54 protein-coding genes (2 of these 54 cut by a window edge) are annotated in these 55,601 nt (G+C 72.1%); 32 read left to right on the top strand and 22 right to left on the bottom strand.

The genetic code is table 11. The features are described 5' to 3' along the window. From ACFOSY_RS28245 to ACFOSY_RS28235, 3 genes are all read right to left on the bottom strand, one after another. Positions 1 to 1,848: the 5' portion of an ABC transporter permease gene (locus tag ACFOSY_RS28245; RefSeq protein ID WP_394312060.1), read on the bottom strand. Its footprint begins 435 nt before the window's first position; 1,848 of the gene's 2,283 nt are visible here — the first part of the coding sequence; its start codon is at positions 1,846 to 1,848; its stop codon lies off the left edge, out of view. 75 nt (positions 1,849 to 1,923) lie between these two features. Next, a complete protein-coding gene (locus ACFOSY_RS28240) occupies positions 1,924 to 2,676 on the bottom strand; it encodes an ABC transporter ATP-binding protein (RefSeq protein ID WP_394312057.1) in 753 nt (250 codons plus the stop codon). Then, positions 2,673 to 3,188 carry a PadR family transcriptional regulator gene (locus ACFOSY_RS28235; RefSeq protein ID WP_028960684.1) on the bottom strand — a complete coding sequence of 172 codons (516 nt, stop codon included), beginning with the start codon at positions 3,186 to 3,188 and terminating at the stop codon, positions 2,673 to 2,675. The genes ACFOSY_RS28240 and ACFOSY_RS28235 overlap by 4 nt, the downstream gene beginning before the upstream one ends. A gap of 126 nt (positions 3,189 to 3,314) precedes the next feature. Here ACFOSY_RS28235 and ACFOSY_RS28230 point away from each other — a divergent pair, with 126 nt between their 5' ends. From ACFOSY_RS28230 to ACFOSY_RS28210, 5 genes are all read left to right on the top strand, one after another. After that, the gene (locus ACFOSY_RS28230) at positions 3,315 to 4,586 is read left to right on the top strand and encodes an ABC transporter substrate-binding protein (RefSeq protein WP_394312049.1); all 1,272 of its coding nucleotides are present in this window, start codon (positions 3,315 to 3,317) and stop codon (positions 4,584 to 4,586) included. A gap of 185 nt (positions 4,587 to 4,771) precedes the next feature. Continuing rightward, on the top strand, positions 4,772 to 6,391 hold the full coding sequence (locus ACFOSY_RS28225; RefSeq protein WP_394312046.1) for a glycoside hydrolase family 13 protein: 1,620 nt from the start codon (positions 4,772 to 4,774) through the stop codon (positions 6,389 to 6,391). A 47-nt stretch (positions 6,392 to 6,438) separates the two neighbouring features. Next, positions 6,439 to 7,767, top strand: a complete 1,329-nt coding sequence (locus tag ACFOSY_RS28220) for an ABC transporter substrate-binding protein (RefSeq protein ID WP_394312044.1) — start codon at positions 6,439 to 6,441, stop codon at positions 7,765 to 7,767. 5 nt (positions 7,768 to 7,772) lie between these two features. Further along, positions 7,773 to 9,137, top strand: coding sequence for an ABC transporter permease (locus tag ACFOSY_RS28215; protein ID WP_394312041.1), 1,365 nt, complete (start codon positions 7,773 to 7,775; stop codon positions 9,135 to 9,137). Next, complete coding sequence (locus ACFOSY_RS28210; RefSeq protein WP_394312040.1) at positions 9,134 to 9,973, top strand: carbohydrate ABC transporter permease; 840 nt, start codon at positions 9,134 to 9,136, stop codon at positions 9,971 to 9,973. Before ACFOSY_RS28215 ends, ACFOSY_RS28210 begins: the two co-directional genes overlap by 4 nt. 116 nt (positions 9,974 to 10,089) lie before the next feature. Here ACFOSY_RS28210 and pgl read toward each other — a convergent pair whose 3' ends face one another. From pgl to tkt, 5 genes are read right to left on the bottom strand one after another with little or no spacing between them, the layout of a single operon-like run. Then, positions 10,090 to 10,875, bottom strand: a complete 786-nt coding sequence (gene pgl, locus ACFOSY_RS28205) for a 6-phosphogluconolactonase (protein ID WP_394312037.1) — start codon at positions 10,873 to 10,875, stop codon at positions 10,090 to 10,092. After that, on the bottom strand, positions 10,872 to 11,969 hold the full coding sequence (opcA, locus tag ACFOSY_RS28200; RefSeq protein ID WP_394312034.1) for a glucose-6-phosphate dehydrogenase assembly protein OpcA: 1,098 nt from the start codon (positions 11,967 to 11,969) through the stop codon (positions 10,872 to 10,874). The genes pgl and opcA overlap by 4 nt, the downstream gene beginning before the upstream one ends. Then, positions 11,966 to 13,489, bottom strand: coding sequence for a glucose-6-phosphate dehydrogenase (zwf, locus tag ACFOSY_RS28195; RefSeq protein WP_394312032.1), 1,524 nt, complete (start codon positions 13,487 to 13,489; stop codon positions 11,966 to 11,968). The genes opcA and zwf overlap by 4 nt, the downstream gene beginning before the upstream one ends. Before the next feature lie 4 nt (positions 13,490 to 13,493). Continuing rightward, complete coding sequence (tal, locus tag ACFOSY_RS28190) at positions 13,494 to 14,612, bottom strand: transaldolase (RefSeq protein ID WP_394312030.1); 1,119 nt, start codon at positions 14,610 to 14,612, stop codon at positions 13,494 to 13,496. Positions 14,613 to 14,646: 34 nt separating this feature from the next. Continuing rightward, entirely contained in the window at positions 14,647 to 16,734 is a 2,088-nt protein-coding gene (tkt, locus tag ACFOSY_RS28185) for a transketolase (protein WP_394312028.1), read from the bottom strand. A 342-nt stretch (positions 16,735 to 17,076) separates the two neighbouring features. On the opposite strand from tkt, the gene ACFOSY_RS28180 reads away from it, so the two are divergent. The 4 genes from ACFOSY_RS28180 (at position 17,077) to ACFOSY_RS28165 (ending at position 20,428) form a co-directional block, all read left to right on the top strand. Then, positions 17,077 to 18,030 carry a heme o synthase gene (locus tag ACFOSY_RS28180; RefSeq protein WP_051791967.1) on the top strand — a complete coding sequence of 318 codons (954 nt, stop codon included), beginning with the start codon at positions 17,077 to 17,079 and terminating at the stop codon, positions 18,028 to 18,030. A gap of 93 nt (positions 18,031 to 18,123) precedes the next feature. Continuing rightward, on the top strand, positions 18,124 to 18,456 hold the full coding sequence (locus ACFOSY_RS28175) for a hypothetical protein (protein WP_394312024.1): 333 nt from the start codon (positions 18,124 to 18,126) through the stop codon (positions 18,454 to 18,456). An 82-nt stretch (positions 18,457 to 18,538) separates the two neighbouring features. Next, positions 18,539 to 19,645 carry an amidohydrolase family protein gene (locus ACFOSY_RS28170; protein WP_394312022.1) on the top strand — a complete coding sequence of 369 codons (1,107 nt, stop codon included), beginning with the start codon at positions 18,539 to 18,541 and terminating at the stop codon, positions 19,643 to 19,645. Positions 19,646 to 19,690: 45 nt separating this feature from the next. Beyond that, positions 19,691 to 20,428 (top strand): nucleotidyltransferase domain-containing protein, encoded by a 738-nt coding sequence (locus ACFOSY_RS28165; protein WP_394312020.1) that lies wholly within the window; start codon positions 19,691 to 19,693, stop codon positions 20,426 to 20,428. Here the strand turns inward: ACFOSY_RS28165 and ACFOSY_RS28160 are convergent. From ACFOSY_RS28160 to ACFOSY_RS28150, 3 genes are read right to left on the bottom strand one after another with little or no spacing between them, the layout of a single operon-like run. Further along, complete coding sequence (locus ACFOSY_RS28160) at positions 20,386 to 21,414, bottom strand: COX15/CtaA family protein (protein WP_394312018.1); 1,029 nt, start codon at positions 21,412 to 21,414, stop codon at positions 20,386 to 20,388. The two genes, ACFOSY_RS28165 and ACFOSY_RS28160, sit on opposite strands and share 43 nt — an antisense overlap. Before the next feature lie 55 nt (positions 21,415 to 21,469). Next, positions 21,470 to 22,186 (bottom strand): ABC transporter permease, encoded by a 717-nt coding sequence (locus tag ACFOSY_RS28155; protein ID WP_394312016.1) that lies wholly within the window; start codon positions 22,184 to 22,186, stop codon positions 21,470 to 21,472. Between the two features lie 50 nt (positions 22,187 to 22,236). Further along, positions 22,237 to 23,160, bottom strand: coding sequence for an ABC transporter ATP-binding protein (locus ACFOSY_RS28150; protein WP_394312013.1), 924 nt, complete (start codon positions 23,158 to 23,160; stop codon positions 22,237 to 22,239). 289 nt (positions 23,161 to 23,449) lie between these two features. On the opposite strand from ACFOSY_RS28150, the gene ACFOSY_RS28145 reads away from it, so the two are divergent. From ACFOSY_RS28145 to dapD, 11 genes are all read left to right on the top strand, one after another. Next, positions 23,450 to 24,172 carry a helix-turn-helix transcriptional regulator gene (locus tag ACFOSY_RS28145; RefSeq protein ID WP_394312010.1) on the top strand — a complete coding sequence of 241 codons (723 nt, stop codon included), beginning with the start codon at positions 23,450 to 23,452 and terminating at the stop codon, positions 24,170 to 24,172. Then, positions 24,169 to 25,590 carry a Fe-S cluster assembly protein SufB gene (sufB, locus tag ACFOSY_RS28140; RefSeq protein ID WP_394312007.1) on the top strand — a complete coding sequence of 474 codons (1,422 nt, stop codon included), beginning with the start codon at positions 24,169 to 24,171 and terminating at the stop codon, positions 25,588 to 25,590. Before ACFOSY_RS28145 ends, sufB begins: the two co-directional genes overlap by 4 nt. Positions 25,591 to 25,648: 58 nt before the next feature. Next, positions 25,649 to 26,833: a Fe-S cluster assembly protein SufD gene (gene sufD / locus ACFOSY_RS28135; protein ID WP_394312004.1), complete on the top strand. Its 1,185-nt coding sequence runs from the start codon at positions 25,649 to 25,651 to the stop codon at positions 26,831 to 26,833. Further along, entirely contained in the window at positions 26,830 to 27,147 is a 318-nt protein-coding gene (locus tag ACFOSY_RS28130) for a non-heme iron oxygenase ferredoxin subunit (RefSeq protein ID WP_006131182.1), read from the top strand. Before sufD ends, ACFOSY_RS28130 begins: the two co-directional genes overlap by 4 nt. A 7-nt stretch (positions 27,148 to 27,154) precedes the next feature. Beyond that, positions 27,155 to 27,919, top strand: coding sequence for a Fe-S cluster assembly ATPase SufC (sufC, locus tag ACFOSY_RS28125; protein ID WP_019522227.1), 765 nt, complete (start codon positions 27,155 to 27,157; stop codon positions 27,917 to 27,919). Next, a complete protein-coding gene (locus ACFOSY_RS28120; protein WP_394312000.1) occupies positions 27,916 to 29,172 on the top strand; it encodes a cysteine desulfurase in 1,257 nt (418 codons plus the stop codon). Before sufC ends, ACFOSY_RS28120 begins: the two co-directional genes overlap by 4 nt. Before the next feature lie 11 nt (positions 29,173 to 29,183). Then, the gene (gene sufU / locus ACFOSY_RS28115; protein WP_031019827.1) at positions 29,184 to 29,648 is read left to right on the top strand and encodes a Fe-S cluster assembly sulfur transfer protein SufU; all 465 of its coding nucleotides are present in this window, start codon (positions 29,184 to 29,186) and stop codon (positions 29,646 to 29,648) included. Beyond that, on the top strand, positions 29,645 to 29,977 hold the full coding sequence (locus ACFOSY_RS28110; RefSeq protein WP_006131178.1) for a metal-sulfur cluster assembly factor: 333 nt from the start codon (positions 29,645 to 29,647) through the stop codon (positions 29,975 to 29,977). Before sufU ends, ACFOSY_RS28110 begins: the two co-directional genes overlap by 4 nt. Positions 29,978 to 30,070: 93 nt before the next feature. Beyond that, complete coding sequence (locus ACFOSY_RS28105) at positions 30,071 to 30,391, top strand: DMT family transporter (protein WP_369155449.1); 321 nt, start codon at positions 30,071 to 30,073, stop codon at positions 30,389 to 30,391. Further along, positions 30,391 to 30,957, top strand: a complete 567-nt coding sequence (locus tag ACFOSY_RS28100; RefSeq protein WP_394311996.1) for a TetR/AcrR family transcriptional regulator — start codon at positions 30,391 to 30,393, stop codon at positions 30,955 to 30,957. Before ACFOSY_RS28105 ends, ACFOSY_RS28100 begins: the two co-directional genes overlap by 1 nt. 126 nt (positions 30,958 to 31,083) lie before the next feature. Beyond that, on the top strand, positions 31,084 to 32,073 hold the full coding sequence (gene dapD / locus ACFOSY_RS28095; protein WP_394311994.1) for a 2,3,4,5-tetrahydropyridine-2,6-dicarboxylate N-succinyltransferase: 990 nt from the start codon (positions 31,084 to 31,086) through the stop codon (positions 32,071 to 32,073). Positions 32,074 to 32,233: 160 nt separating this feature from the next. On the opposite strand, the gene ACFOSY_RS28090 is transcribed toward dapD, so the two are convergent. Then, positions 32,234 to 32,596: a hypothetical protein gene (locus tag ACFOSY_RS28090; protein ID WP_394311992.1), complete on the bottom strand. Its 363-nt coding sequence runs from the start codon at positions 32,594 to 32,596 to the stop codon at positions 32,234 to 32,236. 248 nt (positions 32,597 to 32,844) lie between these two features. Between ACFOSY_RS28090 and ACFOSY_RS28085 the strand changes: the two genes are divergently transcribed. The 3 genes from ACFOSY_RS28085 (at position 32,845) to ACFOSY_RS28075 (ending at position 34,508) form a co-directional block, all read left to right on the top strand. Next, positions 32,845 to 33,687, top strand: coding sequence for an SMI1/KNR4 family protein (locus tag ACFOSY_RS28085; protein ID WP_394311990.1), 843 nt, complete (start codon positions 32,845 to 32,847; stop codon positions 33,685 to 33,687). Positions 33,688 to 33,724: 37 nt separating this feature from the next. After that, positions 33,725 to 34,135, top strand: a complete 411-nt coding sequence (locus tag ACFOSY_RS28080) for a VOC family protein (protein ID WP_394311986.1) — start codon at positions 33,725 to 33,727, stop codon at positions 34,133 to 34,135. Between the two features lie 133 nt (positions 34,136 to 34,268). Then, a complete protein-coding gene (locus ACFOSY_RS28075) occupies positions 34,269 to 34,508 on the top strand; it encodes a hypothetical protein (protein ID WP_394311984.1) in 240 nt (79 codons plus the stop codon). On the opposite strand, the gene dapA is transcribed toward ACFOSY_RS28075, so the two are convergent. Further along, entirely contained in the window at positions 34,483 to 35,406 is a 924-nt protein-coding gene (dapA, locus tag ACFOSY_RS28070; protein WP_394311982.1) for a 4-hydroxy-tetrahydrodipicolinate synthase, read from the bottom strand. The genes ACFOSY_RS28075 and dapA overlap by 26 nt on opposite strands. A 130-nt stretch (positions 35,407 to 35,536) precedes the next feature. Between dapA and ACFOSY_RS28065 the strand changes: the two genes are divergently transcribed. Together ACFOSY_RS28065 and ACFOSY_RS28060 are read left to right on the top strand one after the other, a co-directional pair. Beyond that, positions 35,537 to 35,953: a phage holin family protein gene (locus ACFOSY_RS28065; RefSeq protein WP_136239272.1), complete on the top strand. Its 417-nt coding sequence runs from the start codon at positions 35,537 to 35,539 to the stop codon at positions 35,951 to 35,953. Continuing rightward, positions 35,950 to 36,309 (top strand): DUF3618 domain-containing protein, encoded by a 360-nt coding sequence (locus tag ACFOSY_RS28060; protein WP_394311980.1) that lies wholly within the window; start codon positions 35,950 to 35,952, stop codon positions 36,307 to 36,309. Before ACFOSY_RS28065 ends, ACFOSY_RS28060 begins: the two co-directional genes overlap by 4 nt. A 113-nt stretch (positions 36,310 to 36,422) precedes the next feature. Here the strand turns inward: ACFOSY_RS28060 and ACFOSY_RS28055 are convergent, their stop codons facing one another. Beyond that, on the bottom strand, positions 36,423 to 38,252 hold the full coding sequence (locus ACFOSY_RS28055) for an endonuclease/exonuclease/phosphatase family protein (protein WP_394311978.1): 1,830 nt from the start codon (positions 38,250 to 38,252) through the stop codon (positions 36,423 to 36,425). 208 nt (positions 38,253 to 38,460) lie between these two features. On the opposite strand from ACFOSY_RS28055, the gene ACFOSY_RS28050 reads away from it, so the two are divergent. Next, positions 38,461 to 39,897, top strand: a complete 1,437-nt coding sequence (locus ACFOSY_RS28050) for a hypothetical protein (protein WP_394311976.1) — start codon at positions 38,461 to 38,463, stop codon at positions 39,895 to 39,897. A gap of 83 nt (positions 39,898 to 39,980) precedes the next feature. Here the strand turns inward: ACFOSY_RS28050 and ACFOSY_RS28045 are convergent, their stop codons facing one another. The 7 genes from ACFOSY_RS28045 to ACFOSY_RS28015 form a co-directional block, all read right to left on the bottom strand. Beyond that, entirely contained in the window at positions 39,981 to 41,150 is a 1,170-nt protein-coding gene (locus tag ACFOSY_RS28045) for a TerD family protein (RefSeq protein ID WP_394312071.1), read from the bottom strand. A gap of 128 nt (positions 41,151 to 41,278) precedes the next feature. Then, complete coding sequence (locus tag ACFOSY_RS28040; RefSeq protein WP_394311974.1) at positions 41,279 to 42,268, bottom strand: zinc-dependent alcohol dehydrogenase family protein; 990 nt, start codon at positions 42,266 to 42,268, stop codon at positions 41,279 to 41,281. After that, the gene (locus ACFOSY_RS28035) at positions 42,265 to 43,116 is read right to left on the bottom strand and encodes a carbohydrate ABC transporter permease (protein WP_394311972.1); all 852 of its coding nucleotides are present in this window, start codon (positions 43,114 to 43,116) and stop codon (positions 42,265 to 42,267) included. The genes ACFOSY_RS28040 and ACFOSY_RS28035 overlap by 4 nt, the downstream gene beginning before the upstream one ends. After that, the gene (locus tag ACFOSY_RS28030; protein ID WP_394311970.1) at positions 43,113 to 44,054 is read right to left on the bottom strand and encodes a carbohydrate ABC transporter permease; all 942 of its coding nucleotides are present in this window, start codon (positions 44,052 to 44,054) and stop codon (positions 43,113 to 43,115) included. The genes ACFOSY_RS28035 and ACFOSY_RS28030 overlap by 4 nt, the downstream gene beginning before the upstream one ends. Further along, positions 44,051 to 45,421 (bottom strand): ABC transporter substrate-binding protein, encoded by a 1,371-nt coding sequence (locus tag ACFOSY_RS28025; protein WP_394311968.1) that lies wholly within the window; start codon positions 45,419 to 45,421, stop codon positions 44,051 to 44,053. The genes ACFOSY_RS28030 and ACFOSY_RS28025 overlap by 4 nt, the downstream gene beginning before the upstream one ends. 85 nt (positions 45,422 to 45,506) lie before the next feature. After that, positions 45,507 to 46,277, bottom strand: a complete 771-nt coding sequence (locus ACFOSY_RS28020) for a DeoR/GlpR family DNA-binding transcription regulator (RefSeq protein ID WP_394311964.1) — start codon at positions 46,275 to 46,277, stop codon at positions 45,507 to 45,509. 841 nt (positions 46,278 to 47,118) lie between these two features. Next, positions 47,119 to 47,928, bottom strand: a complete 810-nt coding sequence (locus ACFOSY_RS28015) for an NAD-dependent epimerase/dehydratase family protein (protein ID WP_394311961.1) — start codon at positions 47,926 to 47,928, stop codon at positions 47,119 to 47,121. Between the two features lie 250 nt (positions 47,929 to 48,178). Between ACFOSY_RS28015 and ACFOSY_RS28010 the strand changes: the two genes are divergently transcribed. Beyond that, positions 48,179 to 49,120 (top strand): 5-dehydro-4-deoxyglucarate dehydratase, encoded by a 942-nt coding sequence (locus ACFOSY_RS28010; protein WP_394311959.1) that lies wholly within the window; start codon positions 48,179 to 48,181, stop codon positions 49,118 to 49,120. Then, a complete protein-coding gene (locus ACFOSY_RS28005) occupies positions 49,117 to 50,286 on the top strand; it encodes a hypothetical protein (protein ID WP_394311956.1) in 1,170 nt (389 codons plus the stop codon). Before ACFOSY_RS28010 ends, ACFOSY_RS28005 begins: the two co-directional genes overlap by 4 nt. On the opposite strand, the gene ACFOSY_RS28000 is transcribed toward ACFOSY_RS28005, so the two are convergent. Continuing rightward, entirely contained in the window at positions 50,223 to 51,458 is a 1,236-nt protein-coding gene (locus tag ACFOSY_RS28000) for an MFS transporter (protein ID WP_394311954.1), read from the bottom strand. The two genes, ACFOSY_RS28005 and ACFOSY_RS28000, sit on opposite strands and share 64 nt — an antisense overlap. A 150-nt stretch (positions 51,459 to 51,608) precedes the next feature. Here ACFOSY_RS28000 and ACFOSY_RS27995 point away from each other — a divergent pair, with 150 nt between their 5' ends. The 4 genes from ACFOSY_RS27995 to araD form a co-directional block, all read left to right on the top strand. After that, positions 51,609 to 52,202: a TIGR03086 family metal-binding protein gene (locus ACFOSY_RS27995; RefSeq protein ID WP_394311952.1), complete on the top strand. Its 594-nt coding sequence runs from the start codon at positions 51,609 to 51,611 to the stop codon at positions 52,200 to 52,202. Positions 52,203 to 52,394: 192 nt separating this feature from the next. Beyond that, entirely contained in the window at positions 52,395 to 53,084 is a 690-nt protein-coding gene (locus ACFOSY_RS27990; RefSeq protein WP_394311950.1) for a GntR family transcriptional regulator, read from the top strand. Then, positions 53,081 to 54,034 (top strand): dihydrodipicolinate synthase family protein, encoded by a 954-nt coding sequence (locus ACFOSY_RS27985; protein WP_394311948.1) that lies wholly within the window; start codon positions 53,081 to 53,083, stop codon positions 54,032 to 54,034. The genes ACFOSY_RS27990 and ACFOSY_RS27985 overlap by 4 nt, the downstream gene beginning before the upstream one ends. Further along, positions 54,022 to 55,601, top strand: partial view of an L-arabinonate dehydratase gene (gene araD / locus ACFOSY_RS27980; RefSeq protein WP_394311945.1) — the 5' portion only. 151 nt of this gene lie beyond the right edge of the window; only the first 1,580 of its 1,731 coding nucleotides appear in the window; it begins with the start codon at positions 54,022 to 54,024; its stop codon lies beyond the right edge, outside the window. Before ACFOSY_RS27985 ends, araD begins: the two co-directional genes overlap by 13 nt.

Below are 55,601 nucleotides of genomic sequence, written 5' to 3'. Positions count from 1 at the left end.
GGCCACGGTGTGCACGTCCAGATGGCCGCGGCCCTCCGCCGCGAGCCGCGCCGCCACCTCGGCCGGGTCCGCGCCGGGCTCGAGACGGAGCTGGTGGAGGCCGGGCCGCATCCCGGGGTCGTTGGCGCGGAGGGTGTCGAGCGAGGTGGAGATGACCCGGCCGGCGTTCTCCGGTTCGATGCTGCGGCCCACGATGTGCAGGATCTGCGGGCGGTCGCCGACGGTCATCCGCACCCAGTCGCCCACCCGGACGTGCAGCAGGTCGAGCAGCCCCTGCCCGGCCACCGCCTCGTCCGGACCGAGCGCCGGCCTGCCCTCCGCCAGCGTGAACGGGTACGGGTCCGCGCGGGTGCCGTACCCGCGCAGGGCGATCGTCGCGGTCTGGCCGGGGACCAGCGCGGCCACCTCCACACCCGGGTAGGCGGCGGCGACCTGCGGATCGCTCTCCAGCAGCTCCCGCGCCTCCCGGTCGTCGAGCGAGGCGTCGGCGCGCACGCTGAGCGCCGCGGGCAGCCCGATCCGCTCGGGGGCGCTGTGGAAGCGTTCGATCGTCGTCCAGGCGCTCAGCGCCACCACGATCAGCAGCAGCGGCAGCGCCAGCCTGGCCACCGCGCCCAGCGACCGCGGCCGCCGGGTGAACGCCTTGTGCCAGCCCAGCACCAGCGCCGGGGGCACCCGCGCGCCCAGCGCCCGGCGCGCCGCCCCGCTCAGCCGCCCCGCCGGCGCCGCGGCCGGACGCGGCACCGGCACCGGCGGTACCCGGCCCGCCCGCCAGGCGGCCAGCCCGGTGGTCGCGCCGATGAACAGCACCGCCCCCACCGGCACCACGATCAGCGCTCCGGTGTGCCCGGGCAGCCCCTGCCACACGTCGACCGCGTCCCCGAGCCGTCCCGGGACCTCTCCGCCCAGCGCCTCGGTGAGCGCGGCGGCGGCCACCGCCCCCAGCAGGGCGTAGCCGAGATGCTGGATCAGGAAGACGCGCACCACCTGACCGGGGGTGAAGCCGATCGCCTTGAGCACGGAGATGTCCCGCAGATGGCCGCGGATCCGGGTGGTGATCGCGCCGTGCACGGCGAACCCGGCGGCGGCCAGCGCGCCCAGCCCGAACAGGCCCAGCACCTGCCCCAGCAGCCGGTTGTCGCCCTGCGCCTCGGCGCGTGCCTGCTGCCAGGTCGCCACCTCGCCGATCGCCCCGGCGCCCAGCCGGGTCACCGCCCGCTGCACGGCGTACCCGGTGTCGCCCGGGTCGGCCAGCCGCAGCCCGATCACCTGACCGTCCGGGTCCGGCACCGCCGAGGGCAGCGCCCACACCAGCCCCGCCCGCTCGCCCGGCCGGAACCGCGGCTCCGCGCTGTCCGCGACGCCGACCACGGTGAACCGCCGCGCGGTGCCGGGCACGGTGAGGGTGTCGCCGGGACCGGTGAGCAGGGCGCGGGCCAGCCCGCTCTCCAGCACCACGCCGTCGGGCGTGGCCGCGTCCAGCCAGTGCCCCGAGGTGACGATCGGGCGGCCCACCTCGGGCCGGTCCGCGGTGCCGCGCACCTCGACGGAGGCGCGGCCGCCCTGGGAGGCGAGGGTGAGCGAGGAGGTGGGGTAGGGGCCGGCGACCGACCGCACCCCCTCCAGGCCGGTCAGGGCGCCGGCGTCGGCGGAGGCGGTGGTGTGCAGGGTGACGTGGGCGCCGTGCGCCTGGGTGAAGACGCGCTGCCAGGGGTTGGTGGCGTAGCCGAACAGGGCCGTGGCCAGCAGCAGGGACACCACGATGCCCGCGGTGGCGAGCACCAGGAACAGCGCCTCGCCGCGGTGCGTGCGCAGATCGGAGTGCGCCCAGCGCAGAGTCGCTCGCACCGGCCTCAGCCCTTCGCGGGTCGGTCGTGGACGCGTATGCGGGCCTTCGCGGCATGTCGGCGGGTCACACGCATGTCAGTCCCTGAGCTCCAGCACGCCGGACGCGCCGGCCCGGCGCGGCGGCGGGCCCGCGTCGAGGGTGGCGTCGTCGGCTATCCGGCCGTCGAAGAACGAGATCACCCGGTCCGCGGCGCTCGCCAGCCGGGCGTCGTGCGTGACCAGCACGATCGTCTGCCCGCGCTGGTGGAAGCGGGACAGCAGCCGCATCACCTCGCGCGTCCCCCTGCTGTCCAGGCTGCCCGCGGGCTCGTCGGCCAGCAGCAGCGGCGGATGGTTGACCAGCGCCCGGGCCAGGGCGACCCGTTGCTGCTCACCGCCGGACAGCTCGCGCGGCATGCTCCGCTCCTTGCCCTCCAGGCCCAGCTCGGCGAGCAGCTCCCGGCGCCCGGCACGGGCCTTCTTCGGCGGAACGCCCGCGAGCAGCGCGGGCAGCTCCACGTTGTCCGCCACCGACAGGTCGGAGACCAGGTTGAAGAACTGGAACACGATCCCGATGCGCCGCCGCCGCTCCACCGCCCAGCGCGCCTCGCTCCAGCCGTCGGCGCACTCGCCGTCCAGCCAGATGCTGCCCTCGTCCGGCCGCTGGAGCCCGCCGAGCAGATGCAGCAGCGTGGACTTGCCGGCGCCGGAGGGGCCGGTGACCGCCACGAACTCGCCGCGGGTCACCCGCAGGCCGACGCCGCGCACGGCGTGCGCCGGGGCGCCCTCGCCGTGGTGGGTCTTGACCAGGCCTTCGGCACGCAGCAGGGGAGCGTCGCTCTCGCTCACTGAAGCTCCTCCAGCTCTTCCTGACACCGCTCCAGCCAGTCGAGATCGGCCTGAAGGTGCAGCATCGCGCCCTCGATCAGCAGATGGGAGATGCGGTTGTCCCGGTCCTCGGCGGCGGCCAGCTTCGACAGCTGCCGCATGGTGTTCAGATACTGGCGGCGCTGGCGGTTGATCAGGGAGATCTGGTCGGCGAGCCCGGTCTGCGGGGCCAGGGCCAGCTTCATGAAGAACTCGTCCCGCACCCGCGGCTCGTCCGCCGTCTCCTCGAACCAGGCGCGCAGCGCCTCGTGCCCGGCCTCGGTGAGGTGGTAGACCTTCTTGTTCGGCCGGCTCGACTGCTCGATGGCCTCGCCCTCGATCAGCCCCGTCTTCTCGAGGCGGCCGAGAGTGACGTAGATCTGGCCGACGTTCGGCTGAGGGTACGCGGCGCCCAGCAGTTGCTCAAGGTCCTGCTTGAGCTCGTATCCGTGCGCCGGGCCGCGGGCGAGCAGCGCCAGGAGGGGCAGCCGCACTCGTGCTCTCCTCCTCGCGCTCCTGGGTAATGTGCCGCAGGACCTAGTATCGCCCATACCTAACGGGTATACATGGCCTCTGACCCCGGCAAGGGTGCCCGGGTGCCGGTGTACAGGAGGGAACCTATGCGGTGGATCCATGCCGCGGGTAGGGGCCTTCTCGTCCTGGTCGTCGTTCTGACCGGTTACGTCGCCTCCGGCGCGAGCGCCGACGACGGCCCGGGGGACGGGCGCGGACCGCTCACCCTGGCCACCGCCGGCGACCTCACCGGCTATCTCGGCTCCGTCCTCGACGGCTGGAACCGCACCCATCCCGGCGAGGAGGTCACCCTCGTCGAACTGCCCGACTCCGCCGACGAGACCCGCGCGCAGATGATCACCGACCTGCGGGCGGGCGAGGGCGGCCGCTTCGACGTGCTGAACATCGACGTCAGCTGGACCTCGGAGTTCGCCGCCGCCGGCTGGATCCGCCCGCTGCCCCGCGACCGGTTCCCGCTGGACGCCTTCCTGCCCCCGGTCGTCGGCACGGCCACCTACGACGACCGGCTGTACGCCGTCCCGTACGTGACCAACGCCGGGCTGCTGCTGTACCGCAAGGACGTCCTCGACGAGGCGGGCGTCCCGCCGCCGCGCACCTGGGCCGAACTGGAGCGGGCGGCGAAGACCCTCGCCCCCGCGCACGGACTGGACGGCTACGCGGGCCAGTTCCTCCCCTACGAGGGGCTCACGGTGAACGCCGCCGAGGCCGTCTACTCGGCGGGCGGCACGATCCTCGGCGACGAGGGCGAACGCGTCACCGTGGACTCCCGGGCGGCCCGCAAGGGCATCGGCTTCCTGGCCCGCGGGGTCCGCGAGGGCTGGATCCCGAAGGAGGCGCTGGCGTACAAGGAGGAGGAGTCCAAGCGGGCCTTCCAGGACGGCCGGCTGCTCTTCCTGCGCAACTGGCCCTACGCGTACGTCGCCGCCTCCGCGCCCGGCTCGAGGGTCGCGGGGAAGGTCGGCGCCGTGCCCCTGCCGGGCCCTGACGGCCCCGGCACCAGCGTGCTCGGCGGGTCCAACCTGGCCGTCAGCAGCCACGCCCGGCACCCCGACTCCGCCGCCCGCCTGCTCGCGTACCTCACCAGCGAGCGGGTGCAGCGCCAGGTCCTCACCCGCGGCGCGCTGCCGCCCGTACGCGCGGACCTGTACGACGACCCGGAGCTGGTGCGCCGGTTCCCCTACCTGCCGACCCTGCGCGAGAGCGTGCTGGCCGCCGCGCCGCGGCCCAAGAGCCCGCGCTACGACCAGGTGAGCCTGGTGGTGCAGGCGGTGGTGCACGACGCGATGAGCGGGCGGCAGACCCCCGAGGCCGCGGTGCGCCGGCTGGCGGCGGAACTGGCCGCCGTCTCCGCTCGCTGAACCACCCTCTCTAGTTACATGTTAGGTAACGCGCACGTCTCGTTCGTGCCGGAAACGTCCTGGTTCATCCGGCTTGCTCCCCGTAACCTCCCGGTAGCTTGCGCACGTTCATTGACACCCGCTGTTCACCACTACCTAACATGCATGCATAACCAGCAGCGCTCCTCACAGACAGGTCAATCGGGGTGAACAGGCACCATTGGTGGCGTGACGCGGTGATCTACCAGGTGTACGTCCGGAGCTTTCTGGACAGCACCGGGGACGGCATCGGCGATCTCGCCGGGGTCAGGGCGGGACTGCCCTACCTCAAGAAGCTCGGCGTGGACGGGATATGGCTCAGCCCGTTCTACCCCTCGCCCCAGCACGACCACGGCTACGACGTCGCCGACTACCGCGACGTCGACCCCGTCTACGGCGACCTCGACGAGTTCGACCGGCTGATGGCCGCCGCCCGCCGCCTCGGCATCCGGGTGCTGCTCGACATCGTGCCCAACCACTGCTCCAGCGAGCACCCCTGGTTCCGCGAGGCGCTGGCCGCCGCCCCCGGCAGCCCCGAGCGGGCCCGCTTCCACTTCGCCGACGGCCGCGGCCCCGGCGGAGCCGAGCCGCCCAACAACTGGCACGCCATGTTCGGCGGCCCCGCCTGGACCCGCGTCACCGAGGCGGACGGCCGCCCCGGCCAGTGGTACCTGCACATGTTCACGCCCGAACAGCCCGACTGGAACTGGCGCAACCCCGAGGTCGCCGCCGAGTTCGACCACGTCCTGCGGTTCTGGCTGGACCGGGGCGTCGACGGCTTCCGTATCGACGTCGCCGCCGGCCTGTTCAAGCACCCCGAACTGCCCGACTCCCCGGACCCCGAGGCCGACGCCCGCACCCGCGACTCGGTCAACCCCCTCGCCTGGAACCAGCCCGAGGTGCACGACGTGTGGCGGCACTGGCGCGCGGTGTGCGAGGAGTACACCGCCCGCGACGGCCGCGAACGCCTCCTGGTCGGCGAGGTCTCCGTGCCCACCGCCCGCGAACACGCCCGCTACGTCCGCCCGGACGAGCTCCACCAGGCGTTCTTCTTCGACCTGCTCGGCGCGCCCTGGGACGCCGACGCCTTCCGCAAGGTCATCTCCGAGGCCATGCAGGACATCGCCGGCACCGGCTCGACCGTCACCTGGGTGCTCAACAACCACGACCAGGTGCGCACCGTCACCCGCTACGGCGAACCCGCCCCCGAGGCCGGCGGACTCGGCGCCGCCCGCGCCCGCGCCGCCGCGCTGCTGATGCTCGCGCTGCCCGGCGCCGCCTACATCTACCAGGGCGAGGAGCTCGGCCTGCCCGAGGTCGTCGACCTGCCCGACGACGTGCTCACCGACCCGATCTTCCGCCGCACCGGCAGCCGCGCCCGCATCCGGGACGGCTGCCGGGTGCCGCTGCCCTGGTCCGGACAGGCCTCGCCGTTCGGCTTCACCTCCGGGGCCGAGGGCGCCAAACCGTGGCTGCCGCAGCCCGAGTGGTTCGCCGAGCACGCCACCGAGCGGGCGCTGGCCGACACCCGCTCCTCCTGGCACCTGTACCGCGACGGCCTCCAGCTGCGGTCCGCGCTGACCCAGCTGGGCGAGGGCACGCTGCGCTGGCTGGACACCCAGCCCGGCGTCCTCGCCTTCACCCGCGACGACCTCGTCTGCGCCGTCAACTTCGGCACCGCCCCCGTACCCGCCCCGGTCGCCGGCACCCCGCTGCTCGCCAGCGGCCCCTGCCGCCCCGGGGAACTGCCCGGCTCCACCGCCGCCTGGTGGATCGACGGCGCCTGAACACGCACGCCCGGTCAACTCCCGTACTTCCCGAAGGGACATCGATGATGATGCGACGACGTACCACCCTGCTCGCCGGATGCACCGCCCTCGTCCTCGCGCTCGGCGCGACCGCCTGCGGAAGCGGCGATCCCGTCACCGCCGGCGGCGGCGACAAGGCGCTCAGCGGCCAGACCGTCACCGTGGCCGGCGTCTGGTCCGGCAGCGAGCAGGAGAACTTCCAGAAGGTGCTCGACGCCTTCACCGAGAAGACCGGCGCCAAGACCCAGTTCGTCTCCACCGGAGACAACGTCTCCACCGTCGTCGGCAGCAAGATCGAGGGCGGCAACGCCCCCGACGTCGTGATGGTCCCGCAGGTCGGCGTGCTCAAGCAGTTCGCCGACCAGGGCTGGCTCAAGCCGCTGGACGAGAAGGTCAAGTCCGCGGTGGGCGCCAACTTCGCCAAGGTCTGGCAGGACTACGGCAGCGTCGACGGCACCCTGTACGGCCTCTACTTCAAGGCCGCCCACAAGTCGACCGTCTGGTACAGCCCCGAGGCGCTCGAACAGGCCGGCGTCGCCGAGCCCAAGACCTACGACGAGATGCTGAAGAACGGCCGGACCGTCTCCGACTCCGGGCTCGCCGCCTTCTCCGTCGCCGGCCAGGACGGCTGGACCCTCACCGACTGGTTCGAGAACGTCTACCTCTCCCAGGCCGGACCCGAGAAGTACGACGCCCTCGCCGCCCACGAGATCAAGTGGACCGACCCGACCGTGGTCGAGGCGCTCACCACCCTCGGCAAGCTGTTCAAGGACAAGCAGCTGATCGCGGGCGGCCAGAAGGGCGCCCTGAACACCGACTTCCCCGGCTCGGTGGAGAAGGTCTTCGGACCCAAGGCCGAGGCCGCCATGGTCTACGAGGGCGACTTCGTGGCCGGCGTCGCCAAGGACCAGTTCGGCCGGACCATCGGCACCGACGCGAACTTCTTCCCGTTCCCGCCGGTCGGCGGCGGTGAGGCGCCCGTGGTCAGCGGCGGCGACGCGGCCGTCGTCCTCAAGGACGGCAAGAACAGCGAGGCCGGCATGGCGCTCGTCGAGTACCTGGCCGGTCCCGAGGCCGCGGCCGTCTGGGCCGAGGCGGGCGGCTTCCTCTCCCCGAACAAGAAGCTCGACCTCGCCTCCTACGGCGACGACGTCACCCGCGCCACCGCCGAGTCCCTGGTCGCGGCCGGCGACTCGGTCCGCTTCGACATGTCCGACCAGGCTCCCGCGGCCTTCGGCGGCACCAAGGGCGCCGGCGAGTGGAAGATCCTCCAGGACTTCCTGCGCGACCCGTCCGACCCGCGGAAGACCGCGGCCGAGCTGGAGAAGGCCGCCGCCAAGGCCTACGGGAACTGACGGCCATGACCGCCACACTCATCAAAGAGGCGACCCCGCCCGCCCCCGCGCGCCCCGACGGCGCGCGCGGGCGGCGCCTGCGCCGGCGCGGCCGGATCGTCGCCCTGCTGTTCGCGCTCCCCGCGCTGCTGCTGCTCGGCGCGCTGGTCGTCTACCCGGTCCTGTTCTCCGTCGGCCGCAGCTTCTTCGACGCCTCCGGCACCGAGTTCGTCGGCGGCGAGAACTACGCCGAGATGTTCCGCGACCCGGCCACCCTCAAGGCCGTCCGCAACACGGCCGTCTGGGTCGTCGTGGCCCCGACCCTGCTGACCGGCCTCGGCCTGATCCTCGCCGTGCTGGTGGAGAAGGTGCGCTGGGCCACCGCCTTCAAACTGCTGCTGTTCATGCCGATGGCGGTGTCCTTCCTGGCCGCCGGCATCATCTTCCGCCTCGCCTACGACGAGGACCCCGACAAGGGCGTCCTCAACGCGGCCGTCGTCTCCGTGCACGACGCCTTCACGGGCAGCTCCTCCTACCCCACCGCTCGCGCCCGCGACGGCCAGGGCCTGACCAAGGAACCGGACGGCTCCTACGTCACGGCGGCGGACGTCTCACCCGGCGGCACGGCGGCGCTCGGCCTGGTCGGCGTCGCCCCCAAGGACCTGCCCGGCGACGCCGAACCCGCGTCGAAGGCGGCGTCGGACACGGCCGCCCCGGACGAGGTGCGCGGCGTGGTCTACCTGGACTTCACGCCCGGCGGGGGAGGCAAACAGGGCGAGGTCGACGAGAAGGAGAGCGGACTGCCCGGCGTGACCGTCGAGGCGGTGCGCGACGGGAAGAAGGTCGCGAGCACCACCACCGGGTCCGACGGCTCCTTCCGCTTCACCGGCCTCGACGACGGCTCGTACGCGCTGAAGCTGCCCTCGGACAACTTCGCACCGCCCTACGAGGGTGTGTCCTGGCTCGGCCCGGCGCTCGTCACCCCGGCCATCATCGGGGCGTACCTGTGGATCTGGACCGGGTTCGCGATGGTGCTGATCGGGGCCGGCCTGTCCACGCTGCCCCGGGACGCGCTGGAGGCGGCCCGGATGGACGGCGCCAACGAGTGGCAGATCTTCCGGAGGATCACCGTGCCGCTGCTCGCGCCGGTCCTGACCGTGGTCTTCGTGACGCTGGTGATCAACGTGATGAAGGTCTTCGACCTCGTCTACATCATCGCGCCCGGACCCGTGCAGGAGGACGCGACCGTCCTCGCGACCCAGATGTGGCTGGTGTCCTTCGGCGGCGGCAACAACCAGGGGCTGGGCAGCGCGCTCGGCGTCCTGCTGCTGCTCCTGGTCATCCCGGCCATGGTGTTCAACGTCCGCCGGTTCAAGAGGAGTCAGCGATGAACGCGATCCGTCGCGGCCTGGGCAACGCGGTGGTGCAGGCCTTCCTGGTGGTGATCGGGCTGGTGTGGATGACCCCGCTGGCCGGTCTGTTCCTGTCCTCGCTGCGGTCCGCCGAGGACACCGCGAAGGGCGGCTGGTGGACCGTGTTCACCAGCCCCGGGCAGCTGTCCTTCGACAACTACTCGGCGCTGCTGGAGAACTCCGGCATCACCCAGGCGTTCTGGAACACCGTGCTGATCTCGGTGCCCACCACCGTGCTCGTCGTGGTCGTCGCCGCGCTCGCCGGATACGCCTTCGCCTGGCTGGAGTTCCCCGGACGGGACACGGTGTTCCTGGTCGTGGTGGCGCTCTTGGTGGTGCCCGTGCAGATCGGTCTGCTGCCGGTCGCCAAACTCTTCGGCCAGCTCGGCCTGTTCGGGACCATCCCCGGCGTGGTGCTGTTCCACGTGGCGTACGGGCTGCCGTTCGCGGTGTTCCTGCTGCGGAACTACTTCGCGGAGATGCCGAAGGAGATGCTGGAGGCCGCGCGGATGGACGGCGGCAGCGAGTGGCGGATCTTCACCCGGCTGGTGCTGCCGGTGGGGCGGCCGGCGATCGCCAGCCTCGCCATCTTCCAGTTCCTGTGGGTGTGGAACGACATGCTGGTGGCGCTGTTGTTCGCGGACAGCTCGTCGCAGCCGCTGACGGTGGAACTGCAGTCGCAGATCCGGCAGTTCGGCAGCAATGTGGATGTGCTGGCGCCGGGGGCGTTCCTGTCGCTGGTGGTGCCGGTGGTCGTGTTCTTCGCGTTCCAGCGGCACTTCGTGCAGGGAGTCATGGCGGGGTCGGTGAAGTAGGGGGTGGGGCGGGGAGGGTTGTCGCCCCCTCCGCCCCTTCCCTTCCCGTCCCCGGGGGCGCTGCCCCCGGACCCCCGCTCCTCGAACGCCGGAGGGACTACATCCAGCCCCTCCGGCTACGCCGATGCCGCCGGATACAGATTCCTCGGCAGCTGGGACGCCGCCGCCGCGTCCAGGAGCCACAGGGTGCGGGTGCGGCCGTGCGCTCCCGCGGCCGGGGCCTGGATCTCGCCCGCGCCCGAGAGGGCGATCGCGGCCGCCTCCGCCTTGTCCTCGCCCGCCGCCAGCAGCCACACCTCGCGGGCCGCGCGGATCGCGGGCAGGGTGAGGGTGACCCGGGTCGGCGGGGGCTTCGGGGCGCCGTGGACGCCGACCACCGTGCGCTCCGTCTCGCGGACCGCGGGCAGTTCGGGGAACAGGGACGCCACATGCGTGTCCGGGCCCACGCCCAGCATCAGGACGTCGAAGGACGGCACCGGGCCGTGGTCCTCCGGGCCCGCCGCAGCGGCCAGTTCGGCCGCGTAGGCGGCGGCCGCCGCCTCCACGTCCGTGCCGTGCGGACCGTCCGACGCGGGCATGGCGTGCACGCGCTCCGGGTCCAGCGGCACCGCGTCCAGCAGCGCCTCGCGGGCCTGGGTGACGTTGCGGTCCGGGTCGCCCTCGGGCAGGAACCGCTCGTCGCCCCACCACAGGTCCAGGCGCGACCAGTCGACCGCGTCCCGGGCCGGGGCGGCGGCCAGCGCGGCCAGCAGGCCGTTGCCGTTGCGGCCCCCGGTCAGCACGACCGACGCCTCGCCCCGCGAGGACTGCGCGTCCACGATCCTGGTGATCAGCCGGGCCGCCGCGGCCTGCGCCATCAGCTCCTTGTCCCGGTGCACGACCAGCTGCGGTGCCGTACTCACTTCGCCGCCGCCCTCGTCACCGGTGCTTCCTCCGTCGCCTCGGCCGCGGGACCTTTCGCAGCCGACTCGACGGGAGCGGGGACGGCTTCCCGTTCCCCGGCGTCCCGTTCCCCGGCGTCCCGTTCCCCGGCCCTCCGTTCTCCTTTGGCCGGCGCGTCACCGCCGCCCCCCTGCTTCAGCCGCTCCACCCCGTACCGCAGGGCCGACGCGTAGGTGTCGTCCGGGTCCAGCCGCCGCAGCTCCTCCGCGATCAGCTCCGCCGTGTCCCGGCGCTTGAGCGCCACCGCGCGCTTGGGCTGCCCCTGGATGGCCAGCGTCGCCAGCGAACCGTCGGCGCGGTCCAGCACGATCGGGCCGCAGTCGGTGTCCATGCGGACCGCCGTGAGACCCGGCCCCGCCGAACGGGTGCGCCGCACGGGGACGTCCAGCCGGTCCGCGAGCCACATCGCCAGCAGCTCGCAGCTCGGATTGAACTCCTCGCCCTCCACCTCGACGCCCTGCACCTGGCAGGCGACCTGGTCCAGCGCGGCGGCCAGCATCGAACGCCACGGCGTGATGCGGGTCCACGACAGGTCCGTGTCGCCCGGGGTGTAGGCGTCGGCGCGGGCGGCCAGTTCCTTCACCGGCTGCTCGCAGGCGTAGGTGTCGGTCACCCGGCGCTGGGCCAGCGCGCCCAGCGGGTCGCTCGCCGGGTCCAGCGGCGCGTTGACCGGCCACCACACCACCACCGGGGCGTCCGGCAGCAGCAGCGGCAGCACCACCGACTGGGCGTGGTCGACGACCTCGCCGTGCAGCCGCAGCACCACCGTCTCGCCCGTGCCGGCGTCCGCGCCGACCCGCACCTCGGCGTCCAGCCGCGACTGCGTCCGGTCGCGCGGGGAGCGGGAGACGCGCTTGACGACGACCAGGGTGCGCGAGGGGTGCTCGCGCGAGGCGTCGCCGGCCGCCTTCAGGGCGTCGTAGGCGTTCTCCTCGTCCGTCACGATGACCAGGGTCAGCACCATGCCGACGGCCGGCGTGCCGATGGCCCGCCGGGCCTTCACCAGCGCCTTGTTGATCTGGCTGGCCGTGGTGTCCGTGAGGTCTGTCTTCATGGCCGGCGCCAGCTCCGTCCGTCTCGCTCGAGCATTTCGTCCGCCTCGACGGGTCCCCAGGTGCCGGCCTGGTACTGGGCCGGCGTGCCGTGCGCGTCCCAGTACTCCTCGATCGGGTCGAGGATCTTCCAGGACAGCTCGACCTCCTCCGTGCGCGGGAAGAGGTTGGAGTCGCCGAGCAGGACGTCGAGGATCAGCCGTTCGTACGCCTCCGGGCTGGACTCGGTGAACGACTCGCCGTACGCGAAGTCCATCGACACGTCCCGGATCTCCATCGACGTGCCCGGCACCTTGGAGCCGAACCGCACCGTGACGCCCTCGTCCGGCTGGACGCGGATCACGATGGCGTTCTGGCCGAGCTCCTCGGTGGCCGTGGTGTCGAAGGGGGAGTGCGGCGCCCGCTGGAAGACCACGGCGATCTCCGTGACCCGGCGGCCCAGCCGCTTGCCGGTGCGCAGGTAGAAGGGGACGCCCGCCCAGCGGCGGTTGTCGATGCCCACCTTGATCGCGGCGTAGGTGTCGGTCTTGGAGGACCGGTCGATGCCCTCCTCCTCCAGATAGCCGATGACCTTCGCGCCACCCTGCCAGCCGGCCGCGTACTGGCCGCGCACGGTGTCGCGGCCCAGGTCCTTCGGCAGCCGCACGGCGCCGAGCACCTTGGTCTTCTCCGCGGCCAGCGCGTCCGCGTCGAAGGAGGCGGGCTCCTCCATCGCGGTCAGCGCGAGCAGCTGGAGCAGGTGGTTCTGGATGACGTCGCGGGCGGCGCCGATGCCGTCGTAGTAGCCGGCCCGGCCGCCGATGCCGATGTCCTCGGCCATCGTGATCTGCACGTGGTCCACGAAGGACCGGTTCCAGATCGGTTCGAACATCGTGTTGGCGAACCGCAGCGCCAGGATGTTCTGGACCGTTTCCTTGCCCAGGTAGTGGTCGATCCGGAAGACCTGGTCCGGCGCGAACACCTCGTGGACGATGGCGTTCAGTTCCTCCGCCGACTTCAGGTCGTGCCCGAAGGGCTTCTCGATGACCGCGCGCCGCCAGGAGCCGCCCGTCTGGTCCGCCAGCCCGTGCTTCTTCAGCTGCTGGATGACCACCGGGAAGGACCGCGGCGGCACCGACAGGTAGAAGGCGAAGTTGCCGCCCGTGCCCTGTGCCTTGTCCAGCTCCTCGATCGTGCCGCGCAGCCGCTCGAAGGACTCGTCGTCGTCGAAGGTGCCCTGCACGAAGCGCATGCCCTGGATGAGCTGCTGCCAGACCTCCTCACGGAAGGGGGTCCGCGCGTGCTCCTTGACCGCGTCGTGGACCTCCTGCGCGAAGTCCTCGTTCGCCCACTCCCGGCGGGCGAAGCCCACCAGCGAGAAGCCCGGCGGCAGCAGCCCCCGGTTGGCGAGGTCGTACACGGCCGGCATCAGCTTCTTGCGTGACAGGTCACCCGTGACGCCGAAGATGACCAGGCCCGACGGCCCCGCGATGCGCGGGAGCCGTCGGTCCGCGGGGTCACGCAGCGGATTGCTGCTCGACAAGATCTCAGCCCTCCGAGGGGGCGAGGCGCTGGAGCTCCGCCTCGGTCGACTTCAGCAGGTCGTTCCAGGACGCCTCGAACTTGTCGACGCCCTCGTCCTCCAGAAGCTGCACCACCTCGTCGTAGGAGATGCCGAGCGCCTCGACCGCGTCGAGGTCGGCGCGCGCCTGCTCGTAGGTCCCGGAGACCGCGTCGCCCCGGATCTCGCCCTTCTCCTCGGTGGCGAACAGCGTCGCCTCCGGCATGGTGTTCACCGTGTTCGGCGCCACCAGCTCGTCGACGTACATGGTCGCCTTGTACGCCTTGTCCTTCACACCGGTCGACGCCCACAGCGGACGCTGCTTGTTGGCGCCCTCGCGCTCCAGCGCCGCCCAGCGCTCGGTGGAGAAGACCTCCTCGTACGCCTGGTACGCCAGACGCGCGTTGGCGATGGCGGCCTTGCCGCGCAGCGCCTTGGCCTCGTCGGTGCCGAGCGCGTCGATCCGCTTGTCGATCTCGGTGTCCACACGGGACACGAAGAAGGACGCCACGGAGTGGATCTTCGACAGGTCCAGGCCGCGCGCCTTCGCCTTCTCCAGGCCGGTCAGGAACGCGTCCATCACCTTGCGGTAGCGCTCCAGGGAGAAGATCAGCGTGACGTTGACGCTGATCCCCAGGCCGATGACCTCGGCGATGGCCGGGATGCCCGCCTCGGTCGCCGGGATCTTGATCAGGGTGTTCGGCCGGTCCACCAGCCACGCGAGCTGCTTGGCCTCGGCGACCGTCGCGCGGGTGTCGTGCGCCAGACGCGGGTCCACCTCGATGGACACCCGGCCGTCCTTGCCGCCGGTGGCGTCGAAGACCGGGCGCAGGATGTCGGCGGCGTCACGGACGTCCGCCGTGGTGATCATGCGGACGGCCTCTTCGACGGTGACCTTGCGGGCGGCGAGGTCGGTCAGCTGCGTGTCGTAGCCGTCGCCCTCGGAGATCGCCTTCTGGAAGATCGTCGGGTTGGTGGTGACGCCCACGACGTGCTGCTGGTCGATCAGCTCGGCGAGGTTGCCGGAGGTGATCCGCTTGCGCGACAGGTCGTCCAGCCAGATCGCGACGCCCTCGTCGGAAAGGCGCTTCAGTGCGTCTGTCATGGAAATTCCATCTCCTACGTGTCGTATATGAGCGTCAGCGCCGGGCGGCGGCGATCGATTCCCGCGCGACGGCGGCCACGTTGTCGGCGGTGAAGCCGTACTCCTGGAACAGCACCTTGCCGTCGGCGGAGGCGCCGAAGTGCTCCAGCGAGACGATGCGGCCGGCGTCGCCCACGTACTTGTGCCAGGTGAGGCCGATCCCCGCCTCGACGGCCACACGCGCCTTCACGGACGGCGGCAGGACGCTGTCCCGGTACCCCTGGTCCTGCTCCTCGAACCACTCCACGGACGGCATGGACACCACACGCGTCGGCACGCCGTCGGCCTGGAGCCGCTCCCGCGCCTCCACGGCGACGTGCACCTCGGAGCCGGTGGCGATCAGGACCACCTCGGGCTCGCCGCCCTCGGCCTCGAACATCACGTACCCGCCGCGGGCCGCGTCCTCGTTGGGCTCGTACGTCGGCACGCCCTGGCGGGTGAGCGCCAGACCGTGCGGGGCGCCCTTGCCGAACTCCTTGGTCCAGCGCCCCAGGATCTCGCGCCAGGCGATCGCGGTCTCGTTCGCGTCGGCCGGGCGGACCACGTTCAGGCCCGGGATGGCGCGCAGCGACGCCAGGTGCTCGACCGGCTGGTGGGTCGGGCCGTCCTCGCCGAGACCGATGGAGTCGTGCGTCCACACGTACGTCACCGGCAGGTGCATCAGCGCGGATAGACGGACGGCGTTGCGCATGTAGTCCGAGAACACCAGGAAGGTGCCGGCGTAGATGCGGGTGTTGCCGTGCAGCGCGATGCCGTTCGTCTCCGCGGCCATGGCGTGCTCGCGGATGCCGAAGTGGATCGTGCGCCCGTACGGGTTCGCCTCCGGCAGCGGGTTGCCGGCCGGGAGGAACGACGACGTCTTGTCGATCGTGGTGTTGTTGGAGCCGGCGAGGTCGGCCGAGCCGCCCCACAGCTCCGGGATCACCGCGCCGAGCGCCTGGAGCACCTTGCCGGAGGCGGCGCGGGTGGCGACGCCCTTGCCCGGCTCGAACACCGGCAGCGCGTCCTGCCAGCCCTTGGGCAGCTCGCCGGCGGCGATACGGTCGTACTCGGCGGCGCGCTCGGGGTTGTTGTCCCGCCACTGCTGGAAGGACTTCTCCCACACGGCGCGCGCGCTCCGGCCGCGCTCCAGCGCCTTGCGGGTGTGCGCGATGACCTCGTCGGCGACCTCGAAGGTCTTCTCCGGGTCGAAGCCGAGGACCCGCTTGGTGGCCGCGACCTCGTCGTCGCCGAGCGCCGAGCCGTGCGCGGCCTCGGTGTTCTGCGCGTTCGGCGCGGGCCAGGCGATGATCGAGCGCATCGCGATGAAGGACGGCCGGTCGGTGACCTTCTTCGCCTCCTGGATCGCGTCGTAGATCGCGTTCGGGTCCAGGTCGCCGTCCGGCTTCGGGGCGACACGCTGCACGTGCCAGCCGTACGCCTCGTACCGCTTGACCGTGTCCTCGGAGACGGCCGTCTCGGTGTCGCCCTCGATCGAGATGTGGTTGTCGTCCCACAGCAGGACCAGGTTGCCGAGCTTCTGGTGCCCGGCCAGCGAGGACGCCTCGGCGGAGATGCCCTCCTGGAGGCAGCCGTCACCGGCGATGCAGTAGATGAAGTGGTCGAACGGGGACTCCCCGGCGGGGGCCTCCGGGTCGAACAGACCGCGCTCGTAGCGGGCGGCCATCGCCATGCCCACCGCGTTGGCGACACCCTGGCCGAGCGGGCCGGTCGTGGTCTCCACGCCCGTGGTGTGCCCGTACTCCGGGTGGCCCGGGGTCTTCGAGCCCCAGGTGCGGAAGGACTTCAGGTCGTCCAGCTCCAGGCCGAAGCCGGCCAGGTACAGCTGGATGTAGAGGGTCAGGGACGAATGGCCGGCGGACAGGACGAAACGGTCCCGCCCGACCCAGTCCGCGTCCGCCGGGTCGTGCCGCATCACCTTCTGGAAGAGGGTGTAGGCGGCGGGCGCCAGACTCATCGCCGTACCCGGATGGCCGTTGCCGACCTTCTGTACGGCATCGGCGGCCAGGACGCGGGCGGTGTCGACGGCCCGCTGGTCCAACTCGGTCCACTCGAGGTCTGTGGTGGTCGGCTTGGTGCTCACCCTGAGTCAGGGCTCCTCTCCACATGTCGGATGCCGGTGATGACCCACCGGCGTGGTCGAGCCTACCCCCGTAGGACGTGCCTTTTTCCGGGTCGTTCCAGAGTGCGGGCACCTCCCGGGATCCGCCTCCTGACCGGTGAGTTTCCGCATTCGGCAGATGAATACGGAGCCGCTCATCCGCGTGCTCAATCGAGCTTCGGAACGCACCTCGGAGAGGGGCCGGCCAACACGAGCGGACCCCCGCGAATGCCGGGGTCTGGGCAACGTCTAGAGTGGCGTGGTACGCGCGAGCCTTTACCGCGACTTCACAGGAAAGGGGCTCGCTGGGATGTCTCTGTAGGGGTGTGCGTGACGGCCGTTGAATCCCGCCCGGCGGGGGTTTTGGGGACGAGTCAGAGCCCTGCGCATCGGCCGTTCCGGGCCCGCGTGATGGCATTCGTGGCTCTCACCAAGCCGCGGATCATCGAACTGCTGCTGATCACCACCGTCCCGGTGATGTTCCTGGCGCAGCAGGGCGTGCCCGACCTGACGCTCGTGCTGCTGACCTGCGTCGGCGGCTACCTGTCGGCCGGCGGCGCCAACGCGCTGAACATGTACATCGACCGCGACATCGACGCGCTGATGGACCGCACCTCGCAGCGCCCGCTGGTGACCGGCATGGTCAGCCCGCGCGAGGCCCTCGTCTTCGGCATCGCCCTGGCGGTCGTCTCCACGCTGCTGTTCGGCCTGACCGTCAACTGGCTGTCCGCCTGGCTGTCCCTCGGCGCGCTCCTCTTCTACGTCGTCGTCTACACGATGATCCTCAAGCGCCGCACCGCGCAGAACATCGTGTGGGGCGGCATCGCCGGCTGCATGCCGGTGCTGATCGGCTGGTCCGCCGTCACCAACTCGATGTCCTGGGCCCCGGTCGTCCTCTTCCTCGTCATCTTCTTCTGGACGCCGCCGCACTACTGGCCGCTGTCCATGAAGGTCAAGGAGGACTACGCGCGCGTGGGCGTGCCGATGCTCCCGGTCGTCGCCGGCAACAAGACGGTCGCCCGGCAGATCGTCCTCTACAGCTGGGTGATGGTCGGCGTGTCGCTGCTGCTCACCCCGATGGGCTACACCGGCTGGTTCTACACCGCGGTCGCCCTGGCGGCCGGCGGCTGGTGGCTGTGGGAGGCGCACGCGCTGCTGCACCGCGCCAAGGCCGAGGTGACGGGCGCCAAGCTCAAGGAGATGCGCCTCTTCCACTGGTCCATCACCTACGTCTCGCTGCTCTTCGTCGCCATCGCGGTGGACCCCTTCCTGCGCTGACGCCTCTCGTCCCGCCGACCGGGCGGGGGACGTGGCCAAGGCCACGGACCCCGCCCGTCGCCGTCCCATCTACCCGTCGGTAGCATCCTGCTCATGGCAGACACGCAGCAGGTGGATCCCAAGGACGGGCAGAAGGCGGCCAAGCTCGCCAAGCGCATCGGCGGCTACGCCAAGGAGCACGGCGGCGCCGAGGGGCACGTGGAGTACCTCGGGCAGCGCGGCGCCCGGATCGTCCTCGTCGGCGAGGACGGCGCCTGGGGGGACGTCCACGCGCCCTCCGTGGAGATCGCCCGGCTGGCCGTCGAGAAGGCGGGCATCACCGTGCACGAGCAGTTCGACGGCGACTTCGCCGCCAAGGTGAGGACCGGCCCGTACGAGTGGAGCCGCATGGCCGGCATCCAGGTCGGCGGCCCCTCCAACGACTGACCGCCCCTCGGGCAACACCTCTTCACCGGTTCACCCGTTAGGACCTGTAGGCAGCGACAGCGTCCACCCGGGGAGTCCGGAGATGATCGACCCGCCGTCCCTCGTGGACCAGTACTGCCACGGCGTACTGCGCACCGAGCTGGGCCTCGGCACGTTCGAGGCCCAGCTGGCCCGCACCGAGGGACCGCCGGCGCCCGGCACCACCCTCTTCGACACCCAGACCGGGTTCGCGGTGCGCCGCTGGTGCCCGCCGCTGCTGGGTCTCGAGCCGCACTGCGCGCCCTCCCGCTATCTCGCCCGCCGGCGCGAGCTGGGCACGATGGAGGCGGGCCGCCGGCTGCTGCGGGGCAGCGGCATCACCGCCTACCTCGTCGACACCGGCCTGCCCGACGACCTCACCGACCCCGGCGAGCTGGCCCGCGCCGGCCAGGCCGAGGCGCACGAGATCGTCCGCCTGGAGCAGCTCGCCGAACAGGTCGCCGACACCTCAGGCACGGTCGAGTCCTTCCTCGCCAACCTCGCCGAATCGGTGCACGGCGCCGCCGCGCACGCGGTCGCCTTCACCTCCGTCGCCGGACTGCGCCACGGACTGGCCCTGGCCCCCGAGCCGCCAGGGGCGGGGGAGGTGCGCGGCGCGGCCGGACGCTGGCTGGCCGCGCGCGTCGCGGGCGACCGGCTGACCGACCCGGTGCTGCTGCGCCACCTGCTGTGGATCGCGGTGGCCTCGGGACTGCCGCTCCAGCTGCACGCCGGGCTGGGCGCGCCCGGCGCGCGCGTCGACCGCACCGACCCGGTGCTGCTCACCGACTTCGTGCGGGCCACCGCCGGGCTCGGCACCGACCTCGTGCTGCTGCACGGCTACCCGTACCACCGGCACGCCGCCCATCTCGCGGGCGTCTTCCCGCACGTCTACGCCGACTGCGGCGCGGCCCTGGTCCGCACCGGCGCCCGCGCGGCGACCGTCCTCGCGGAGGTGCTGGAGCTGGCCCCCTTCGGCAAGATCCTCTTCTCCAGCGGCGCCCGCGGCCTGCCCGAGCTGCACGTGGTCGGCGCCCACCTCTTCCGGGAGGCCCTCGCCCGGGTCCTGGGCGCCTGGGTCTCCGAGGGCGCGTGGTCCCTCGCCGACGCCCAACGCGTCGCGACGATGATCGCCTCCGGCAACGCGGGGCGGGTGTACGGGGTGGGGTGACCGGAACCCGCCCGCCAGGGGCGTGCCCGAGGGGAGACTGGGCGGATGCAGCAGACCGATGCCCTGCTCGACCGCTTTCTCGCCGGGCTCGCGCCCCTCGCCCCCGTCGCCGTGTGGGCGCACGGTTCGCTGGCCGCCGGCGACTACGTCGAGGGGCGCAGCGACCTGGATCTGGTCGCGGTCCTGCCGCCCCCGGCCGGCCCGCGCACGGTGTGGCGGCTCGCCGTCCTGCACGCCCGGCTGCGCGGCGAACCGCTCGCGGGCGGGCTGCACTGCACGTATCTCACCTCCGCGACCGCCGCGGGCGCGGAGCGGCGCCACCTCACATGGGCGCACGAGCGGCTGTTCCGGCGCACCGTCACCCCGGTCACCCGCACGGAGCTGCACACCGTCGGCCGGGTGCTGCACGGCGCGCCGCCCGCGGACGTCCTGCCTCCGGTGCCGGACGGTGAACTCGCCGCGTACGTGGTGCGTGACCAGCGCGACTACTGGCGGCCCCGCGTGGACCGGGCCGGCCTGTGGACCCGGGACATCTGGGTCGACCTGGGCCTGGTGACCTTCGCGCGCGCCACGGTCACCGTCCGGGAGGGCCGGCTTATCTCCAAGCGGGAGGCGCTGGAGCTGCTGCCGGGCCTGGGCGCTCCGAAGGAGGTCGTCGCGGATGTCCGGGCGCGGCGGTACGGCGGGGCGGTGGCCGCCGACGAGGGATGGATCCGGCTCCGCGCCGAGCTGGTGCGCGGCTACCTGGGGCCGGCGATCGACGCGCTGGTGGCCGGTTCCTGAGCCGGGACGGCCGACTGCTGCGGGGCCGTCTCCTCCGGGCGTTCCCGGAGCGACAGCAAAACGCGCAGCACCCAGATCCACATCACGCACGAGCCGAGCATGTGCGCGCCCACCAGGACCTCGGGCAGGTCGGTGAAGTACTGCACATAGCCGATGAGGCCCTGCGCCAGCAGGATCAGGAACAGCTCACGGGTGCGGGCCAGCGGTCCCCTGGGGGCGTCCACGGCCTTCAGCACGAACCACAGGGCGAAGGTCAGCGTGACCACGATCCACGCCAGCACGGCGTGCAGCTTGGCCACCGCCTCCCAGTCGACCGGCATCCGCGCGACCTCGCTGGAGTCGCCCGCGTGCGGGCCCGCGCCGGTCACCACCGTGCCGACCGCGATCAGCAGCACGGACGCGGCCACCAGGAACCACACCAGCTGCACCACGGCCTTGCCGACCAGCGGCCGCGGCTCGGCGTCGCCCTCGCGGGTGCGCTGCCACATCACCGTGGCGACCGCGATCAGCGCCGAGGACAGCAGGAAGTGCGCCGCGACCGTGTACGGGTTCAGGCCGACCAGCACCACGACGCCGCCGAGGACGGCGTTGCCCATGACGACCCAGAACTGCGCCCACCCCAGCAGGGTGAGGCTGCGCCGGTACGGCTTCTGCGAGCGCGCGGCGACGATCGCCCAGCCGACGGCGGCGCACAGCACGTACGTCAGCAGGCGGTTGCCGAACTCGATGACGCCGTGCAGGCCCATCTCGCTGGTGGTGGTCAGCGAGTCGTCGGTGCACTTGGGCCAGGTCGGGCAGCCGAGGCCGGAGCCGGTCAGCCGCACCGCGCCGCCGGTGACCACGATGACCACCGACATGACGAGCGCGGCGAGGGCCGCGCGGCGGACGGTCCGGGGATCCGGGGTCCAGCGAGCGGCGATGAAGGCGAGCGGGTTGCGCAGGGCCGCCTGGGCGTCGGCGCGGGTCACGTTTGGCACGCGTCCCATCGTAGGCCGCCGCTTGTGCACGCTTTCACGAGGGTCGGTTCCGGGCATCCCGCGCCTACTCCCAGCGGAAGAACGCGCCGGCCGCGGCGAGCCCCGCGACCGCCCACGCGGTGAGGATCCCGAGGTCGGCCCAGGGCATGCCGGCGCCGTGCTGGAGCACGTCCCGCAGGCCCTCCGACAGCGCGGCGATCGGCAGCAGCCCGAGCACGTCCTGAGCGGCGTCCGGGAACTTGTCCAGCGGCACGACCACCCCGCCGCCGACGAGCAGCAGCAGGAAGACCAGGTTGGCGGCGGCGAGGGTCGCCTCCGCCTTGAGCGTGCCGGCCATGAGCAGCCCCAGCCCGGAGAAGGCGGCCGTGCCCAGCGCCAGCAGCGCGACCACCGCGAGGGCGCCGCCCTGCGGGTCCCAGCCGAGCATCAGCGCGATCACCGTCAGCAGGACCACCTGGAGGACCTCGGTGACCAGCACCGACAGCGTCTTGGCGGTCATCAGCCCCCAGCGCGGCAGCGGAGACGCCGCGAGCCGCTTCAGCACGCCGTAGCGGCGCTCGAAGCCGGTCCCGATGGCCTGCCCGGTGAACGCCGTCGACATCACCGCGAGCGCGAGGATGCCGGGCGCGAGGAAGTCCACCGCCGCGCCGTCGCCGGTGTCCACCACGTCCACGGTGCTGAACAGCACCAGCAGCAGGGTGGGGATGACCACCGTGAGCAGCAGCTGCTCGCCGTTGCGCAGCAGCATCTTCGTCTCGAGCACCGCCTGCGCGGCGATCATGCGGGCCAGCGGCGCCGCGCCCGGCTGCGGAGAATAGGTCCCGGTGGCCGTCACGAACGCAGCTCCTTGCCGGTCAGCTCCAGAAACACGTCTTCCAGGGTGTGCCGCTCCACCGAGATCCGGTCCGGCAGCACCCCGTGCTGCGCGCACCAGGACGTCACCGTGGCGAGCAGCTGCGGGTCGACCTTGCCGTCGACCCGGTACGAGCCCGGCGTCACCTCGGCGGCCGACGCGTCGGAGGGCAGCGCCTTCAGCAGGGACGCCACGTCCAGTCCGGGCCGCCCGGAGAAGCGCAGGGTGTTCTCGGCGCCGCCGCGGCACAGCTCCTCGGGGGAGCCCTGGGCGACGACCCGGCCGCCGTCGATGATCGCCACGTCGTCGGCGAGCTGCTCGGCCTCGTCCATGTGGTGCGTGGTCAGGACGACGCAGACGCCGTCGTCGCGCAGGTCGCGGACCAGGTCCCAGGTGGCGTGGCGGGCCTGTGGGTCGAGGCCGGCGGTCGGCTCGTCCAGGAACACCAGTTCCGGGCGGCCCACCACGGCCATCGCCAGCGCGAGGCGCTGCTGCTGCCCGCCGGACAGCCGCCGGTACGAGGTCCGGCCGCAGGAGCCGAGGCCCAGCCGCTCGATCAGCGCGTCCACGTCCAGCGGGCGCGCGTGCAGCTTCGCCACGTGCCGCAGCATCTCGTCCGCCCGGGCCCCCGCGTACACGCCGCCGGACTGGAGCATCACGCCGATGCGGGGCCGCAGCGCCGCCGACTCGCGGGCCGGGTCGAGACCCAGGACGCGCACCGTGCCGGCGTCGGGCCGCCGGTATCCCTCGCAGATCTCGACCGTGGTCGTCTTGCCCGCTCCGTTGGGGCCGAGCACGGCGGTCACGCCCTGCCCTGCCGCCAGGTCGAGGCCGTCCACCGCGGTCTTCGTGCCGTACCGCTTCACCAGGGCCTGCACCTGGACCACGGGCTCACTTCGCATGGGTCATGAGTCTAGGGAGATGCCCGGTGTCCCGGGCCGGGGGGTGCGGGAAGCCGCCCGGACGGGAAAGGCGCTCTTGCGCGGAGCCCGCCAAGTGTGCTGCGGAACGGCAAGTGCGCCGGTCGGAGGGGGTGCGGGCGGTGCCGGCGGGGCGCTCCCGCAGGCCTCCGGCTGATCGATCAAAGATCGTTTCCGCAGGTCACATTAGGTATACCTAAGTGATGCAAGGCACGTCGGGCCGTCCGGACGCCGCTTGCCGGGCTCCGAGGAATTACGCAACAATGGCGTTGTGAAAAACGGCGAGCATCCGACGACGCCTCCCCAGGAGGATCTGGCAACCGGTGAGCGGTCCACCCGCAACCGGGTCGCCCGCTCCATCCTGGACCACGGCCCGTCGACCGTCGCCGAACTGGCGGGGCGGCTGAAGCTCACCCAGGCGGCCGTGCGCCGCCACCTCGACGCCCTGGCCGCGGACAACGTCGTGGAGGCCCGCGAGCGCCGCGTCTACGGCGCGCGCTCACGCGGGCGCCCGGCCAAGGTGTTCGCCCTGACCGACTGCGGCCGGGACGCCTTCGACCAGTCCTACGACAAGCTCGCGGTGGACGCGCTGCGCTGGATCGGCGAGCGGGAGGGCGGCGACGAGGCGATCGCCGCGTTCGCCCGGGCCCGCATCGCCGCCCAGGCCGGCGCCTACCGCAAGGCCGTCGAGGACGTACCGCCGGAGAAGCGCACGGAGGCCCTGGCCAAGGCGCTCAGCGCGGACGGGTACGCTGCGACCGCGCGCAGCGCACCGGTCGGCGAGCAGCTCTGCCAGCACCACTGCCCGGTCGCCCACGCCGCCGAGAAGTTCCCGCAGCTGTGCGAGGCCGAGACGGAATTTTTCGCCGAGCTTCTCGGTACGCACGTACAGCGGCTGGCGACGATCGCGCACGGCGACGGCGTCTGCACGACGTTCATCCCCAAGATTTCCCACCACGCATCTGCAAGCACGTCCGGGAGGAACCCCGCATGACTCTCCCCACGGAGACTGCCCACCCCGAGCTGGAGGGTCTGGGCACCTACGAATACGGCTGGGCCGACCGTGACGAGGCCGGTGCGTCGGCGCGCCGCGGCCTGAGCGAGGACGTCGTCCGGGACATCTCCGCGAAGAAGGACGAGCCGGAGTGGATGACGAAGCTCCGCCTCAAGGGCCTGCGCCTGTTCGAGAAGAAGCCCATGCCGAACTGGGGCTCCGACCTCTCCGGCATCGACTTCGACAACATCAAGTACTTCGTGCGGTCGACGGAGAAGCAGGCGGAGTCCTGGGAGGACCTCCCCGAGGACATCAAGAACACCTACGACAAGCTGGGCATCCCCGAGGCCGAGAAGAAGCGCCTCGTCGCCGGCGTCGCCGCCCAGTACGAGTCGGAGGTCGTCTACCACCAGATCCGCGAGGACCTGGAGGAGCAGGGCGTCATCTTCCTCGACACCGACACCGCCCTGAAGGAGCACCCGGAGCTCTTCAAGGAGTACTTCGGCACGGTCATCCCGGTCGGTGACAACAAGTTCGCGTCGCTGAACTCCGCCGTGTGGTCGGGCGGCTCCTTCATCTACGTCCCGCCGGGCGTGCACGTCGAGATCCCGCTCCAGGCCTACTTCCGGATCAACACCGAGAACATGGGCCAGTTCGAGCGGACCCTGATCATCGTCGACGAGGGTGCCTACGTGCACTACGTCGAGGGCTGCACCGCCCCGATCTACAAGTCGGACTCGCTGCACTCCGCGGTCGTCGAGATCATCGTCAAGAAGAACGCCCGCTGCCGCTACACGACCATCCAGAACTGGTCGAACAACGTCTACAACCTGGTCACCAAGCGCGCCGTGGCCTACGAGGGCGCGACCATGGAGTGGGTCGACGGCAACATCGGCTCCAAGGTGACGATGAAGTACCCGGCCGTCTACCTCATGGGCGAGCACGCCAAGGGCGAGACCCTGTCCATCGCCTTCGCCGGCGAGGGCCAGCACCAGGACGCCGGCGCCAAGATGGTCCACATGGCCCCGAACACCTCGTCGAACATCGTCTCCAAGTCGGTGGCGCGCGGCGGCGGCCGGACCTCCTACCGCGGTCTCATCGAGATCGGCGAGGGCGCCCCGGGCTCCAAGTCCAACGTGCTGTGCGACGCGCTGCTGGTGGACACCATCTCCCGCTCGGACACCTACCCCTACGTGGACGTCCGCGAGGACGACGTGTCCATGGGCCACGAGGCGACCGTCTCCAAGGTCTCCGAGGACCAGCTCTTCTACCTGATGAGCCGCGGCCTGAGCGAGTTCGAGGCGATGGCGATGATCGTGCGCGGCTTCGTCGAGCCGATCGCCAAGGAACTGCCCATGGAGTACGCGCTCGAGCTCAACCGGCTGATCGAGCTCCAGATGGAAGGCGCGGTCGGCTAAAGCACCACGCCGTTCCGTCAAGCCCCTTACGCAAAGGAAAGCGAGCACTACGACAGCCATGGCTGAGGCTCAGAACATCCCGGTCGGTTCGACGACCGCCGGTTCGATCGCGGTCGCCGCCGAGTCGACCGTCGCCACCCGCATGAGCGCGCCCCCGTCCTTCGACGTGGCGGACTTCCCCGTCCCCCACGGCCGCGAGGAGGAGTGGCGGTTCACCCCGCTGGAGCGGCTGCGCGGGCTGCACGACGGCACCGCCGCCGCCACCGACGGGGGCCTCAAGGTCGCCGTCGAGGCGCCCGAGGGCGTCACCGTCGAGACCGTCGGCCGTGACGACGCCCGGCTCGGCCGCACCGGAGCCCCGGTGGACCGCGTCGCCGCCCAGGCGTACTCGGCCTTCACCCAGGCGTCGGTCGTGACCGTGCCCAAGGAGACCGTCCTCACCGAGCCGGTCCGCATCGCGGTGCACGGCGAGGGCGGCACCGCCTACGGCCACCAGGTGATCGAGCTCGGCGCCTTCGCCGAGGCCGTCGTGGTCATCGACCACACCGGCGACGCGGTGCTCGCCGCCAACGTCGAGTACGTCCTCGGCGACGGCGCCAAGCTCACCGTCGTGTCCGTCCAGGACTGGGACGAAAAGTCGGTGCACGTCGCCCAGCACAACGCCCTCGTCGGCCGCGACGCCTCCTTCAAGTCGGTCGTCGTGACCTTCGGCGGCGACGTCGTCCGCCTGCACCCGCGCGTCGCCTACGCGGGCCCCGGCGGCGAGGCCGAGCTGTTCGGCCTGTACCTGACCGACGCCGGCCAGCACCAGGAGCACCGCCTCCTGGTCGACCACAACGTCCCGCACTGCAAGTCCAACGTCGCCTACAAGGGCGCGCTGCAGGGCGACGACGCGCACGCCGTGTGGATCGGCGACGTGCTCATCGAGGCCAAGGCCGAGGGCACCGACACCTACGAGATGAACCGCAACCTCGTCCTCACTGACGGCGCGCGGGTCGACTCGGTGCCCAACCTCGAGATCGAGACCGGCGAGATCGTCGGCGCCGGCCACGCCTCCGCGACCGGCCGCTTCGACGACGAGCAGCTCTTCTACCTGATGGCCCGCGGCATCCCCGAGAAGGACGCCCGCCGTCTGGTGGTCCGGGGCTTCTTCGCCGAGCTCGTCCAGCAGATCGGCGTCCCCGACATCGAGGAGCGTCTGATCGCCAAGATCGAGGAGGAGCTGGAGGCCGCGGTCGCATGACCTTCGTACGCGTCTGTGGACTGGGCGAGCTGGAGGAGGACACCCCGAAGCGGGTGGAACTCGACGGCACGCCGGTCTCCGTGGTGCGCACCGAGGGAGAGGTGTTCGCGATCCACGACATCTGCTCCCACGCGAACGTCTCCCTCGCGGAGGGCGAGGTGGACGACTGCCACATCGAGTGCTGGCTGCACGGCTCGCGTTTCGACCTCCGCTCCGGCAAGCCCGACGCCCTCCCGGCGACGCGCCCCGTCCCCGTATACCCCGTAAAGATCGAAGGGGACGACGTGCTCGTCTCCCTCACCCAGGAGTCCTGAGGCACCCATGGCAACGCTTGAAATCCGAGACCTGCACGTCACCGTCGAGGCCGACAACGCCACGAAGGAGATCCTCAAGGGCGTCGACCTCACCGTGAAGCAGGGCGAGACGCACGCCATCATGGGCCCCAACGGCTCGGGCAAGTCGACCCTCGCCTACTCGCTGGCGGGTCACCCCAAGTACACGATCACCCAGGGCACCGTCACCCTCGACGGCGAGGACGTCCTGGAGATGTCCGTCGACGAGCGCGCCCGTGCCGGCCTGTTCCTCGCCATGCAGTACCCGGTCGAGGTCCCCGGCGTCTCCGTCTCCAACTTCCTGCGCACCTCCGCCACCGCCGTGCGCGGCGAGGCCCCCAAGCTGCGTACCTGGGTGAAGGAGGTCAAGGAGGCCATGGAGCGCCTCAACATGGACCCCGCCTTCGCCGAGCGCAACGTCAACGAGGGCTTCTCCGGCGGTGAGAAGAAGCGCCACGAGATCCTTCAGCTGGAGCTCCTCAAGCCGAAGATCGCGATCCTCGACGAGACCGACTCCGGCCTGGACGTCGACGCCCTGCGCGTCGTCTCCGAGGGCGTCAACCGCGTCCGCGAGTCCGGCCAGGTCGGCACCCTGCTGATCACGCACTACACGCGCATCCTGCGCTACATCAAGCCCGACCACGTCCACGTCTTCGCGGCCGGACGGATCGCCGAGTCCGGCGGCCCCGAGCTCGCCGACAAGCTCGAGGCGGAGGGCTACGAGGCCTACACGAAGGGTGGCGCATCCGAGTGACACAGCTGCCGGGCCTCCTCGACACCGAGGCGCTCCGCAAGGACTTCCCGATCCTGGACCGCGTGGTTCACGACGGCAAAAAGCTCGTGTACCTGGACAACGCGGCGACCTCGCAGACGCCGCGCCAGGTGCTCGACGTGCTCTCCGAGTACTACGAGCAGCACAACGCCAACGTCCACCGCGGCGTGCACGTCCTCGCCGAGGAGGCCACGGCGCTGTACGAGGGCGCGCGCGACAAGGTCGCGGAGTTCATCAACGCGCCGAGCCGCGACGAGGTGATCTTCACCAAGAACGCCTCCGAGTCGCTCAACCTCGTGGCCAACATGCTGGGCTGGGCCGACGAGCCCTACCGCGTGGACCACGAGACCGAGATCGTCATCACGGAGATGGAGCACCACTCCAACATCGTGCCGTGGCAGCTGCTCGCGCAGCGCACCGGCGCGAAGCTGAAGTGGTTCGGGCTGACCGACGACGGCCGGCTCGACCTCTCCGACATCGACGAGATCATCACCGAGAAGACGAAAATCGTCTCCTTCGTGCTGGTGTCCAACATCCTGGGCACGGTCAACCCGGTCGAGGCGATCGTGCGCCGCGCCCAGGAGGTCGGCGCGCTCGTCTGCGTCGACGCCTCCCAGGCCGCGCCGCACATGCCGCTGGACGTGCAGGCCCTCCAGGCCGACTTCGTGGCCTTCACCGGCCACAAGATGTGCGGCCCGACCGGCATCGGCGTCCTGTGGGGCCGCCAGGAACTGCTGGAGGACCTGCCTCCGTTCCTCGGCGGCGGCGAGATGATCGAGACCGTGTCGATGAGCTCGTCGACGTACGCCCCCGCCCCGCACAAGTTCGAGGCGGGCACCCCGCCGATCGCCCAGGCGGTCGGACTCGGCGCGGCGATCGACTACCTGTCGGCCATCGGCATGGACAAGATCCTCGCGCACGAGCACGCCATCACCGAGTACGCCGTCAAGCGGCTCCTCGAGGTGCCCGACCTGCGCATCATCGGTCCGGCCACCGCCGAGGAGCGCGGCGCCGCGATCTCCTTCACCCTCGGGGACATCCACCCGCACGACGTGGGCCAGGTCCTCGACGAGCAGGGCATCGCGGTCCGGGTCGGACACCACTGCGCCCGCCCCGTCTGCCTGCGGTACGGAATTCCTGCGACCACGCGGGCGTCGTTCTATCTGTACTCCACGCCGGCGGACATCGACGCACTGGTCGACGGTCTGGAGCACGTACGGAACTTCTTCGGATGAGGGGCTGAGGCGTGAAGCTGGACTCCATGTACCAGGACGTCATCCTGGACCACTACAAGAACCCGCACGGGCGGGGTCTCCGGGACGGCGACGCCGAGGTGCACCACGTCAACCCGACGTGCGGCGACGAGATCACGCTGCGCGTGAAGTACGACGGCACGACCATCAGCGACGTCAGCTACGAGGGACAGGGCTGTTCCATCAGCCAGGCGTCCGCGTCCGTGCTGAACGACCTGCTGGTCGGCAAGGACCTCGCCGAGGCGCAGAAGATCCAGGGGACCTTCCTGGAGCTGATGCAGTCCAAGGGGAGGATCGAGCCCGACGACGCGATGGAGGAGGTGCTGGAGGACGCGGTCGCGTTCGCCGGCGTCTCCAAGTACCCCGCGCGGGTCAAGTGCGCCCTCCTGAGCTGGATGGCGTGGAAGGACGCGACGGCCCAGGCGCTGGGCGCCGACGCCGAAAGGACTACGGCATGAGCGAGACCGTGGAGATGAAGCCGGCCTCGGAGGAGGAGCTCCGGGAGGCCCTGATGGACGTCGTCGACCCCGAGCTGGGCATCGACGTCGTCAACCTCGGCCTCATCTACGGCATCCACATCGACGACTCCAACGTCGCGACCGTGGACATGACGCTGACCTCGGCGGCCTGCCCGCTGACCGACGTCATCGAGGACCAGGCGAAGTCCGCCACGGACGGCCTGGTCAACGAGTTGCGGATCAACTGGGTCTGGATGCCGCCGTGGGGCCCGGACAAGATCACGGACGACGGCCGTGAGCAGCTGCGGGCGTTGGGCTTCAACGTCTGAGCCTGCCGCACACGGATGGATGGCGACGCTCCCTTCGGGGGGCGTCGCCGTTTTCATGTCTCTCGGGCGGTGCCGCTGTGTACGCTCGTACACATGGGATACCTGCTGCTGGCCGGGGCCATCGCGGCCGAGGTGTGCGCCACCACCGCCATGAAGTACAGCGAGGGCTTCAGCAGGCTCTGGCCCTCCCTGCTGACCCTGCTGGGCTACGTCGTCTCCTTCGCCCTCCTCGCGCAGACCCTGCGCACCGTGGCCGTCGGCACCGCCTACGCCATCTGGGCCGGCGTGGGCACCGCCGCCATCGCGACCATCGGGATCGTGTTCCTCGGCGAGGGGATGACGGCCGCCAAGGCAGCGGGCATCGGGCTGATCATCGTCGGCGTGGTCGTGCTGAACCTGGGCGGGGCGCACTGATGGCCGGGCGCCGGTACGACCCGGAGCGGCGGCAGCGGATCATCGACGCGGCGATCCGGGTCGTCGGCCGCAGTGGCCTCGCGGGGCTCACCCACCGCAGCGTCGCCCGGGAGGCGGACGTGCCGCTCGGGTCCACCACGTACCACTTCGCCACCCTCGACGAGCTGATGGTGGCCGCCCTGCGCCAGGCCAACGAGGGCTTCGCCAAGGTGATCGCCTCGCGCGGCGGCCTGGAGGACCCCCGGACCGACCTGGCGGCCGAGCTGGCGGCGCTGACGGGGGAGTGGCTGGGCGGCGAGCGGACGGGCGTGGAGCTGGAGTACGAGCTGTATCTGGCCGCGCTGCGGCGCCCGGCCCTGCGCCCGGTCGCCGCCGAGTGGTGCGAGGACCTCGCCGCGCTGCTGTCCCGCCGCACGGACCCGGTCACGGCGCGGGCCCTGGTCGCCCTGATGGACGGCATCTGCCTCCAGGTGCTGCTGACCGGCACGCCGTACGACGAGGAGTACGCGCGGGAGATGCTGGGGCGGCTGCTGCCGGGGCACGGCGGGCCCCGGATCGGTACCTGAACGGTGTTCCGGACGGGCACCTGAACAATGTTCCGGACCAGCCCCTGAACGGTGTTCCGGACCGGCACCCGAGACGCGGGCGGCACCGGTTCGCGTCCGGCGCCTCCGGCCGGTTAGGTTGCCCTCATGACCGACACGACTGCTCAGAGCACCACCGGCGCAGTGGCCGCCGGCCTCGCCACCATCGCCGCCGACGGCACCGTCCTCGACACCTGGTTCCCGGCGCCCGAGCTGGCCGCCGAGCCGGGCCCGTCCGGCACGGAGCGGCTCTCCGCCGAGCAGGCGGCCGAGCTGCTGGGCGGCGGCGCCACCGCCGCGGTCGGCCCGGACCGGCGCCGGGGCGTCGAGGTCGTCGCGGTCCGCACGGTCATCTCCTCCCTGGACGCCAAGCCGGTCGACGCGCACGACGTCTACCTGCGGCTGCACCTGCTCTCCCACCGCCTGGTCAAGCCGCACGGCCAGAACCTGGACGGCATCTTCGCCCACCTCGCCAACGTCGCCTGGACCTCGCTGGGCCCGGTCGCCGTGGACGAGCTGGAGAAGGTACGGCTCAACGCCCGCGCGGAGGGCCTGCACCTCCAGGTGACGTCCGTGGACAAGTTCCCGCGCATGACCGACTACGTGGCCCCCAAGGGCGTGCGCATCGGCGACGCCGACCGCGTCCGTCTCGGCGCGCACCTCGCCGAGGGCACCACCGTGATGCACGAGGGCTTCGTCAACTTCAACGCCGGCACGCTCGGCACGTCGATGGTCGAGGGCCGCATCGCGGCGGGCGTCGTCGTCGGCGACGGCTCCGACATCGGCGGCGGCGCGTCCACGATGGGCACCCTGTCGGGCGGCGGCAACGTCCGCATCACCATCGGCGAGCGGTGCCTGGTCGGCGCGGAGGCGGGCGTGGGCATCGCCCTCGGCGACGAGTGCGTGGTCGAGGCCGGCCTCTACGTCACCGCCGGCACCCGCGTCACCCTCCCCGACGGCCAGGTCGTCAAGGCCCGCGAACTCTCCGGCGCCTCCAACATCCTCTTCCGCCGCCACTCGGAGACGGGCCGCGTGGAGGCCCGCCCGAACAACGCGGTGTGGGGCGGCCTGAACGAGGTCCTGCACAGCCACAACTGACGGCGGACGGCCGTGACTTACGGCCGCCCTGTCGCTCAACGCCCTGACCCGCCGCCGCTGTCGGCACCGAGCGCCCTTCCACGGCCCCAGGACGGCCCGGAAGGGCGCTCGTGCGTGAGCACCGCGTCGGAAAGCTCGGGCGGGGACCGCATCGGCCGGCCTACGAGGCTCGGTCGCGGTCGGCCCGGTACTCGTCGAAGAGGCGGAAGAGCAGCTCGATCGCGGGCACGCCGGTCGCTTCGGCTTCGCGCTCGATCTCGGTGGCCCAGCTCAGCGGGCTCTCGCGGCCGAGCCGGTGCCACAGCCACTCGGTGAACGGGCCCTGCGTGCCAGGGCTCCAGAAGTCGAATTCGCCTTCGACGCCGTGCACGACCATGGCGGCTCGGTAGCCGGTCAGCAGGGACTCCAAGTGCTTGAGCGAGCTACGGGGAAGCCACATCCCCGGTCGGAGCCGCACCTCGTCGAGGAAGTCGTACACGTCGGTCAGCTCCGTGAGCTGCCGCGGACCGTTCGCCCGGCGCATTGCCGGCAGGCGCCCGTCTTCCCGCACGACCACTCCCGCCCCCCGTGGTTGCCCCGTGTGCAGGAGCATAGAGGGGCAGTACGCCCGGTGCCGGGCGTTGTCCGTGGCGTGTGTTTCACTTTCCGGCCATGGATGAACGGGAACTGCTCGAAGACGTTGGCTCCTTGGTCAGGTCCGGCGGGCGGGGGCTGGTGTGCGGGCGGGGCGGGCACGGGGCGGGGCATGTGTGTCTGAGGGTGCCCGACGGGGTGGAGCTGGGAACTCTGCGCGCTCGGTTCAGCCGCCGGTACGGGCAGCTGCGCAATCTCGTCATGGGCGGTCACACGGATCCGAAGGTGACCGAGCGGACCGGGTCGCCGCTCCTCGCCCCGTTCGCGGGGGAGTTGACCGAGATGCGCGGGTGGGCGTACGGCAATCGGTGGATCGGCTGCGGGGCGGTGCGTGACGGGGACGGTGAACAGCTGGTGGTGCTCGTCGCGGAGCGGGACGCGCCGCCGTCGGACGAACCGCCGGAGGACGTCGTCCACGTGGCCGCTCCCCGCCGTGTCACGCACCCCGACGACCGTCGTACGTGGGTGCGGCGCGTGATCGATCTGACCGGGTGGGAGCCCCTCGGGCTCACCCCCGACTGGGCGGCCGTGGAGGCAGAGCTGGGGGTCCCGCTGCCGGCGGACTACAAGGAGCTCGCCGCGGCGTTCGGCGGCGGTGTCTTCAGCGATTCCGTCTCCTTCCTGGGGTGCGGCGCGAGCGTCCCGTTCGACCTGCCCGCACGGTGGCGGGCCGGGCTGCCGTACGCAAGCCTCTCCGCGGGCGGGCCGTACGAGGAATTCACGCCGGGCGGCAAGGGGGTGCTCACATGGGGCTCCACCGAATGGGCCGACGAGTACTGCTGGCTGATCGACGCCGAGCGGCCGGGCGACTACCCCGTCCTCGCGCGGTCCCACGACCCAGGACCCTGGTACCGGTACGACATGTCCACCTCCGAGTTCCTCCACCGTGTCCTCGCCGACGCCGATTTCCGGCCGTTCGGCATCGCGCGGTACGACCTGGGCGCGACGTTCGTGCCCGGCTCCGACGGCCGGCCGATCTGACGAAGACGACGCGGCGGCCCTGTGGCACCATCGCGGGATGCTGCGACTCACCGACTTCATCATCGACTGCCCGGACACCATGGAGCTGGCCGGCTTCTACTCCGAGGTGACGGGCCGGCCGCTCAAGAAGCACAGTTCCGCGGACTGGGCCGGGATCCGGTTCGGAGAGATCGAGCTGGCGTTCATCCGGGTGGACGACTACCGGGCTCCGCAGTGGCCCGACACCGAGCACCCCAAGCAGTTCCATCTCGACTTCGAAGTCGACGACCTGGAGGCCGAGCAGGCCCGCGTGCTCGGGCTCGGGGCGACGCTGCGGCAGGACTTCACCGGGCCCGAGGGATACGGGTGGCGCATCTTCACCGACCCGATCGGTCATCCCTTCTGCCTGTGCCGCAACAAGGGCGTCGTCTGGACCGACCAGGGCCCGGTCTGGCCCGGGCGGGACTGACCGGTGACGGCGGGCTGATCCTCGTATGGGTTACTTTCCGTGACCTTGAGGTCGTTTTGGCGGATGAACGGGTGGACACAGGGTCCGATCAGACGCCAAGGCGACTGAATGTGCACGGAAATGGGGACGGGCGATGACCGACAAGTGGGTGCGGGGCGTGCTGCGCTGTGTGATCGGCGTGATGGGCGTGGCCGCCATGCTGATGCTCTGCGGGACCCTGGCGGGTACCGCGCACGCCGACGAGACGACCAGCGGGTCGAAGAACGGGCCCCGGGTCGGGCTGGTCAACGCCGATCTCGGGCAGATCGACGACCCCGCCGAGGACGTGCTGGAACACGTGCTGCTGTTCAGCGACCGTCAGGTGTGGAACTGACGTCCGCGGTCGGACGGGCGTAGGCCTCCCGCAGGGCGGCCGTCGTGCTCGGGTCCGCCGGGCGTAGGGGCGGGCGGACCGGGCCCGCGGGGAGGCCCAGGACGGGGAGCAGGGCCTTCGCCGTGACCGTGCCGGGGAGGCCGCTCGCCATCATCGCCTCGATCAGCGGGGTCAGGCGGTGCTGGAGGCGGGTCGCCTCGGCGGTGTCTCCCTTGTCGAAGGCGTCGAGGACGCGGCGGACAGCGGCGGGGGCCACGTTGGCCACCGTGCTGACGCATCCGGCGCCGCCCACCGCGCGGAGCGCCAGATTGTGCTCGTCGCAGCCCGCGTAGTACGCCAGGTCCGTGCGGGCCATCACCTTCTGCGCGGCCAGGAAGTCGCCGGAGCAGTCCTTCACCGCCACGACGCGGGGGTGCTCGGCCAGACGCAGCAGGGTGTCCGGCTCGACGCGGACCCCGGTGCGGACCGGGATGTCGTAGAGGACCACGGGGAGGCCCGTCGCGTCGGCGGTCTCCCGGAAATACGCCTCGATCGCGTCCTGCGGCGGGCGGCTGTAGTACGGGGCGACCAGCAGAAGGGCGTCCGCGCCGGCCCGCTCGGCCTCGCGGGCCAGGGTGACGGTGTGCGCGGTGTCGGGGGTGCCGACGCCGGCGATCAGCGTGGCGCGGGTGCCGACGGCCTCCCGGACGGCCGCGATCAGGGACCGCTTCTCCGCGTCCGTCGTCGTCGGGGACTCCCCGGTCGTGCCGGACAGCACCAGACCGTCGCAGCCCTGGGCGACCAGATGGCCGGCCAGGCGCTGCGCACCGTCCAGGTCCAGCGCGCCGGAGGCGGTGAAGGGGGTGATCATCGCGCACAGGGTGCGGCCGAGGGAGGGGGAAGGGGGCGTGGAGGTCATGGAGGTAGTGTCGGCGCGGGGACGGTGAAGGTCCACTTACAGGTTCTCATCGATATCCGTAAGCGTTGCTTGAGGGATAGGGCGCAGCGCGCGGGGGTACTCGGGTTACCCCACCGAGAGGAGGCGCACCGTGGCCGGAACCATCCAACAACGGCCTGTACGCGACGAGCACAGCGTCGGCGAGCTCGTCGGGCAGGCCACCGAACAGATCTCGCGGCTCGCACGGCAGGAAGTGGCGCTCGCCAAGGAGGAACTGGCGGAGAAGGGGCGCCGGGCCGGAGTCGGCGGCGGGATGCTGGGAGCGGCGGGGGCGTTCGGATACGCGGGTCTGCTCGCGCTGGCCGCCACGGGAATCGCCGCACTCGACCTGGTGCTGCCGCTGTGGGCGGCGGCGCTGATCATCACGGGCGTGCTGTTCCTGATCGCCGGCGTGCTGGCGCTGGCCGGACGCGGGCAGCTGCGCCGCGCCACGCCGCCCAAGCCGGAGCGCACGCTGGGCAGCGTGAAGGCCGACGTCGAGGAGATCAAGGGAAGGGCGCACCGATGACGCACGAGGTGAAGGGCTCGGCGTCCCCGTCGGGAGCCCACGTGGACGCCGGCAGTGAGGCGGCGCGTGGGGCCAAGGGCCCCGACGAGCTGCGCCGGGAGATCGAACGGACCCGGCACGAACTCGGCGACACCGTCGAGGAACTGGCCGGGAAGATGGACGTCAAGGCACGGGCACGGGCGCGCGCCGACGAACTGAAGGACCGGGCCGGCGCGATGAGCGTGCAGATGCGCAGCAGCGCCGCGCATGCCGGCGAGGTCGGCAAGCAGCACCGCACGCAGCTGGTGGCCGCCGCGGGCGCGCTGGTGATGCTGGCCGTGGGGGCGGCGGTGATGATGCAGCGCCGCCATCACTAGCGGGCGGGCCGCGAGGCCGGGGTGATCCGGCGCCGGGTGCGGGCCGGAGGGCGGCGGGGGACGGAAAGCGGACAGCCGCTTCCCGTCCCCCGCCGCCTGTCACCACGGCGCGGTCACGGCCTGAAGCGCAGAACCTGCGGGTCGTGGTCGCTGATCTGGTCGTGGAACTCCGCGTTGATGTGCACGCTGTCGTAGCTGAACGAGCACGGGCGGCGGATCGACGGGCTGATCAGGATCTGGTCGAGCGCCTGGCTGTTGCCCTGGTACACGTACGAGTAACGCTCCGACGCGGGCAGCGACTTGATCGCCGACCAGAGCACGCCGCCGCCCTCCATGATGCGGGTGGTGCGGGAGAACTCGAAGTCGTTGATGTCGCCGAGCGCCACGACCGCCGCGTTCTTCTGCGCCTTGAGGATCTTCGCGGTGAAGTCGTGGACCTCCTGAGCCTGGAGGTGGCGCTGCGTATCCGAGCCGCGCACCGGCGGCTGGTACTGCGCGGTGAGGCCCTGGTCGCCGCCCTTGGAGGAGAAGTGGTTGGCGATGACGATCACCGTGCGGCCGCGGAAGACGAACTCGCCGGCCAGCGGCTTGCGGCTGTCCTCGAACGCCGCCGAGTCCGGGGCGATCCGGCCGGGGGACAGGGTCAGGGCCGCCTTGCCGCGGACCTTGACCACGTCGGTCGCCGTGGTGGCGTCGCCGCCCGGCCGGTCGGTGAAGGACACCCGGGCCGGGTTGAACAGGAACGCCTGGCGGATGTTGCCGCCCGGCTCGCCGCCGTCCTGCTTGTCGGCGGGGTCGACGGCACGCCAGTCGTAGCGCGGGCCGCCGGCCGCCTCGATGGCGTCGATCAGCTTCGCCAGCGTCACATCGGCGGCGACCGTGCCGTCGTCCGTGGCGCCGTTGTTGTCCTGGATCTCCTCCAGCGACACGATGTCGGGCGAGGAGAGGCTGTGCACGATCGCCTCGGCGTGCGCGGCGAAGGTGTCGTCGGACGGGTCGAGGTTCTCCACGTTGTAGGTGGCTATGGCGAGTTCGGAGCGGTGCTGCGCGCGGGTCGTCTCCCGCTCCGTGCCGCCGGGCGTCAGCGTGCCGAGCTCGCTCGCGACCAGGGTGTAGCCGCCGTACTGGTTGTAGTCCAGCGGCCCGGTGGTGGCGCCCGCGAGGACGTCGCCGACGGTCGCGTCGGGGAAGTCGGCCGCCTTGCCCAGCGACTGGATCTGGATCCGGCCGGTGTTCTGCGCGTCGTACGAGCCGTAGACCGTGCCGCCGCGCCGGTTGCGGTTCTCGTGGGGCTTCACCGTGACCCACAGCTCCGTGTACGGGTCGGTCGCGCCGACCACGCGCGCGTCGGCGACCCGCACGTTCATGCCCTCCAGCGACTCGTACAGGTCGAGGGCGTAGGCGCCCGGACGCAGCGGCAGGGCGTTGACCGAGCCGTTCGCCGCCGGGTCGCCCTGCGGCGCGTACGCGGCCGGGACCGTGCGGGCGTCGAGGGCCGCCGGGGCCGGGACCGGGTTGCCGCGCGAGACGACCGTGACGGTGGGCCTGGTGATCTCCGTGACCGACTGGTTGCCGGAGGAGGTGCCGCCGGGGACGTACTCCGAGACCGTGCCGGAGACGGACACCTCGTCGCCCACCGCGACGCCCTGCGGGGTGGAGCTCGTGAAGACGAACACGCCCTCACTGGTGGCCGGGTCGGCGTCGGGGGCGGGGTCCTGGATCCAGAAGCCGCGGGAGGAACCGTAGGTACGGATGCCGGTGACGATGCCGGTCACGTCGGTGACCTGCCGGCCGGCGAACGGCGACAGACGGGTGTCGCCCTGGATGTCGTGGACGCGCACGGACTCGGCGTGCGCGGGTGTCGTGAGGACGACGGTGGACGCCGCGGAACACACGGCGGCGACGGTGAGCGCGGCGAGGCGCGCGGACGGCTTGCTCGGCAACGGATTCCCTCCGGGGACCGGAACGAGGGTGGGCGGGTGCGGTGCGGAACACGCCCTGTCTACGCGCGTCAATGTCCAGCCTGGTCAGGCCACTTGTCAAGGTTTCGGCCATGTACGCCGGCTGACGCGGAGATGAAGTGGGCGGCATGGGTGGAAATCCGTCTAGGCTGAGCGGCTGAGACGTAGAGGGCACTAGGAGATTCAGCCGATGTCAGACAGCTCCATCCTGCCGCCGGCGCGGTTGCGCCCCGAAGCGGAGCTGGCGCGCGACGCCCTGTCCACTCCGGTGCTGTCCCGGGCCGCCAGGCTCGCCCGCTGGGCCGGTCCCGCGACCCGGGTGGACGCCGGCGGCTCACTGGTGGAGGAGCAGCTCCCCGATGCGGCCGCGGAGTTGGGTCTGAGCGGGGAGGACGCGGCGGCCGACGCCGGCGAGGCCTGGCGGGTCGCCGTGGACACCGGGCTCGTCGAGGTGGTCGACGAGGAGGAGGGCACCGTCCGCGCGGGCGACGAGCTGGCGCTGCTCACCGGCGGCTCGCCGCAGGACGTGCTGGGCGTGTGGCTCGGCGCGCTGGAGACGGTGCTGGGCGACGCGAGCGTGCCCGACCTGGGCGGGCTGGTCGACGCCATCGCCGGGGGCGAGGGGTCGGGGGAGCTGGACCTCGACGCGCTGGACTGGAACCCGGAGGCCGAGGCGGAGTTCCTCGACGGGGTGCTCGGCAACCTGTATCTGCTGACCGTCGGCGAGGACAAGGCCGGCGACGCCCCGGTGCCGCTGCCCGCGCTGGCCGCCTCCGTCCTCGTGCCCGACGGCATGGCCGAGCCCAGCAACGACGTCCTGGAGCAGGTGTCCGACGCGATGATGCGGCTGGACGACCAGTTCCGGATGCTGGAGCCCGTCGGGCTGGTGGAGTACCGGCCGCTCGACGAGGACCTGATGGCCGACGCCGACGAGGAGCCCGCCGCCCCCGTCGACGAGACGGACGTCGCCCGCTACGGCCTGGTGCGGCTGACCCCGCTCGGCCTGTACGGGCTGCGCGCCCGGCTGCTGGAGGCGGGCTTCGAGGCGCCCGCGGTCGGCGACCTCGCGGACAAGGGCGCCGACGCGCTGCTCGACGGCACGGCCGGGTACCCGCCGGCCGCCGCCCACGCCGAGACCGAGCACTGGCTGGAGCGGCGCCGGCCGCTGGAGGCGGCGCGCGAGCTGCTGTCCGCGGCGCGCGGCGCGGACGAGGGTGCGCCGCTGCGGCGGCTGCGCTGCCAGCAGGCGCTGTCGCTGGTGGGCGGCGCCGCGGAACCCGCGCTGCGGGAGGTCCTGGACGACGCCGAGCTCGGCGGTCTGGCGCGGGTGTGGCTCGCCGAGCACGGGGCCCCGGACGTGCCGCCGCCGTCCGAGGCGATGATCTTCTGGCTCACCATCGACACGGTGGCCGCGCAGCTCGCCGCGGAGGGCAACTCGGAGGAGCTGCGCTCCCTGGTGGAGGGGCTGGCCCGGCAGCACAGCGGCTTCTTCGACATGGCGTGGCGGGTCGACCACCCGGCCACGGCGGACGTCCTGGAGGCGATGGGACGCCTCCACCCGGACAAGAAGATCGCGAAGGAAGCGCGGAAGGCGGCGTTCAAGGCGCGCTCCCAGCACGGGGGTTGAGGGGGGGCGCGCCCCGGCGTGAACGAGACGTCCGGCGCCCCCCCTCGCGGAGGGGCGCCGGACGCCGGTGGAGACGGGGCGGGTCAGAGGGCCTGGGCGGCGGGCTTGACCATGCCGCGGACCGTGCGGCCCTTGACGAACTCGCCCATCGCGGTCATCTCCCACTCGCCGGAGTACTGCCGGATCAGCTTCGCCATCAGCACGCCCGTCTGCGGCTCGGCGCCGGTCAGGTCGAAGCGGACCAGCTCCTCGCCGGTGGTGGCGTCCATCAGGCGGCAGTACGCCTTGGCGACCTCCGTGAACTTCTGGCCGGAGAACGAGTTCACCGTGAAGACCAGGCCCGAGACCTCCATGGGGAGGCGGCCGAGGTCGACGGTGATGACCTCGTCGTCGCCGGCGCCCTCGCCCGTGAGGTTGTCACCGGAGTGCCGCACCGCGCCGCCCAGGATCTGGAGCTTGCCGAAGTAGCAGCTGTCGAGGTGGTTGCGCTGCGGGCCGTACGCGATCACCGACGCGTCCAGGTCGATGTCCTTGCCGCGGAAGGCGGGCTCCCAGCCGAGACCCATCTTCACCTGGGACAGCAGCGGACGGCCGCCCTTCACCAGCGAGACCGTCTGGTTCTTCTGGAGGCTGACCCGGCCCTTGTCGAGGTTGATCTTGCCGGTGCCGGGCGCGGCGGCGGGCGGGGCCGGGGGAGCCGCCGGGGCGGGCGGCGCGGCCTGCGGGGCCGGCGGGGTCACCGGCTGGGCCGGGGCGGCAGGCTCCTCGACCGTGACGCCGAAGTCCGTGGCGATGCCGGCCAGGCCGTTGGCGTAGCCCTGGCCCACCGCCCGGACCTTCCAGGCGCCGTTGCGCAGATAGACCTCGACGACCACCAGGGCCGTCTCCGCGCCGAGCTGCGGGGGTGTGAAGGTCGCCAGGGCGGCGCCGGTGTCCGCGTCGCGGACGGTCGCGGTGGGCTCGATGCCCTGGAAGGTCTGGCCCGCCGCGTCGGGGCTCGCGGTCACGACGATCTTCTCGATGCCGGGCGGTACGGCCGCGGTGTCGACCGTGATCGCGTCGGGGGCCGTGCCTCCGCCGGAGCGGTAGGTCACGCCCGGGCCCGCGGGCTGGTTGTAGAAGATGAAGTCGTCGTCGGAGCGCACCTTGCCGTCGGCGGTGAGCAGCAGGCCCGATACGTCGAGCCGCACGGGCGCGGCGACGTCCACCGTCACGCGGGCGGTGGGAAGAGGGATGTTCGAGCCGGGGGTCATAGCTGTCATGCCGGGTGAACGAGCGAGGCCGTTTTACCGTTCCCTTACCTGTGGTCCGTTCGGTGGAAGGGGCGCGGGCGCCGGGGATCCACCCCGGCGCCCGCGCCCCGCACCGCGGAGCCGGAAGGCTACGGCACCACCACGATCTTGCGGCCCACGCCCGCCGCGAACTGCTCCAGCGCCTGCGGGTACTGGTCCAGGGGGAGGCGGTCGCTGATGAAGACGTCCGGGTCGAGGACGCCGTTCGCGAACAGCTCCGCCGCGCGCTCGTAGCTGTGCAGAACGGCCATCGAGCCGGTGATGGTGATCTCCTGGTTGTAGATCCGGTACGGGTCGATCTCCACGCGGGTCGCGTAGTCGGCGACGCCGAACTGGAGGAACGTGCCCGCCTTGGCGACCCGGTTCAGCCCGTCCTGGATCGCCGCCGCGTTGCCCGTCGCGTCGATGACCAGCTCCCAGCCCTGCGGCCGGTCCAGCTCGTCCGGGGTGGCCGCGGACGCGGTGACCCCCAGCTTGCGGGCCGTCTCCAGGCGCGCCGGGTTCAGGTCGACCATGTCGACGCTCGCCGCGCCGGTCCGCTTGGCCAGCTCCAGCATCATCAGGCCCATGGTCCCGGAGCCGTAGATCAGCACATGGGCGCCGAGCCGCGACTGGAGCACGTCGTAGCCGCGCACCGCGCAGGACAGCGGCTCGATCAGCGCCGCGTCCTGGGTGCGGACGTGCTCCGGGAGCTTGACGCAGTTCGCCACCGGCGCCACCGCGTACTGCGCGGCGCCGCCCGCCGTGGTGACGCCGATCGCCGCCCAGCGCTCGCAGAGGTTGTTGTGGCCGGTACGGCAGTAACGGCACTCGTGGCAGTACAGGGAGGGGTCGACCGCGACCTGGTCGCCGAGCGCCACCTCGGTGACCTGGGAGCCGACGCCGACCACCTCGCCGGCGAACTCGTGCCCGGGGACGATCGGCAGCTTGGGCGCGAATTCGCCCTGGAGGATGTGCAGATCGGTCCCGCACAGCCCGCACGCGGCGACCTCGACGACGACGTCCCTCGGGCCCGGTGTCGGGTCCGGGACCTCGGTGACGACGGCCCGGCCCACGGACTCGATGACGGCGGCCTTCATTTCACGGCTCCCAACGACAGGCCCTGGACCAGTTTGTCCTGGGCGGCGAACCCCGCGGCGAGCACCGGCAGGGAGACGACGAGCGACGCGGCGCACACCTTGGCCAGGAACAGGCCCTGGCTGGTGATGAAGCCGGTCAGGAAGACGGGGGCGGTCTCGGCGACCACGCCCGTCAGGACCCGGGCGAACAGCAGCTCGTTCCAGCTGAAGATGAAGCAGATCAGCGCCGTCGCCGCGATGCCCGGGAGGGCGATCGGGGCGATCACCCGGGTCAGCACCGTCGGCAGCCGGGCGCCGTCGATCTGGGCGGCCTCGACGACCGCGACCGGGACCTCGGAGAGGAAGGACTGCATCATCCACACCGCGATCGGAAGGTTCATCGAGGTGTAGAGGATGACGAGCAGCCAGATGTTGTCGAGCATCCCGGCGTTCTTGGCGAACAGGTAGATCGGCAGCAGGCCGGCCACCACGGGCAGCATCTTGGTGGAGAGGAAGAAGAACAGGACGTCCGTCCACTTCTTCACCGGGCGGATGGACAGGGCGTAGGCGGCGGGCAGGGCCAGCACCAGGACCAGCAGCGTCGAGGTCACCGACGCGACCGTCGAGTTGATCAGGGCGGGCCAGGGGCTGGCGCCGCCGCCCGAGCCGAAGAACTCGCGGTAGCCGTCCAGGGTGAGGGCGGCGCCCCACGAGGGCGGGTTGGTGGCCGCGTCGGTCTCGGAGTGGAAGGACGTCAGGGCCATCCAGGCGATGGGCAGGAAGAACACGATGCCGGCCAGCCAGGCGACCAGGCCGAGACCCGCTCCGCCGCGGAACCGGCCGCGGGTGTTCACGGTGGTGCTGCTCATGCGCGGGACACCTCCTCGCGGAACAGGGACGAGACCACGCGCAGGGCGAAGGTCGCGATGACGATGGAGCCGATGACGACCAGGACGCCGGCCGCCGAGGCGAGACCGTTCTCGTGCGCCTGGTAGAAGGTCTGGTACACGGTGTAGGGCAGGTTGGCGGTGCCGAGACCGCCGGACGTGAGCGTGAACACCGCGTCGAAGTTCTGCACGATGTAGATCGAGCCGAGCAGGGCGCCCAGTTCGAGGTAGCGGCGCAGATGCGGCAGCGTGATGTGCACGAAGATCTGCCAGTCGCTCGCCCCGTCGACGCGGGCCGCCTCGATCTGCTGCTGGTCCCGGCTCTGCAGCCCCGCCAGCAGGATGAGCATCATGAACGGTGTCCACTGCCACACCAGCGACGCCTGCACGGCGAGCAGCGGGGTGCCGGAGATCCAGTCGGGCTGAGGGCCGCCGACGTAGTGCAGCAGACCGTTGAGCAGGCCGTACTCCGGGTTGTAGAGGACATGCTTCCAGAGCAGGGCGGCGGCGACCGGGACCACCAGGAACGGCGCGATGAGCAGGGTGCGCACCACGGCCCGGCCGCGGAACTTCCGGTCCAGCAGCAGCGCGAGGAGCAGTCCGATCACCAGGCTGGCCAGGACGACGCCCACGGTGAGCAGGACGGTCACCCAGACGGACTTGCGCAGCGCCGGATCGGTCAGCACCTCCTGGTAGTTGGCGAACCCGGCGAAGTGACGGGCGTCCGGGTAGAGGGAGTTCCAGTCGAAGAACGAGATCACCAGGGTCGCCACGAACGGCAGCTGGGTGACCACGATCATGAAGATCAGGGCGGGCAGCAGCGGGGCGCGGGTGGCCCAGGCGCGCAGCCGGGCGGAGGGCCGGCCGGGTGCGGCGGACGTCTGTGGTACGGCCGTCGGGGCCGTGGTCGTGGCGGTCATCGTCCCTCGTACTCCTCGGCGATCTCTTCTGCCAGCTGCTGGGACTTCTTCAGGGCCTCCTCGACGGACTGGCGTCCGGCGATGGCCGCGCTGATCTCCTGGGAGACCTTGGTGCCGAGATCGGTGAACTCCGGGATGCCGACGAACTGGATGCCGGGCGCCGGGCGGGGCTGGACGCCGGGGTCGTCGGGACGGGCCTGCTCGATGGCCCGCTTGGTCATCTCCTGGAAGGCGGAGGCCTCCGCCCGGTAGTCGGGGTTGGCGTAGGTGGAGGCGCGCTTGCCGGCGGGGATGTTGGACCAGCCGACCTTCTCGCCGGCCAGCTGCTCGTACTCCTTGCTGGACGCCCAGGAGACGAACTTCCAGGCGTTGTCGGGGTTGCGGGAGGCGTTCTGGATGCCCCACGCCCAGGTGTAGAGCCAGCCGGACGACTCCGTCTCCTCCACCGGCGCCGGCGCGTAGCCGATCTTCCCGGCGACGGGGGAGCCGTCGGCCTCCAGGGAGCCGGCCGCGGACGTGGCGTCGTACCACATGGCGACCTTGCCCTGGGTCAGGTTGTTCAGGCACTCGGCGAAGCCGGCCTGGGGCGCGCCGGACTCGCCGTGCTCACGCACCAGGTCGACATAGAAGTTGACGGCCTTCTTCCACTCGGGGGAGTCGAGCCGCGCCTTCCAGTCCTTGTCGAACCAGGTGCCGCCGAAAGTGTTGACCACCGTGGTGAGCGGCGCCATGACCTCGCCCCAGCCGGGCAGTCCGCGCAGGCAGATGCCCTTCATGCCGGGTTGGGCCCCGTCCACCTGCGCGGCCAGGTCGGCCACCTGCTGCCAGGTGGGCCGGGCCGGCATCGTCAGGCCCTTCTCCGCGAAGATGTCCTTGCGGTACATCAGGAACGACGACTCGCCGTAGAACGGCTGGCCGTACAGCTTGCCGTCCTCGCCGGTGAGGGACTGCCGCATCGGCTCGAGGATGTCCTGCTGGTCGTACGCCGTGTCCTCGGCGACGTACGGGTCCATCTCCTTCAGCCAGCCGTTCTTGGCGTAGATCGGTATCTCGTAGTTGGACAGGGTGGCCACGTCGTACTGGCCGGCCTGGTTGGCGAAGTCCTGGCTGATCTTGTCGCGGACGTCGTTCTCCGGCAGCACGGTGAAGTTCACCTTGATGCCGGTCTCCTTGGTGAAGTGGGCGGCGGTCAGCTTCTGCAACTCGACCATCTGCGAGTTGTTCACCATCAGGACGTTGATGGCGTCGCCGCCGGATCCGGCCCCGCCCGCTCCGACCCAGCAGCCGGAGAGCAGCGGGGCGATCAGCGTCCCTGCGGCGGCCGTGGCGAGTACGCCTCGTGGCCTCCGTCGGCTCTGGGTTCGCATGGATCGCTCCTGGACGTATAGGGAGACATCGGGCGTCACCTGGCATGGTTCGGGCCCGTGGGGACGTGGTGCTGAGAGAGTTGGGTTACACCCGTACGACTTGAGGCCCGAGCAGGGAGTAGCGGTGGGCCTCCGAGGCCGGGAGCAGGGTGCTCGTCACGATCGCCTCCAGCGCGCCGACCTCGGCGAACCGGCAGAAGCTGACCGCTCCGAACTTGGTGTGGACGCCGGCGAACACCACACGGCGGGCGGCCCGCACCGCCTGCGCCTTGACCTCGCTGACCGCCGGGTCGGGCGTGGTCAGGCCGTGTTCGCGGGAGATCCCGTTGGCGCCGATGTACGCCAGGTCGATGACGAAGCCGGAGAGCATCTTCGTCGTCCAGTGGTCCACGGTGGCGAGCGTCCCGGAGCGGACGCGGCCGCCCAGCAGCAGCACGGTCGCGTTGCCGTTCTGTGCGAGCGCGCCCGCGACCGGCAGGGAGGCGGTGACCACGGTGAGCGGCCGGTCGGCGGGCAGGGCCTCGGCGATGAGCTGCGGGGTGAAGCCCTCGTCGACGAAGACCGTCTCGGCGTCCCCGAGCAGCTCGGCCGCGGCGGCCGCGACCCTGCGCTTCTCGGGGACGTGACTGGTGGCGCGGAAGGCGAGCGTCGTCTCGAAGCCGGCGCTCTCCACGGGGTAGGCGCCGCCATGGGTACGGCGGACCAGCCCGTGGTCCTCGAGGGCGCGCAGATCGCGGCGGACGGTCTCCCTGGCCACGCCCAGCTCGGCGGCGAGCGCGGTCACGTCGACCGAGCCGGTGGCGCGGGCCACCCGCACGATCTCGCGTTGCCGCTCCTCGGCCGTTCTGTTGGGCATGGCCGGACCCCTGCTTTCTGCGCTGCCGCTGTGGTGCTTGGTGGTGCGTGGTGTTGCTCGGTTGCCCGTTCGGGCTGTTGCCAAGAAGTTCTACAGCGACGGCCGGGTGCTGACCAGGCTTGTTGCGGGTCCGTTGCTGCCCGGTTGTGCCCGGGTGGGCGGGCGGGTGCCCGGCTCGGACCTGGGTGGGGGGTGAGAGCGGGCAGACTCCGTGCCCGGTTGTCGGTGCGGGCGCGCCCGCTTCCTGCCCGTCCGTGTCCACGGGGGGTGCGTTTCACGCCGCCGGGCGCGGCAGCGCCCCTCAGGGGCGCGAGGAACTGCGCGCGCAACCACAGCGCGACCGGCACCCGGCATACAACAGTCCCCGGCACCCCGGTGGCCGCCGGGGGCGCGGAGCGCCCTTCAGGGGCGCGGGGAACTGCGCGACCAGCCCCGCGCGGCCCGCACCCGGCGTGCAACAGTGCCCGGCACCCCGGTGGCCGTACGGGGGTGCGGCGCAGGCCCGCTAGGGGGTGCCGCCTGCGCCCACCCGTGCCGCCCCAAGCGGCACGACTGCCCGCAGTCGGCGGGGACAGCGCCCTTCAGGGGCGCGGGGAACTGCGCGACCAGCCCCGCGCGGCCCGCACCCGGCGTGCAACAGTGCCCGGCACCCTGGTGGCCGTACGGAGGTGTGACGCAGGCCCGCTCGAGGGTGCCGCCTGCGCCCACCCGTGCCGCCCCAGCGGCACGACTGCCCGCAGGCGGCGGGGGCAGCGCCCCTTCAGGGGCGCGGGGAACTGCGCGATCAGCCACCCTGTGGCCCGCACCCGGCGTACAACAGTTACCGGCACCCCGGTGGCCGTCAGTACGGCCAGATGGGCGGGTTCGTCACGAAGTGGCCGCCCAGGTGGGCGTGGGACGGGTCCCGCGGATCCAGCTCGCCCTGTTCCGCGATCAGCTTCTCCGCGTACCGCTCGGAGTCGTCCCGCGGCTCGTAGCCGATCGCCCGCGCCGACCCCAGGTCCCACCACAACCGCGTGTTCGCGGAGGAGCCGTACACCACGGTGTGCCCCACCCCCTCCGCCGTCAGCGCCGCATGGAACAGCCGCGCCCCGTCCGCCGGACTCATCCACACCGACAGCATCCGCACGCTCGTCGGCTCCGGGAAGCACGAGCCGATCCGCACGGAGACCGTCTCCACCCCGTGCTTGTCCCAGTACAGCTGGGCCAGGTCCTCGCCGAAGCACTTGGACAGCCCGTAGAAGGTGTCCGGCCTGCGCGGCGTGTCGACGGGGATCAGCGGGTCGTCGCCCTGGGGGCGCGGGGTGTAGCCGACGGCGTGGTTGGAGGAGGCGAAGACGATCCGGCGTACGCCCTCCTCGCGGGCGGCCTCGTACAGGTGGTACGTCCCCTCGATGTTGGCCTTGAGGATCTTGTCGAAGGACGCTTCGAGGGAGATGCCCGCCAGGTGCACCACCGCGTCGACGCCCCGCACCGCCTCGCGCACGGCGTCCCGGTCGCCCAGGTCCCCGACGATCGCGTCGGGCGCGCCGTCGACCGGCCGCATGTCGAACAGCCGCAGCTCGTAGCCGTAGGGCGGGAGCAGCTCCCGCATCAGCGTGCCGAGTCCGCCGGCGGCGCCGGTGAGCAGGACGGTGCGGGGAGCGGGCATCTGCGAATCTCCTTGCGGCGCCGGCCGGAACACGGAAGCGAACGTGCAGGTGGAAGCACAGCGTTCACGTGCATGGACACGCTAAGGAGCCCCGACGTGACGCGTCAAGTACCCCGGCCTCCCCCCTCCCGCGTCAGCCCCGCGCAGCGATCCGCTTGACCTGCCTCCCCGGCCCGTCTTAGCGTGGTCCCGTTCAGAAATATGGACGCCAATCAAGAATATGGACCAGGACCACGACCAGGGAGAGACAGTGACGCCAGCCCCTCTCGCCGCGCGACTCAGTATCCCCAGCGGGCCGCTGTTCTTCCCGGTCACCGCCTTCGGACCCGACGGCGCCGTCGACCCCGCCGCCTACCGGCTCCATGTGCGGCGCGGCGTCGAGGCCGGGGCCGCCGCCGTCTTCGCCTGCTGCGGCACGGGTGAGTTCCACGCGCTGACGCCCGAGGAGTTCGAGACCTGCGTGCGTGTGGCGGTGGAGGCGGCCGAGGGGCGTGTCCCGGTCGTCGCGGGCGCCGGCTACGGCACCGCGCTCGCCGTCCGCTACGCCCGGCTGGCCGAGGCCGCCGGCGCGGACGGACTGCTCGCCATGCCGCCGTACCTGGTCAAGGCCGGGCAGGAGGGGCTGCTGCGGCACTACCGCGAACTGGCCGCCGCGACGTCCCTGCCGGTGATCGTCTACCAGCGGGACAACGCCGTGTTCACCCCCGCCACCGTCGTCGAACTGGCCCGCACCGAGGGCGTCGTGGGCCTCAAGGACGGCTACGGCGACCTCGACCTGATGCAGCGCACGGTCAGCGCCGTGCGCGCGGCCGGCGTCGAGGAGTTCCTGTACTTCAACGGGCTGCCCACGGCCGAGCTGACCCAGCCCGCCTACAACGGCCTCGGCGTCACCCTGTACTCGTCCGCGGTGTTCTGCTTCGTGCCGGAGATCGCCCTCGCCTGCCACACCGCCCTGCGCACCGGCGACGAGGCGACCGTGCGCCGCCTGACCGACCACTTCTACCGGCCGTTCGTCGAACTGCGCGACAAGGGCCAGGGTTATGCGATCTCGCTGGTCAAGGCGGGGGTGCGGCTGCGCGGGCTGGACGTCGGGGAGGTCCGCCCCCCGCTGCACGAGCCGGCCGGGGATCATCTCAAGCAGCTCGCTCAGCTGATCGAGCGGGGACAGGCGCTGCTCGAGGAGGGCATGTGAAGGCATCGGCGTTCGTCTACCCCTGGGACGTCAACGGGGACCCCGGGGCGCCCGCGCGGATCGCGGAGCTCGGCACCGCCCAGGTGACCCTCGCCTCGGCCTACCACTCCACCCGCGCGCTGACCCCCCGCCATCCCCGGCACCGCGTGGTCACCGCCGAGTACGCGGCCGTGCTGTACCCGGCCGACGAGTCCCGCTGGTCCGGGCGCGTGCCGCGTCCCCGTCCGGCGGGCGACTGGGCGCCGGGGGACGCCTTCGGCGAGGCCGCCGCCGCGCTCACGGACGCGGGCCTGGAGGTGCACACCTGGGTGGTGCTCGCGCACAACTCGCGCCTCGGCGAGGAGCATCCGGACACCTCCGTGGTCAACGCCTACGGCGACCGCTACCCCTGGGCGCCGTGCATCGCGCAGCCGGACGTCCGCGCCTACCTGACGGACCTCGCCGCCGAGGCGGCCGTGCGTCCCGGGGCGCGCGGCACCGAACTGGAGTCGCTCGGCTGGTACGGGCTGGCCCATCTGCACGCCCACGACAAGACCGCCGGGGTCCCGCTCGGGGACGCCGGGCAGTACCTGATGTCCCTGTGCTTCTGCCCCGCCTGCCGGGACGGCTACGGCGCCGAGGGCCTGGACGCGGACGCGCTCGCCGCCGCCGTACGGGACGCGCTGGACCCCGTGTGGCGGGGAGAGGCGTCCTCCGGGGGCGGCTGGACGGGCATCGAGAAGCTGCTGGGGGACACCCGCGCGCACGCCACGCGCGCGTGGCGCGACCGCACGGCCCGCGCCCTCCAGGAGGAGGCCGTCGCCGCCGTGCGCCGGGCCGCTCCCGACGGCTTCCAGGTGCTGCTGCACGCCGACCCGGTGTCCTACCACTGCGGCGCCAACGCCGGGGTCGACCCCGCCCACGTCCTCTCCGTCGCCGACGGCGTGGTGGTCCCCTGCACCGGCGGTCCCGGCCCGGTCGCCCCGTTCGCCCGCGCGGGCCGGGAGGGCGCCGTGCTCGCCGCCAACTTCACCGTCGTCTCCGGCCTGGGCGGCAGCCCGGGCACCCTCGCGGCCGACGCCGCCGAGGCGCGCCGCCTGGGCGCGACCGAGCTGCGGCTCTATCACGCCGGACTGGCCTCCGACGCGGACCTCGCCGCCGTACGCTCGGCGCTGTCCGGCCGCTGACCCGCCAGCACCGCCGCCGTCACCCCCAGCACCACCCCGAGGACCACCAGCTGCACGCGCTGGTCGAGGAGTTCGACCAGCGCCGCGCCCGCCGCGAGGCCGATCACGTTCGGCGTGAACACCAGGGTGTTCGCGGTGGCCGTGACCCGGCCCAGCAGCGGGCCCGGAGTGCGCCGCTGGACGCTCGTGAGCACGGCGATCAGCGCGGCGGGCAGCCCCACGCCGATCGCCGCCGAGCACGCCCACGCCACCGGGTCGTACGGCACCGCGCGCAGGGCCACCGCGACGGCCAGGAGGGCGATGCCGTACGCGGCGAACCGCCGGGCGCCCGTCCGCCGCAGGGCCGGCCCGGACAGCAGCCCGACCGCCACCGACCCCGCCCCCTGCACGGCGTACAGCACACCGGCGTACGCGGGCGGGTGGCCGAGGGCCTCGACCACGGCGTACGTCAGCGCCCCGCTCACGCCCGCGCACAGCATGGTCACCCCGCCCGCCAGGACCAGCGGGCGCAGCACGGGGTCCGCCCACAGGCGCCGGACGCCCTCGGCGGTCGCGCTCCGGCCGTCCTCCCGCCGGGGCGCCGGCCGCTCCTCCCGCACCCGCAGCGACAGGTACACCAGCGCCGCCGCCAGGAAGCTCGCCGCGTCCAGGACGGCGACGCCCGGCCCGCCGTACGCCGTGTACAGCCCCGCGCCGGCCAGCGGGGCGAGCAGCTTCATGCCCTCGTTGGCGGTCATCCGCAGCCCGTTGAAGTCCCCCAGCAGGGAGCCGTCCACCGCGCCCGCGACCAGCGCCGACTCCGCCGCGTCGTGCACCGTGCCCGCCGCGCCGTACACGAACAGCACCGCGTAGAGCAGCCACAGCTCCCCGGGCCCGTCCACCGCGCACAGCGTGAGCAGCAGCGCCGCCATGAACAGGCTCAGCGCGATCAGCAGCGGCCGGCGCCGGTGACGGTCGGCGAGCGTGCCCAGCAGCGGACCCGCCAGGGTGGGCGCCCACATCGCCAGCAGACACAGCGCCGCGAGACCGTCCGAACCGGTGAGGTCCTTGACCCACACCCCCGACGCCAGCCACAGCGCGGAGGTGCCGAACCCGGAGACCACCACCGCCGTCAGACACCGCCCCGCGGTGCGGTCACGCATCACGCGGACCGCCGTCCATCTCGTCGTCATGCCTGGTCATCGTGGTCCTAAGGCGGCGGGGACGGCATCGGGCGAATGCCCTAGGGAGCGGACGGGGGCGGGCGCCGGAACCGCTCGCCGATGAGTTCCGCGGCCGTGTCCGGTCACCCCTTCGTACGCCATCGCATCCCGGGAGCAGCCATGACCGACACTCCGCTCGACTTCGGACCGCAGACCGCGATCGTCGCCCGTCTGGCCGAGGGGGTGACCGACGCGCAGCTGTCGGACGGCACGCCGTGCCCGCGGTACGCCGTGCGTCATGTCCTGGGCCACCTCCTGGGGCTGGCCGTCGCCTTCCGTGACGCGGGCCGCAAGGACCTCGGGGCCACCACCGACACCGGTCCCCAGGACGCCCTGCCGGACGTCGGACCCGCCTGGCGCGCCGAACTGCCCAAGGCGCTCGACGAACTCGCCGAGGCCTGGCGGGATCCGGCGGCCTGGACCGGCATGACACGGGCCGGGGGCGTCGACATGCCGGGCGAGGTCACCGCCGCCGTCGCCCTCGACGAACTGGTGGTCCACGGCTGGGACCTGGCCCGCGCGACCGGGCAGCCGTACACGCCCGACCCGGCCGCGCTGGAGCGCGCCCACGCCTTCCTCCGGGCCGCCGCCGAGGAGGGCGACCGGGGCGGCGGCATCTTCGGACCCGTCGTCCCCGTCCCGGCGGACGCCCCGCTGCTGGACCGGGCGATCGGCCTCAGCGGCCGCGACCCGGACTGGACCAGGCCCGCCTGAGGAGCGGACGGGGCCGCGACCGACCGCCCCCGAAGAGCGCCCGCGAGAAGCGACCTCACCTTCCTTTGTCAGAAGCATTGACGAACCACCGGCCCGCTCCTACGGTCATCCGCGTCGTACTTCGTACGTCATATATGAGACGCGATACGCGAGATCCGATACGCGATCCGACGCGAGATCCGAGAGGCGCGCATGACCTCTGTGCCCACGCCGATCCCCTCCCGCACGCAGTACGTGCTGGAGGAGATCAAACGCCGCATCCTCACCGGCCGGCTGACCCCCGGCCAGGCCCTGGTCGAGACCGACCTCGCCGCGCAGTTCGGGGTGTCCAAGACCCCGGTGCGGGAGGCGCTCAAGACTCTCGCCGGCACCGGACTGGTGGTGATGAGCCAGTACAAGGGCGTCACGGTGCGCATGGTCGACGCGGACATGGCGCGCGAGGTCTACGACGTGCGGCTGCTGCTCGAGCCGGAGGCGCTCCGGCGCGCCGTGCGCCGCGGCGCCTCCCTTGACGACGCCCGCGAGGCGCTGACCCGTGCCGACGGGGCCACCGACACCGCCGAACGCTCCCTCGCCAACCGCGAGTTCCACCGCGCCCTCTACCTGCCCTGCGGCAACCCGCTGCTCGGCCGCATGCTGGACGAGGTCCGCGACCAGGCCGCCCTGGTCTCCGCGGTCGCCTGGGCCGCCGACCCGTCCTGGGAGCGGGAGGCCGACGAGCACCGCGTGATCCTCGACCTGGCCCTCGCCGGGGACGCGGACGGCGCCGCGCGCGCCCTGCACGCGCACATCGCGTCCTTCGTCCGACGCGCCTTCCCCGAGGCGGAGTTCGAGACCGAGTCCGCGGCGGAGCGGGAATCCCGGAAGGACGGTCAGGCATGACGACCACGTCTCCCACCCGGACGCGCGCACCTCGCACGGCCGGGCTCCCGTCGTTCGAGGCGCAGCGCGCGGCCCTCGCCGGCGTGGTGGCGATCCCCGTCACCCCGTTCGCCGAGGACGGCTCCGTCGACCCGGACACCTACCGGGCGCTGCTGCGCCGCCTCCTCGACGGCGGCATCACCACCCTCACCCCGAACGGCAACACCGGCGAGTTCTACGCCCTCACCCCCTCAGAGCGGCGGCTCGTCGCCGAGCTGACCGTCGAGGAGGCAGGCGACCGGGCCGCGATCCTGGTCGGGGTGGGCCACGACGTGCCCACCGCGGTCGCCTCCGCGCGCCACGCCCGCGACCTCGGCGCGCAGATGGTGATGGTGCACCAGCCCGTCCACCCGTACGTGTCGCAGAGCGGCTGGGTCGACTACCACCGGGCCATCGCCGAGGCGGTGCCCGAGCTGGGCGTCGTCCCCTACCTGCGCAACGCGCAGCTCACCGGAGCCCGGCTCGCCGAACTCGCCGACGCCTGCCCCAACGTGATCGGCGTGAAGTACGCGGTGCCGGACGCGGCCCGGTTCGCCGCGTTCGCCCGCGACGCGGGCCTGGAACGGTTCGTGTGGGTGGCGGGGCTCGCCGAGCCGTACGCCCCCTCGTACTTCTCGGCCGGGGCGACCGGCTTCACCTCGGGCCTGGTCAACGTCGCCCCGTCCGTGTCGCTGGCCATGCTGGAGGCGCTGCGCTCCGGCGACTACCCGACCGCGATGAAGGTGTGGGAGCAGATCCGCCGCTTCGAGGAGCTGCGCGCCGCCAACGGCTCCGCCAACAACGTCACCGTCGTCAAGGAGGCCCTCGCCTCCCTCGGGCTGTGCCGCCGCGAGGTCCGCCCGCCCAGCAGGCCGCTGCCCGAGAGCGAGCGCGCCGAGGTCGCCGCCATCGCCGCCGGATGGTCGATATGAAGTCACCCGAAGAGCTCCGCAGCCACCAGTGGTACGGCACGGACGGCCTGCGCTCCTTCAGCCACCGCGCCCGCACCCGGCAGCTCGGTTATCTGCCCGAGGAGCACCTGGGCAAGCCGGTCGTGGCGATCCTCAACACCTGGTCCGACATCAACCCCTGCCACGTCCACCTGCGCGACCGCGCGCAGGCCGTGAAGCGGGGCGTGTGGCAGGCGGGCGGTTTCCCGCTGGAGTTCCCGGTCTCCACCCTCAGCGAGACCTTCCAGAAGCCGACCCCCATGCTCTACCGCAACCTCCTCGCCCTGGAGACCGAGGAGCTGCTGCGCTCCTACCCGGTCGACGGGGCCGTGCTGTTGGGCGGCTGCGACAAGTCGACGCCCGCCCTGCTGATGGGCGCCGCGAGCGCCGGACTGCCCGCCGTGTTCGTGCCCGCCGGGCCCATGCTGCCGGGGCACTGGCGGGGCGAGACCCTCGGTTCCGGGACCGACATGTGGAAGTACTGGGACGACAAGCGGGCCGGCGTCATCGGCGACTGCGAGATGCAGGAACTGGAGAGCGGCCTGGCCCGTTCGCCCGGCCACTGCATGACCATGGGCACCGCGTCCACGCTGACCGCCGCCGCCGAGGCGCTCGGCGTCACCGTGCCGGGCGCGTCCAGCATCCCGGCGGTCGACTCCGGGCACGACCGGATGGCCGCGAAGGCCGGCATGACGATCGTCGACCTGATCCACAAGGGCCGCACGATCGGCGACATCCTCACCGCGGACGCCTTCGAGGACGCGGTCACGACCGTCCTCGGGCTCGGCGGCTCCACCAACGCCGTCATCCATCTGATCGCCATGGCCGGACGCGCGGGCGTGCGGCTCACCCTCGACGACTTCGACCGCATCGCCCGCACCGTCCCCGTGCTCGCCAACGTACGGCCGGGCGGACGGACATACCTGATGGAGGACTTCCACTTCGCGGGCGGGCTGCCCGGGTTCCTCTCCCGGATCCCGGACCTGCTGCACCTGGACCGTCCCACCGTCTGCCACGACACCCTGCGCGAGCAGCTCGCCGGCGCGCGGGTGCACGACGACGACGTGATCCGGACCCGCGACAACCCGGTCGCGGCCGAGGGCGGGGTGGCCGTGCTGCGCGGCAACCTCTGCCCTGACGGCGCCGTCATCAAGCACATCGCCGCCGAGCCGCACCTGCTCAAGCACACCGGTCCCGCCGTCGTCTTCGACGACTACAAGCAGATGCAGCGGACCATCGACGACCCGGCGCTGAACATCACCGCCGACAGCGTGCTGGTGCTGCGGGGCGCCGGACCCAAGGGCGGTCCGGGCATGCCCGAGTACGGCATGCTGCCCCTGCCCGGCCACCTGCTCAAGCAGGGCGTACGGGACATGGTGCGGATCTCCGACGCCCGGATGAGCGGCACGAGTTACGGCGCCTGCGTGCTGCACGTCGCCCCCGAGTCGCACGTCGGCGGACCGCTCGCGCTGGTGCGCACCGGCGACCCGATCACCCTCGACGTCGAGAACCGCACCCTCACCCTCGACGTGGACGACGAGGAACTGCG

The sequence above is a fragment of the Streptomyces lusitanus genome (assembly GCF_042647945.1).
Taxonomy (GTDB): Bacteria; Actinomycetota; Actinomycetes; order Streptomycetales; family Streptomycetaceae; genus Streptomyces; species Streptomyces pseudogriseolus.
This window is presented reverse-complemented; position numbering and strand designations above follow the sequence as displayed.

What these genes read in the sequence shown, in the direction of transcription:
- ACFOSY_RS28230 (WP_394312049.1), top strand. Translation starts at nt 3,315, where the DNA reads ATGCGGTGGATCCATGCCGCGGGTAGGGGCCTTCTCGTCCTGGTCGTC.
- ACFOSY_RS28220 (WP_394312044.1), top strand. Translation starts at nt 6,439, where the DNA reads ATGATGCGACGACGTACCACCCTGCTCGCCGGATGCACCGCCCTCGTC.
- ACFOSY_RS28215 (WP_394312041.1), top strand. Translation starts at nt 7,773, where the DNA reads ATGACCGCCACACTCATCAAAGAGGCGACCCCGCCCGCCCCCGCGCGC.
- ACFOSY_RS28210 (WP_394312040.1), top strand. Translation starts at nt 9,134, where the DNA reads ATGAACGCGATCCGTCGCGGCCTGGGCAACGCGGTGGTGCAGGCCTTC.
- opcA (WP_394312034.1), bottom strand. Translation starts at nt 11,969, where the DNA reads ATGAAGACAGACCTCACGGACACCACGGCCAGCCAGATCAACAAGGCG.
- tal (WP_394312030.1), bottom strand. Translation starts at nt 14,612, where the DNA reads ATGACAGACGCACTGAAGCGCCTTTCCGACGAGGGCGTCGCGATCTGG.
- ACFOSY_RS28175 (WP_394312024.1), top strand. Translation starts at nt 18,124, where the DNA reads ATGGCAGACACGCAGCAGGTGGATCCCAAGGACGGGCAGAAGGCGGCC.
- ACFOSY_RS28170 (WP_394312022.1), top strand. Translation starts at nt 18,539, where the DNA reads ATGATCGACCCGCCGTCCCTCGTGGACCAGTACTGCCACGGCGTACTG.
- ACFOSY_RS28165 (WP_394312020.1), top strand. Translation starts at nt 19,691, where the DNA reads ATGCAGCAGACCGATGCCCTGCTCGACCGCTTTCTCGCCGGGCTCGCG.
- ACFOSY_RS28160 (WP_394312018.1), bottom strand. Translation starts at nt 21,414, where the DNA reads ATGGGACGCGTGCCAAACGTGACCCGCGCCGACGCCCAGGCGGCCCTG.
- ACFOSY_RS28155 (WP_394312016.1), bottom strand. Translation starts at nt 22,186, where the DNA reads ATGATCGCCGCGCAGGCGGTGCTCGAGACGAAGATGCTGCTGCGCAAC.
- ACFOSY_RS28150 (WP_394312013.1), bottom strand. Translation starts at nt 23,160, where the DNA reads ATGCGAAGTGAGCCCGTGGTCCAGGTGCAGGCCCTGGTGAAGCGGTAC.
- sufB (WP_394312007.1), top strand. Translation starts at nt 24,169, where the DNA reads ATGACTCTCCCCACGGAGACTGCCCACCCCGAGCTGGAGGGTCTGGGC.
- sufD (WP_394312004.1), top strand. Translation starts at nt 25,649, where the DNA reads ATGGCTGAGGCTCAGAACATCCCGGTCGGTTCGACGACCGCCGGTTCG.
- ACFOSY_RS28130 (WP_006131182.1), top strand. Translation starts at nt 26,830, where the DNA reads ATGACCTTCGTACGCGTCTGTGGACTGGGCGAGCTGGAGGAGGACACC.
- sufC (WP_019522227.1), top strand. Translation starts at nt 27,155, where the DNA reads ATGGCAACGCTTGAAATCCGAGACCTGCACGTCACCGTCGAGGCCGAC.
- ACFOSY_RS28110 (WP_006131178.1), top strand. Translation starts at nt 29,645, where the DNA reads ATGAGCGAGACCGTGGAGATGAAGCCGGCCTCGGAGGAGGAGCTCCGG.
- ACFOSY_RS28105 (WP_369155449.1), top strand. Translation starts at nt 30,071, where the DNA reads ATGGGATACCTGCTGCTGGCCGGGGCCATCGCGGCCGAGGTGTGCGCC.
- ACFOSY_RS28100 (WP_394311996.1), top strand. Translation starts at nt 30,391, where the DNA reads ATGGCCGGGCGCCGGTACGACCCGGAGCGGCGGCAGCGGATCATCGAC.
- dapD (WP_394311994.1), top strand. Translation starts at nt 31,084, where the DNA reads ATGACCGACACGACTGCTCAGAGCACCACCGGCGCAGTGGCCGCCGGC.
- ACFOSY_RS28090 (WP_394311992.1), bottom strand. Translation starts at nt 32,596, where the DNA reads ATGCGCCGGGCGAACGGTCCGCGGCAGCTCACGGAGCTGACCGACGTG.
- ACFOSY_RS28080 (WP_394311986.1), top strand. Translation starts at nt 33,725, where the DNA reads ATGCTGCGACTCACCGACTTCATCATCGACTGCCCGGACACCATGGAG.
- ACFOSY_RS28075 (WP_394311984.1), top strand. Translation starts at nt 34,269, where the DNA reads ATGACCGACAAGTGGGTGCGGGGCGTGCTGCGCTGTGTGATCGGCGTG.
- dapA (WP_394311982.1), bottom strand. Translation starts at nt 35,406, where the DNA reads ATGACCTCCACGCCCCCTTCCCCCTCCCTCGGCCGCACCCTGTGCGCG.
- ACFOSY_RS28060 (WP_394311980.1), top strand. Translation starts at nt 35,950, where the DNA reads ATGACGCACGAGGTGAAGGGCTCGGCGTCCCCGTCGGGAGCCCACGTG.
- ACFOSY_RS28050 (WP_394311976.1), top strand. Translation starts at nt 38,461, where the DNA reads ATGTCAGACAGCTCCATCCTGCCGCCGGCGCGGTTGCGCCCCGAAGCG.
- ACFOSY_RS28045 (WP_394312071.1), bottom strand. Translation starts at nt 41,150, where the DNA reads ATGACCCCCGGCTCGAACATCCCTCTTCCCACCGCCCGCGTGACGGTG.
- ACFOSY_RS28040 (WP_394311974.1), bottom strand. Translation starts at nt 42,268, where the DNA reads ATGAAGGCCGCCGTCATCGAGTCCGTGGGCCGGGCCGTCGTCACCGAG.
- ACFOSY_RS28035 (WP_394311972.1), bottom strand. Translation starts at nt 43,116, where the DNA reads ATGAGCAGCACCACCGTGAACACCCGCGGCCGGTTCCGCGGCGGAGCG.
- ACFOSY_RS28030 (WP_394311970.1), bottom strand. Translation starts at nt 44,054, where the DNA reads ATGACCGCCACGACCACGGCCCCGACGGCCGTACCACAGACGTCCGCC.
- ACFOSY_RS28025 (WP_394311968.1), bottom strand. Translation starts at nt 45,421, where the DNA reads ATGCGAACCCAGAGCCGACGGAGGCCACGAGGCGTACTCGCCACGGCC.
- ACFOSY_RS28020 (WP_394311964.1), bottom strand. Translation starts at nt 46,277, where the DNA reads ATGCCCAACAGAACGGCCGAGGAGCGGCAACGCGAGATCGTGCGGGTG.
- ACFOSY_RS28015 (WP_394311961.1), bottom strand. Translation starts at nt 47,928, where the DNA reads ATGCCCGCTCCCCGCACCGTCCTGCTCACCGGCGCCGCCGGCGGACTC.
- ACFOSY_RS28000 (WP_394311954.1), bottom strand. Translation starts at nt 51,458, where the DNA reads ATGACGACGAGATGGACGGCGGTCCGCGTGATGCGTGACCGCACCGCG.
- ACFOSY_RS27995 (WP_394311952.1), top strand. Translation starts at nt 51,609, where the DNA reads ATGACCGACACTCCGCTCGACTTCGGACCGCAGACCGCGATCGTCGCC.
- ACFOSY_RS27990 (WP_394311950.1), top strand. Translation starts at nt 52,395, where the DNA reads ATGACCTCTGTGCCCACGCCGATCCCCTCCCGCACGCAGTACGTGCTG.
- ACFOSY_RS27985 (WP_394311948.1), top strand. Translation starts at nt 53,081, where the DNA reads ATGACGACCACGTCTCCCACCCGGACGCGCGCACCTCGCACGGCCGGG.